This is a genomic window from Streptomyces sp. NPDC102270 (genome assembly GCF_044766405.1).
Classification (GTDB): domain Bacteria; phylum Actinomycetota; class Actinomycetes; order Streptomycetales; family Streptomycetaceae; genus Streptomyces.
In genome coordinates this window covers 1-57,303 of sequence record NZ_JBIWLX010000018.1, presented here as the reverse complement: position 1 = coordinate 57,303, position 57,303 = coordinate 1, and the positions used below count along the sequence as shown (strand labels likewise).

At 71.8% G+C, this 57,303-nt stretch carries 49 protein-coding genes and 3 pseudogenes (1 of these 52 only partly in view); 31 read left to right on the top strand and 21 right to left on the bottom strand.

Annotated elements, in window-relative coordinates; all coding sequences use genetic code 11:
• The 4 genes in view from ACIRP7_RS33425 to ACIRP7_RS33410 are tightly spaced (each overlapping or abutting the next) and all read left to right on the top strand, a layout consistent with a single transcriptional unit that may run on beyond the window.
• Positions 1–859: the 3' portion of a hypothetical protein gene (locus ACIRP7_RS33425; protein WP_403667299.1), read on the top strand. It extends 47 nt beyond the left edge of the window; only the last 859 of its 906 coding nucleotides appear in the window; its start codon lies off the left edge, out of view; its stop codon occupies positions 857–859.
• Positions 856–1,065, top strand: coding sequence for a Trm112 family protein (locus tag ACIRP7_RS33420; RefSeq protein WP_403666954.1), 210 nt, complete (start codon positions 856–858; stop codon positions 1,063–1,065). The genes ACIRP7_RS33425 and ACIRP7_RS33420 overlap by 4 nt, the downstream gene beginning before the upstream one ends.
• On the top strand, positions 1,062–1,895 hold the full coding sequence (locus ACIRP7_RS33415; RefSeq protein ID WP_403666951.1) for an FkbM family methyltransferase: 834 nt from the start codon (positions 1,062–1,064) through the stop codon (positions 1,893–1,895). Before ACIRP7_RS33420 ends, ACIRP7_RS33415 begins: the two co-directional genes overlap by 4 nt.
• On the top strand, positions 1,861–2,460 hold the full coding sequence (locus tag ACIRP7_RS33410) for a hypothetical protein (protein ID WP_403666947.1): 600 nt from the start codon (positions 1,861–1,863) through the stop codon (positions 2,458–2,460). Before ACIRP7_RS33415 ends, ACIRP7_RS33410 begins: the two co-directional genes overlap by 35 nt.
• Positions 2,461–2,683: 223 nt before the next feature.
• Here the strand turns inward: ACIRP7_RS33410 and ACIRP7_RS33405 are convergent, their stop codons facing one another.
• Positions 2,684–3,742 carry a MerR family transcriptional regulator gene (locus ACIRP7_RS33405; RefSeq protein WP_403666944.1) on the bottom strand — a complete coding sequence of 353 codons (1,059 nt, stop codon included), beginning with the start codon at positions 3,740–3,742 and terminating at the stop codon, positions 2,684–2,686.
• A 125-nt stretch (positions 3,743–3,867) separates the two neighbouring features.
• Between ACIRP7_RS33405 and ACIRP7_RS33400 the strand changes: the two genes are divergently transcribed.
• The 4 genes from ACIRP7_RS33400 to ACIRP7_RS33385 all read left to right on the top strand — a co-directional run bounded on the left by ACIRP7_RS33400 (position 3,868) and on the right by ACIRP7_RS33385 (position 9,258).
• Positions 3,868–4,740, top strand: a complete 873-nt coding sequence (locus tag ACIRP7_RS33400; RefSeq protein WP_403667296.1) for a RimK family alpha-L-glutamate ligase — start codon at positions 3,868–3,870, stop codon at positions 4,738–4,740.
• Between the two features lie 57 nt (positions 4,741–4,797).
• On the top strand, positions 4,798–6,276 hold the full coding sequence (locus ACIRP7_RS33395) for an acyl-CoA synthetase (protein WP_403666941.1): 1,479 nt from the start codon (positions 4,798–4,800) through the stop codon (positions 6,274–6,276).
• Positions 6,269–8,044, top strand: a complete 1,776-nt coding sequence (locus ACIRP7_RS33390; RefSeq protein WP_403666938.1) for a carboxyl transferase domain-containing protein — start codon at positions 6,269–6,271, stop codon at positions 8,042–8,044. The genes ACIRP7_RS33395 and ACIRP7_RS33390 overlap by 8 nt, the downstream gene beginning before the upstream one ends.
• A gap of 176 nt (positions 8,045–8,220) precedes the next feature.
• Entirely contained in the window at positions 8,221–9,258 is a 1,038-nt protein-coding gene (locus tag ACIRP7_RS33385) for a rod shape-determining protein (protein ID WP_403666935.1), read from the top strand.
• Positions 9,259–9,299: 41 nt separating this feature from the next.
• Here the strand turns inward: ACIRP7_RS33385 and ACIRP7_RS33380 are convergent, their stop codons facing one another.
• Complete coding sequence (locus tag ACIRP7_RS33380; RefSeq protein ID WP_403666933.1) at positions 9,300–9,929, bottom strand: ScbR family autoregulator-binding transcription factor; 630 nt, start codon at positions 9,927–9,929, stop codon at positions 9,300–9,302.
• Positions 9,930–10,246: 317 nt separating this feature from the next.
• Between ACIRP7_RS33380 and ACIRP7_RS33375 the strand changes: the two genes are divergently transcribed.
• Positions 10,247–10,747 (top strand): hypothetical protein, encoded by a 501-nt coding sequence (locus tag ACIRP7_RS33375; RefSeq protein WP_403667294.1) that lies wholly within the window; start codon positions 10,247–10,249, stop codon positions 10,745–10,747.
• Between the two features lie 22 nt (positions 10,748–10,769).
• On the opposite strand, the gene ACIRP7_RS33370 is transcribed toward ACIRP7_RS33375, so the two are convergent.
• A complete protein-coding gene (locus tag ACIRP7_RS33370; protein WP_403666930.1) occupies positions 10,770–11,684 on the bottom strand; it encodes a DUF4231 domain-containing protein in 915 nt (304 codons plus the stop codon).
• Positions 11,685–11,888: 204 nt separating this feature from the next.
• Between ACIRP7_RS33370 and ACIRP7_RS33365 the strand changes: the two genes are divergently transcribed.
• The 5 genes from ACIRP7_RS33365 to fxsT all read left to right on the top strand — a co-directional run bounded on the left by ACIRP7_RS33365 (position 11,889) and on the right by fxsT (position 20,729).
• Positions 11,889–12,038: a hypothetical protein gene (locus ACIRP7_RS33365; RefSeq protein ID WP_403666928.1), complete on the top strand. Its 150-nt coding sequence runs from the start codon at positions 11,889–11,891 to the stop codon at positions 12,036–12,038.
• 156 nt (positions 12,039–12,194) lie between these two features.
• Positions 12,195–14,381: a radical SAM/SPASM protein FxsBH, inactivated beta-hydroxylase extension form gene (fxsBH, locus tag ACIRP7_RS33360; protein WP_403666926.1), complete on the top strand. Its 2,187-nt coding sequence runs from the start codon at positions 12,195–12,197 to the stop codon at positions 14,379–14,381.
• Between the two features lie 113 nt (positions 14,382–14,494).
• Positions 14,495–15,394: an AAC(3) family N-acetyltransferase gene (locus ACIRP7_RS33355; RefSeq protein ID WP_403666923.1), complete on the top strand. Its 900-nt coding sequence runs from the start codon at positions 14,495–14,497 to the stop codon at positions 15,392–15,394.
• Positions 15,395–15,483: 89 nt separating this feature from the next.
• The gene (locus ACIRP7_RS33350) at positions 15,484–16,812 is read left to right on the top strand and encodes a TIR-like protein FxsC (protein ID WP_403666920.1); all 1,329 of its coding nucleotides are present in this window, start codon (positions 15,484–15,486) and stop codon (positions 16,810–16,812) included.
• Positions 16,809–20,729, top strand: a complete 3,921-nt coding sequence (gene fxsT / locus ACIRP7_RS33345; protein WP_403666918.1) for an FxSxx-COOH system tetratricopeptide repeat protein — start codon at positions 16,809–16,811, stop codon at positions 20,727–20,729. The genes ACIRP7_RS33350 and fxsT overlap by 4 nt, the downstream gene beginning before the upstream one ends.
• Positions 20,730–21,424: 695 nt before the next feature.
• Here fxsT and ACIRP7_RS33340 read toward each other — a convergent pair.
• Both ACIRP7_RS33340 and ACIRP7_RS33335 read right to left on the bottom strand, forming a co-directional pair.
• Entirely contained in the window at positions 21,425–22,303 is an 879-nt protein-coding gene (locus tag ACIRP7_RS33340; RefSeq protein WP_403666915.1) for an alpha/beta fold hydrolase, read from the bottom strand.
• A 156-nt stretch (positions 22,304–22,459) separates the two neighbouring features.
• Entirely contained in the window at positions 22,460–23,389 is a 930-nt protein-coding gene (locus ACIRP7_RS33335) for an anti-sigma factor RsbA family regulatory protein (RefSeq protein WP_403666912.1), read from the bottom strand.
• A 343-nt stretch (positions 23,390–23,732) separates the two neighbouring features.
• Between ACIRP7_RS33335 and ACIRP7_RS33330 the strand changes: the two genes are divergently transcribed.
• From ACIRP7_RS33330 to ACIRP7_RS33320, 3 genes are all read left to right on the top strand, one after another.
• Positions 23,733–24,404: an ANTAR domain-containing protein gene (locus ACIRP7_RS33330; RefSeq protein WP_403666910.1), complete on the top strand. Its 672-nt coding sequence runs from the start codon at positions 23,733–23,735 to the stop codon at positions 24,402–24,404.
• Positions 24,405–24,871: 467 nt separating this feature from the next.
• Positions 24,872–25,504 carry a hypothetical protein gene (locus ACIRP7_RS33325; RefSeq protein WP_403666907.1) on the top strand — a complete coding sequence of 211 codons (633 nt, stop codon included), beginning with the start codon at positions 24,872–24,874 and terminating at the stop codon, positions 25,502–25,504.
• A gap of 75 nt (positions 25,505–25,579) precedes the next feature.
• A complete protein-coding gene (locus ACIRP7_RS33320) occupies positions 25,580–27,106 on the top strand; it encodes an APC family permease (protein WP_403666905.1) in 1,527 nt (508 codons plus the stop codon).
• A 21-nt stretch (positions 27,107–27,127) separates the two neighbouring features.
• Here the strand turns inward: ACIRP7_RS33320 and ACIRP7_RS33315 are convergent, their stop codons facing one another.
• Both ACIRP7_RS33315 and ACIRP7_RS33310 read right to left on the bottom strand, forming a co-directional pair.
• Positions 27,128–27,826 (bottom strand): SecDF P1 head subdomain-containing protein, encoded by a 699-nt coding sequence (locus ACIRP7_RS33315; RefSeq protein WP_403666902.1) that lies wholly within the window; start codon positions 27,824–27,826, stop codon positions 27,128–27,130.
• Complete coding sequence (locus ACIRP7_RS33310; protein ID WP_403666899.1) at positions 27,823–28,374, bottom strand: SigE family RNA polymerase sigma factor; 552 nt, start codon at positions 28,372–28,374, stop codon at positions 27,823–27,825. The genes ACIRP7_RS33315 and ACIRP7_RS33310 overlap by 4 nt, the downstream gene beginning before the upstream one ends.
• 167 nt (positions 28,375–28,541) lie before the next feature.
• Between ACIRP7_RS33310 and ACIRP7_RS33305 the strand changes: the two genes are divergently transcribed.
• Positions 28,542–28,898, top strand: a complete 357-nt coding sequence (locus ACIRP7_RS33305; protein WP_403666897.1) for an amidohydrolase family protein — start codon at positions 28,542–28,544, stop codon at positions 28,896–28,898.
• Between the two features lie 62 nt (positions 28,899–28,960).
• Here ACIRP7_RS33305 and ACIRP7_RS33300 read toward each other — a convergent pair whose 3' ends face one another.
• Together ACIRP7_RS33300 and ACIRP7_RS33295 are read right to left on the bottom strand one after the other, a co-directional pair.
• A complete protein-coding gene (locus tag ACIRP7_RS33300) occupies positions 28,961–29,599 on the bottom strand; it encodes a L,D-transpeptidase (RefSeq protein ID WP_403666894.1) in 639 nt (212 codons plus the stop codon).
• Entirely contained in the window at positions 29,589–30,080 is a 492-nt protein-coding gene (locus ACIRP7_RS33295) for a SigE family RNA polymerase sigma factor (RefSeq protein WP_403666892.1), read from the bottom strand. The genes ACIRP7_RS33300 and ACIRP7_RS33295 overlap by 11 nt, the downstream gene beginning before the upstream one ends.
• A 101-nt stretch (positions 30,081–30,181) precedes the next feature.
• Here ACIRP7_RS33295 and ACIRP7_RS33290 point away from each other — a divergent pair, with 101 nt between their 5' ends.
• On the top strand, positions 30,182–31,135 hold the full coding sequence (locus tag ACIRP7_RS33290; RefSeq protein WP_403666889.1) for a L,D-transpeptidase: 954 nt from the start codon (positions 30,182–30,184) through the stop codon (positions 31,133–31,135).
• A 39-nt stretch (positions 31,136–31,174) separates the two neighbouring features.
• Positions 31,175–31,312 carry a hypothetical protein gene (locus ACIRP7_RS33285; RefSeq protein ID WP_403666886.1) on the top strand — a complete coding sequence of 46 codons (138 nt, stop codon included), beginning with the start codon at positions 31,175–31,177 and terminating at the stop codon, positions 31,310–31,312.
• Between the two features lie 102 nt (positions 31,313–31,414).
• On the opposite strand, the gene ACIRP7_RS33280 is transcribed toward ACIRP7_RS33285, so the two are convergent.
• Positions 31,415–32,908 (bottom strand): ricin-type beta-trefoil lectin domain protein, encoded by a 1,494-nt coding sequence (locus tag ACIRP7_RS33280; RefSeq protein WP_403666883.1) that lies wholly within the window; start codon positions 32,906–32,908, stop codon positions 31,415–31,417.
• Positions 32,909–33,106: 198 nt separating this feature from the next.
• On the opposite strand from ACIRP7_RS33280, the gene ACIRP7_RS33275 reads away from it, so the two are divergent.
• The 5 genes from ACIRP7_RS33275 (at position 33,107) to ACIRP7_RS33255 (ending at position 37,666) form a co-directional block, all read left to right on the top strand.
• A complete protein-coding gene (locus ACIRP7_RS33275) occupies positions 33,107–33,796 on the top strand; it encodes a ricin-type beta-trefoil lectin domain protein (RefSeq protein WP_403666881.1) in 690 nt (229 codons plus the stop codon).
• Between the two features lie 272 nt (positions 33,797–34,068).
• Positions 34,069–34,974, top strand: a complete 906-nt coding sequence (locus ACIRP7_RS33270) for an NADP-dependent oxidoreductase (protein ID WP_403666879.1) — start codon at positions 34,069–34,071, stop codon at positions 34,972–34,974.
• A gap of 85 nt (positions 34,975–35,059) precedes the next feature.
• Complete coding sequence (locus tag ACIRP7_RS33265) at positions 35,060–36,121, top strand: alkene reductase (RefSeq protein WP_403666876.1); 1,062 nt, start codon at positions 35,060–35,062, stop codon at positions 36,119–36,121.
• A gap of 10 nt (positions 36,122–36,131) precedes the next feature.
• Complete coding sequence (locus tag ACIRP7_RS33260; protein WP_403666873.1) at positions 36,132–36,620, top strand: MarR family winged helix-turn-helix transcriptional regulator; 489 nt, start codon at positions 36,132–36,134, stop codon at positions 36,618–36,620.
• Positions 36,621–36,745: 125 nt separating this feature from the next.
• Positions 36,746–37,666 (top strand): SDR family oxidoreductase, encoded by a 921-nt coding sequence (locus ACIRP7_RS33255; protein ID WP_403666870.1) that lies wholly within the window; start codon positions 36,746–36,748, stop codon positions 37,664–37,666.
• A gap of 21 nt (positions 37,667–37,687) precedes the next feature.
• Here ACIRP7_RS33255 and ACIRP7_RS33250 read toward each other — a convergent pair whose 3' ends face one another.
• Both ACIRP7_RS33250 and ACIRP7_RS33245 read right to left on the bottom strand, forming a co-directional pair.
• Positions 37,688–38,338, bottom strand: a complete 651-nt coding sequence (locus tag ACIRP7_RS33250; protein ID WP_403666867.1) for a response regulator — start codon at positions 38,336–38,338, stop codon at positions 37,688–37,690.
• Positions 38,335–39,489 (bottom strand): sensor histidine kinase, encoded by a 1,155-nt coding sequence (locus ACIRP7_RS33245; protein ID WP_403667291.1) that lies wholly within the window; start codon positions 39,487–39,489, stop codon positions 38,335–38,337. Before ACIRP7_RS33245 ends, ACIRP7_RS33250 begins: the two co-directional genes overlap by 4 nt.
• A 123-nt stretch (positions 39,490–39,612) precedes the next feature.
• Here ACIRP7_RS33245 and ACIRP7_RS33240 point away from each other — a divergent pair, with 123 nt between their 5' ends.
• Entirely contained in the window at positions 39,613–40,338 is a 726-nt protein-coding gene (locus ACIRP7_RS33240; protein WP_403666864.1) for a class I SAM-dependent methyltransferase, read from the top strand.
• Positions 40,335–41,015, top strand: coding sequence for a DedA family protein (locus tag ACIRP7_RS33235; protein WP_403666861.1), 681 nt, complete (start codon positions 40,335–40,337; stop codon positions 41,013–41,015). The genes ACIRP7_RS33240 and ACIRP7_RS33235 overlap by 4 nt, the downstream gene beginning before the upstream one ends.
• Here ACIRP7_RS33235 and ACIRP7_RS33230 read toward each other — a convergent pair.
• The 5 genes from ACIRP7_RS33230 to ACIRP7_RS33210 form a co-directional block, all read right to left on the bottom strand.
• Positions 40,920–41,576, bottom strand: a complete 657-nt coding sequence (locus tag ACIRP7_RS33230; RefSeq protein WP_403666859.1) for a response regulator — start codon at positions 41,574–41,576, stop codon at positions 40,920–40,922. The genes ACIRP7_RS33235 and ACIRP7_RS33230 overlap by 96 nt on opposite strands.
• On the bottom strand, positions 41,573–42,892 hold the full coding sequence (locus ACIRP7_RS33225) for a sensor histidine kinase (RefSeq protein WP_403666856.1): 1,320 nt from the start codon (positions 42,890–42,892) through the stop codon (positions 41,573–41,575). Before ACIRP7_RS33225 ends, ACIRP7_RS33230 begins: the two co-directional genes overlap by 4 nt.
• A 133-nt stretch (positions 42,893–43,025) precedes the next feature.
• Positions 43,026–43,976, bottom strand: coding sequence for an SGNH/GDSL hydrolase family protein (locus tag ACIRP7_RS33220; RefSeq protein ID WP_403666854.1), 951 nt, complete (start codon positions 43,974–43,976; stop codon positions 43,026–43,028).
• Entirely contained in the window at positions 43,937–45,268 is a 1,332-nt protein-coding gene (locus ACIRP7_RS33215; protein ID WP_403666851.1) for a sensor histidine kinase, read from the bottom strand. The genes ACIRP7_RS33220 and ACIRP7_RS33215 overlap by 40 nt, the downstream gene beginning before the upstream one ends.
• 162 nt (positions 45,269–45,430) lie before the next feature.
• Positions 45,431–47,809, bottom strand: coding sequence for an MMPL family transporter (locus tag ACIRP7_RS33210; RefSeq protein ID WP_403666848.1), 2,379 nt, complete (start codon positions 47,807–47,809; stop codon positions 45,431–45,433).
• A 185-nt stretch (positions 47,810–47,994) separates the two neighbouring features.
• Here ACIRP7_RS33210 and ACIRP7_RS33205 point away from each other — a divergent pair, with 185 nt between their 5' ends.
• Both ACIRP7_RS33205 and ACIRP7_RS33200 read left to right on the top strand, forming a co-directional pair.
• On the top strand, positions 47,995–48,243 hold the full coding sequence (locus tag ACIRP7_RS33205) for a hypothetical protein (protein ID WP_403666846.1): 249 nt from the start codon (positions 47,995–47,997) through the stop codon (positions 48,241–48,243).
• 151 nt (positions 48,244–48,394) lie between these two features.
• Positions 48,395–48,655: pseudogene (locus ACIRP7_RS33200) on the top strand (transposase); the annotation flags it as partial.
• A 31-nt stretch (positions 48,656–48,686) separates the two neighbouring features.
• On the opposite strand, the gene ACIRP7_RS33195 reads toward ACIRP7_RS33200, so the two are convergent.
• The 3 genes from ACIRP7_RS33195 to ACIRP7_RS33185 all read right to left on the bottom strand — a co-directional run bounded on the left by ACIRP7_RS33195 (position 48,687) and on the right by ACIRP7_RS33185 (position 53,687).
• Positions 48,687–49,430 (bottom strand): DUF4232 domain-containing protein, encoded by a 744-nt coding sequence (locus ACIRP7_RS33195; protein WP_403666843.1) that lies wholly within the window; start codon positions 49,428–49,430, stop codon positions 48,687–48,689.
• Between the two features lie 883 nt (positions 49,431–50,313).
• Entirely contained in the window at positions 50,314–51,171 is an 858-nt protein-coding gene (locus ACIRP7_RS33190) for a hypothetical protein (RefSeq protein ID WP_403666840.1), read from the bottom strand.
• Between the two features lie 1,052 nt (positions 51,172–52,223).
• Positions 52,224–53,687: a benzaldehyde dehydrogenase gene (locus ACIRP7_RS33185; RefSeq protein WP_403666838.1), complete on the bottom strand. Its 1,464-nt coding sequence runs from the start codon at positions 53,685–53,687 to the stop codon at positions 52,224–52,226.
• A gap of 137 nt (positions 53,688–53,824) precedes the next feature.
• Between ACIRP7_RS33185 and ACIRP7_RS33180 the strand changes: the two genes are divergently transcribed.
• The gene (locus tag ACIRP7_RS33180) at positions 53,825–56,269 is read left to right on the top strand and encodes a SpoIIE family protein phosphatase (protein WP_403666835.1); all 2,445 of its coding nucleotides are present in this window, start codon (positions 53,825–53,827) and stop codon (positions 56,267–56,269) included.
• Positions 56,270–56,386: 117 nt separating this feature from the next.
• Here the strand turns inward: ACIRP7_RS33180 and ACIRP7_RS33175 are convergent.
• A pseudogene (locus ACIRP7_RS33175) lies at positions 56,387–56,572 on the bottom strand (hypothetical protein); the annotation flags it as partial.
• 266 nt (positions 56,573–56,838) lie between these two features.
• On the opposite strand from ACIRP7_RS33175, the pseudogene ACIRP7_RS33170 reads away from it, so the two are divergent.
• Positions 56,839–57,303, top strand: a pseudogene (locus ACIRP7_RS33170) (AraC family transcriptional regulator); the annotation flags it as partial.

Sequence of the window (57,303 nt, the reverse complement as noted above, 5' to 3'; positions counted from 1 at the left end):
GCTGGAGAAACGGGCGCTCACCTCCCTGCCGGAGGTGACGATCCGGCAACCGGTCAAGCTGCTGGGGCTGGTGCTCCGCAGCCCCCTGTGGATCGGCGGCTCGCTCTCGCTGGCGGCCGGGTTCGGGGCGCAGCTCGCGGTGTACCGGACGCTGCCGATCGCGGCCGCGCAGGGCATCTTCGTCTCCGGTCTGGTGCTGCTGGTGCTGCTGTCGGCGCGGCTGCTGGGCGAGGAGACGACCGGGCGGGAACGGTACGCCCTGGGCGCGATCCTCGCCGCGCTGCTCATGGTCGTGCTGTCCCTGAAGGAGGGTTCCGAACACGTCAGCCGGGACGCCCCGTACCAGCTGATCCTGCTGGTGTGCGTGCCGTCGCTGGCGGCGGGCGTGTGGCTGTACGGGTCCGCCGAGCGGCGCACGAGACACCGGCACCGGATGCCGACGACCGGTGTCGAGTACGGCGTGGCGGTGGGTCTGCTCTACGGGGTCAGCTCGCTCGCGATCAAGGGCGTGTCGAGCTATCTGACCTCAAGTGGTCTCGGCGGCGCGGTAGTTGAGCTGTTGGCCTCTCCGTATCCGTATCTCCTGATGTTCACCGGGGCGTTCGGTCTGGTGATGTCCCAGGCGGCGCTGCAGCGCTGCCGGGCCTCGCTGATCGTGCCGGTGTGCACGACGGTGACCTGCCTGTACACCGCGGTGCTCGGCACGCTCTCGTTCGGCGAGTCCCTGCCCCACGATCCGCTGCGGCTCACGCTGCGGCTCGCGGGCACGGTGCTCGCGGTCGGCGTACTGCTGAGCATGCCCAAGCACGATCCGGCGCCCCAACCGCCCATCGGTGCCAAGGAGTTGACGCCCCCATGAACCCCGACGACCCGCTGCTGCGGATCCTGGCCTGCCCGCTCGACAAGGGTCCCCTGCACCTCGTACCGCCCGACGACGTCCTCTACAACCCCCGGCTGCACCGCCGTTACCCGATCGTCGACGGCATCCCGCAGCTGCTGCCGGCCTCCGGTGAGCAGGTGACGGACGACGAACACGAAGACTTCCTGAAACGGATGACTCAATGACCGCAACGGCCCGTACCTTGGCGGCGAGAGTGGCCCCCCATCTGCCCACCCGGCTCGTCGCGGCGGCGGCCCGGGCGGTGTATCCGCGCTTCGAGCCGGAGCTGGCACGCCTGGCCGAGCTGTGCCCGGCGGACTGCCGGACGGCGGTGGACGTGGGCGGCTGGTACGGGCCGTGGACGCGCCGGCTGGCCGGGCGGGCGCGGCAGGTGGTGACCGTCGAGCCGGTCCCGCATCTGGCCCGGCTGCTGACCTCGGCGGCCCCCGCGAACGTCCAGGTCGTCCAGGCCGCCGCCACGGACCGCCCGGGCACCGCCCGGCTGTGGCTGCCGCCCGGCGACGAGGGCGACCGCGGGGTGTCCTCCCTGGTCCGGCGGGACATCCACGGCCGGGCGGTGGACGTCCGCTGCGTCACGCTGGACGAACTGGGCCTGAAGGACGTCGGTTTCATCAAGATCGACGTGGACGGGAGCGAGCTGGCGGTGCTGCGCGGGGCGACGGGAATCCTCGCGCGCGACCGGCCCGCGCTCTTCGTCGAACTGGAGTCCCGGATCCAGCCGATCGCGCCGGTGGTGACGTACTTGTCCCTCCTCGGCTACGACGGCTGGGTGCTGCCCCGCGCCACCTGGGTCCCGCTGTCGGGCTTCCCCCTGGAGGCCCACCAGGAGACGGCCTCGTACGTCGTCAACCAGGGCCTGCTGCGCCGGGTCCTGCCCTTCGTCCAGCGCCCGCGGTACATCAACTCGGTGCTCTTCCTGCCCGACGGCCGGCGCCCGGGTGTCAGTGCGGTGGGGGACGATGGAGAACATGCCCTCCGGAAAGCCCCCGGCTAGCCCGTTCACCGTCCACGACTTCCAGCTGGTCCTGCTGCGCCGCATGGCCGACCACAACCCCGAGCTGGTGGAGGGCGCCAGACACACGCTGGGCGCGTCGATCGCGGACATGCGGGAGGCGAACAAGCGCTGGCAGGCGATGGTCCGCTCCCCGCGGGCCCGTGCCGCCGCGTCCCGGTACCGCTCGGTCCTCGGCACCCCCGGGACCGTCCTCACCCGCAAGGTCGGCGACCTGGAGTGCGAGGCCTGGCTCTGGCCCGTGCCGCTCTGGCCCGACCTCCGCTTCGAGATCCTGCTGGCCCCGAACGGCTCGACGGTGTGGAACGAGTGGCTGGTCAGGGCGCCGGAATCCAAGGGCCCCGACCTGCGCACCCTGGAAGACCTCACCCCCTGGTCCTGCACGGTGGACGAGGCGGCCCGGGCCTTCCCCCCGGCCCGCCCCCTGGAGGGCACGGCCCCGACCCGCTGGGGCCTGACGTTCACGGCCCCGGACGGGAAGGGCGTGCGCCGGGAGGTGGTGGCGGAGTTCACGTGGGGTTTGCTGCAGAGGCTTGCGGTGCGCTGATCGTGCCCTCAGGGCAACTGTGTCCAGGGCGGGGCCGTGCACCCGGCCGTCATGCCGGGGCGGCCGGTCCGACGCCCGGGTGAAGTCGTCGAACAGATTCTGCCGTCCGGGGCGTCGTCGGGGGCCTCGCCGGTGCCGCCGCCGTCGAGGACGAGGAGGTCGTAGGGGCCGTGGTCCTCGACGCGCCGCCAGTCGCCCTGGAGGATCCGCGGGGACGGGCGAGTCAGGCCTTCGCCTCCACCACGTCCGCCACCACGCAGCTGACGTTGTCCGGACCGCCCGCGGTGTTCGCCGCGTCGATCAGCGTGTGTACGGCCGTGTCGGGGGCGGGGGCGGTGGTGAGCAGGTCGCGGATGGTGGTGTCGGGGACGACGCCCGAGAGGCCGTCGGAGCACAGGAGGTAGCGGTCGCCGGGTTCGGCGTCGTGGAGTTTCAGGTCGGGGGTGCCTCCGGCGGTCGGGAGCGCCTTGAGGAGCAGGGCGCGCCGGGGGTGGGTGACGGCCTCCTCCGGCGTCAGCCGGCCCTCGTCGACCAGGGACTGGACCACCGTGTGGTCGTGGGTGATGCGGAAGAGGGCGCCGCCGCGCAGGAGGTAGGCGCGCGAGTCGCCGATGTGGACCAGGGCGAGGCGGGAGCCGGTCCACAGCAGGGCGGTCAGGGTCGTGCCGTTCTCGTCGGTGCCCGCGGCCACGTCCCGCACCGCCTCGCTCGCCCCGTGCACGGCGTCCGCCAGGAGGTTGAGGACATTGCCGGCCGGGAGTTCCGCGCTGTCCAGGAACCGCAGCGCCGCCACGGCCGCGCTGCTGGCGGGGGCGCCCGCCGGGCCGTAGCCGTCGGCGACCGCGAGGAGGCGGGCGCCCGCGTAGGCGGTGTCCTGGTTGGCGGGGCGGACCCGGCCGGGGTCCGAGTGGGCGCAGTAGCGCAGTTCGAGCATGGTGGTGTCCTTCCTCGGCGTCGCCGTCAGCTCGTCGACGAGGAACGCGGCGAGGTCCCGCCGTACGGCCGTCTCCGCCTCGCCCTGCGCCCAGTACGCACGGATCTCGCCGGCGGCGGCAGCGGGCGGGAGCGCGCGCACCGTGCGGATGCGGGCCAGCGGCATGCCGAGCCGCCGCAGCCACGCCACCAGCCGGGCCTGTTCGAGCTGGGCCGGGGTGTAGTAGCGGTAGCCCGTCTCCGCGTCGACGCGTGCCGGGCGCAGCAGCTCCAGCTCGTCGTAGAGCCGCAGCGCCTTCGGCGACAGACGGCACGCCCGCGCGAAGGCCCCGATCGTCAGCCACTCCATACGGTCTCCTCCGTTCCTCGCTCCTGATGGTGGGGCTTCACCGAGGGGGAAGGTAAACGGGTTGCCGCGGTTTCCCCCGCTGCGGTTAGCCTGCGGAACGAGCCTCCATGGGAAAGGACCCCGCCGTGCCCCGAGTCGCCCTCGTCACCTACGACCCCCACCCGGAGCCCAGCAAGGACGCCGACCTGCCCGTGCTGGTGGCGGCGCTGCGCGAGGCCGGAGCGGAGGCGGATGCCGTGTTCTGGGACGACGGTGACGTCGACTGGGCCGGCTACGACCTGGCCGTCATCCGGTCCACCTGGGACTACACCTGGCGGGCGGGCGAGTTCGTGGCGTGGGCGGAGCGGTGCGGCAAGGTGACACGGCTCGCCAATCCGGCGCAGGTCGTGCGCTGGAACACAGACAAGCGCTACCTCGGGGAGCTCGCGGAGGCGGGGGTGCCGGTGGTGCCGACCCGCTATCTCGCGCCCGGCGACCCGGCCGACCTGCCCGCCGACCACGAGTACGTCGTCAAGCCCACGTCCGGGGCGGGCGCGCGGTACGCCGCGCGCTACACGCCGGACCAGCACGACAGTGCCGTACGGCAGCTGGAACGCATGCACGCGGAGGGGCTGACCGCGATGGTGCAGCCGTACATGCGGGCGATCGACGCGGGCGGTGAGCGGGCGCTGCAGTTCTTCGGGGGCCGGCTACTGCACGCCAGCCGCAAGCGGGCCGTCCTCGCCCCCGGTACGGCCTTCGACGCCACGAAGGTCGCCCATCCGGGTCTGGAGCCCTGGACGCCGACCCCGGCCGAACGCGCCGTCGCCGAGCGCGCCCTGGCCGCCGTACCGGACGCGCCGGAGCTGCTGTACGCGCGCGTGGACCTCGTCGACGGGGAGGACGGGCAGCCGCGGGTGATGGAACTTGAGCTGGTCGAGCCGAACCTCTTCCTGTTCCTGCACCCGGAGTCGGTGCGGCCGGTGGCGGAGGCGGTGCTGGCGGCCGCCCGGCGGTAGACCGGGCAGGCTCCCGACCGCACCCCTAGCAGCAACGACAGTCAAGGAGTACGACGCGTGTCCTCTCTCTTCCCGGCCCTGACCGGTGCCGCGGCGGACCGTCCCGCCCTGCGGTTCGGTGACCGCTCCCTGACGTACGCGGAACTCGCCGCCGCGACCGGTGCCCTGGCCGGTCGCCTCGCCCGGTACGACCGGGTGGCCGTCTGGGCGACCGCCGAGCTGGAGACCGCGGTGGCCGTGGTGGCGGCTCTGGAGGCCGGTGTCGCGGCGGTGCCGCTCAACCCGAAGTCCGGGGAGAAGGAGCTGGGGCACATCCTGGGCGACAGCGCGCCGGGCCTGCTGCTCGCCGCACCGGGCGCCGAACTCCCTTCTGCTGTCGGCGACTTGGCGCGCATCGACATCGACGTGCACGCCGCCGGCGACCCAGCCCCCGCCGGCCCCGCGCAGGACGGCGACCCCGCCCTGGTCGTCTATACCTCCGGCACCACCGGCCCCCCGAAGGGCGCCGTGCTCCCCCGCCGGGCCGTCGCCACCACCCTGGACGCCCTGGCCGACGCCTGGCGGTGGACGTCCGACGACACCCTCGTGCACGGCCTGCCCCTGTTCCATGTGCACGGCCTGGTGCTGGGCGTCCTCGGCCCGCTCCGGCGCGGCGGCTCGGTCCGTCATCTGGGCCGTTTCAGCACGGACGGGGTGGCCCGCGAGCTGAACGACGGCGCCACCATGCTCTTCGGCGTCCCCACGATGTACCACCGCATCGCCGAAACCCTGGCGGAGGACTTGGAGTTGGTGCGGGCTCTGGCCGGTGCCCGCCTCCTCGTCTCCGGCTCGGCGGCGCTCCCGGTGCACGACCACGAGCGCATCACGGCCGCGACCGGGCGCCGGGTCGTCGAGCGCTACGGCATGACGGAGACTCTCATGCTGTGCTCGTCCCGGTGGACACCCCCGGACCCCCGGCCGAGTGTGCGTGCGGACGGCGAGCCGCGCGCCGGGACCGTGGGCGTACCGCTGCCGGGTGTGGAGCTGCGGCTGGTGGAGGAGGACGGGTCGCCGATCACGTCGTACGACGGTGAGACGGTGGGCGAGATCCAGGTGCGCGGGCCGAACCTGTTCACCGAGTACCTCAACCGGCCGGACGCGACGGCGGCCGCGTTCACGGCGGACGGCTGGTTCCGTACGGGGGACATGGCGGTGCGGGACGCGGACGGGTACGTGCGGATCGTCGGCCGGAAGGCCACCGACCTGATCAAGAGCGGCGGTTACAAGATCGGCGCGGGCGAGATCGAGAACGCGCTGCTCGAGCACCCGGGGGTGCGGGAGGCGGCGGTGACCGGGGAACCGGACCCGGACCTGGGCGAGCGGATCGTGGCGTGGATCGTCGCGGCGGACCCTGAGGCACCGCCGTCGCTCGACGAGTTGGCGGACCATGTGGCCCGCCGCCTGGCCCCGCACAAGCGGCCCCGGGTCGTCCACCACCTCGACTCCCTCCCCCGCAACGACATGGGGAAGATCATGAAGCGGGCCCTGCATGCCTGAGCGTCTGTCCGCCCGCGAGATGGTCGCGCTGCTCACCGACGACTTCTCCGAAATCCCTTATCCCGCACGGCAGTCGAGGCCCGACGGACCACTCGCCTGGCAGGGCTACGACGCCTCGCGCGCCCGCGCCGCCGAACGTACCGGCGAGCAGGAGTCGGTCATCTGCGGCACCGCGCGCGTCGAGGGCGCCCGAGCCGTCCTGATCGCCTTCGAGTTCGGCTTCCTCGGCGGCTCGCTGGGCGAACGCACCGGTGACCGGCTGGAGGCGGCGTACCGGTACGCCCGCGAACACCGCCTGCCGGTCGTCCCGTTGGTGGCCACGGGGGGCAGCCGTATGCAGGAGGGCATGCTCGCCCTGACCCAACTCCAGCGCGTGGCCCGCGAGTCGGCCCTCACCCGGGCGGCGGGCCTCCCCCAGATCGCGGTACTGCGCGACCCGACCACGGGCGGCGGCTGGGCCACCCTGGGCGCGGGCGCCGACGTGATCCTCGCCCTCCCCGGCGCCCAGGTCGGCTTCGCGGGCTCCCGGGTCCGCCCCCCGGACGCCGACCCGACGGCGTACACGGCGGAGGCACAGGTGGCGGCGGGCGCAGCGGACGCGGTCGTACGGCCGGAAGCGCTGCGGGAGACGCTGGGCAGGTGGCTGCGCCTACTGGCGAGACCGTCGAGCGGAGACCCCGGCGACGGGACGGCTGACGGTCACACGGCCACGCCATCGGGCCGCCCCGGGGACGGCACCGCGGACAGTCGCACCGCCACGGCGTCGGGCGGACCCGGCGACCGCACCGCGCACGGTCACACGACCACGCCATCGAGCGGACCCGGCGACAGAGCCGCGCACGGTCACATCGCCAGGCCGCCGAGCACACCCCAGGACGGCGCCGCGGACAGCGGTACCGCCGCGCCGCCGAGCGCACTCGGCAACGGCACCGCACACAGTCGTACCGCCGAAGCGGCACCCGTCCCTGAGTGGTCGGCGCCCGGTGGTACAGGCTCCGCTACCCCGCAGACATCCGGCCCCGCCAGTCCGGAGGCGTCCCACCCCGCACCCCCGGACACATCCCGCGTGGCGCCCCCCGTGCTGCCCGTCGAGCCTGCCCCCGTCCCGGACCCGCTCGGCACCACCGACCTTCCCCCCACCGGGTGGGACGCGGTCCGCCGGGCCCGTTCCGCCGTGCGCCCCCGCGCGGAGGCGTATCTGGACGCCTACTTCACCTACCACGCGGCCGTGTCCGGTGACCGTTGCGGCGGTACCGACCCGGGCATGCTGTGCGGCTTCGGTGAGCGCGAGGGCCGCACCATCGCCTACGCCGCCCAGACCGGCACGGCGACCCGGCCCGCCGGCTACCGCACCGCCACCCGTCTGATCCGCCTCGCGGACCGGCTCGGCATCCCGGTGCTCACCCTGGTGGACACCCCGGGCGCGGCCAACGACGCGGAGGCCGAACGCCAGGGCGCGGGTGCGGCCATCGCCGACCTGTTCACCACGGTCGCCTCCGCCCGCGTCCCGATCACCACCCTCCTCATCGGCGAGGGCGGCTCCGGCGGCGCCCTCGCCCTGGCGGCACCCGAGGCCACGTACGCCACACCGGACAGCTACTTCTCCGTGATCGCACCGGAGCTGGCGGCGGCGATCCTGAAGCGAGCACCGGAGGAGGCCGAGTCGACGGCGGACCAGTTGCGGATCCGGCCGCAGGACCTGGCGGGGCTCGGGGTGGTCGCACTCCCCGAGAGGGATCCGGATCGTGAGCGGCCCGCGGCTCCCTGACTCCGCATCACCCGCCTTTACGGGGCGCTTACATAAGACACAACTGACAGAAACCCCCATTCAGCCGCACCCCACCCGGCCCCCTAATAAAGGCGCTCCCTCCCCCACCCCCGCACGATGCCACTAAGCCCGCCACCCGGCGCGGCCCCACGGTCTGTGCTCTCGGGAGGACCTCCATGACCGCCAGTCTGGAGCAGCTGCGCCGCTGCCACTTCGCCGTCGACCTGGGCGCGGCGCGGACGCGGGTCTACGTGAAGGGGGCCGGACTCGTCGTCGACCAGCCGTCGGCCGCCGCCGTGAACACCCGTACCGGCGCGCTGATCGCGGTCGGCGAGTTCGCCGAGAAGATGACGGGCCGCACCCCCGACTACATCCGCGTCGTACGGCCCGTCTCCGGCGGCACCGTCGTGGACATCGAGATGGCCCAGCGCATGCTGCGCCACCTCCTCGGCGACAAGGTTCGCCGCAATCTGCGCCGCAAGCCCCGCCTGCGGGCCGCCGCCTGCACCCCGCACGACGCCGACCCGCTGGCCCAGCGCGCGGCGATCGAGACCCTGGTGGGACTCGGGGCGCGGCGCGTGGAGCTCGTGGACACCCTCATCGCCGCCGCCGTCGGCTGCGGACTGCCCGTCGAGCGCCCCGAAGCCACCATGATCATGGTGTGCGGGGCCGCCGCCACGCAGGTCGCCGTGCTCTCGCTCGGGTCGATCGTGACCGCCGAGCGCGTCCCGGTGGGCGGCGAGGCCGTCGATCACGCGATCGTCCAGCACCTGCGTCACCAGCACGAGCTGATGCTGCCCAGTCAGTCCGTACGACCGCTCCAGCTCGCCCTCTCCGGCAACGGCCTCACCCCGCAGGGCCCCGCCTCCACCGAGATCCACGGCCGGGACGTCGCCACCGGCCTGGCCCGTTCCGTGCGGGTCGACACCGCCGCCGTACGGGACGCGATCGAGACCCCGCTGACCGCCGTGCTCGACGGCATCGGCCGGGTGCTGCGCAACTGCCCGCCCGACCTCGTGGCCGACCTCGCCGACCGCGGGATCATGATGGTCGGCGGCTCCGCCCTGCTCCCCGGGCTCGACCAGATGCTGCGGCAGGCCACCGGGATGCCGGTGCACATCGCCGAGCGGCCCGACGTCTGCGCCGTACAGGGACTGGGGTACATGCTGGAGGGCCGGATCGAGCCGATGTCGCTCGACCCGCTGGCCACCTGAGGCACGACGGCCGCCACGGCCCGCGCCAACATGAGACCCCGTCAGACCATCTCGGGCACCAGCACCGTGCCCTCGGGGTGGAACCGTTCCAGCCGGCGCGGCGGCACGATGCTCGGCAGCAGCATCTCCCACATGAGGGTGGTCTCCTCGGTCAGGCCGGCCCGCCCGCTGAGGACCTGGGAGCTGAGCTGCAGCCCGGTCCAGGAGCCGACGATCAGCCGGGCCACCCGCCCGGGGTCGAGGTCCGCCTTGACGTCCCCGCGCTGCTGGGCCTGGACGAGGCACTCCCGGAAGAGCTCGATCCACCGGGTGTACGGCTCGCTGACGATGCCCGTCCTGGAGCTCTGGTCGACGACCAGCCGGATGCCGGCCCGCACCCGGACGTCCGCCACCAGCCGCCGCGCCATGGAGTGCACGGTGTCGATGACGGTCTGCACCCCGGGCCTGCCCGTGTCCGTGACGGACTCCAGGGCGGAGAACTGCTCGTCGACGAGGGCCTGGGCGAGCTCCTCCTTCGAGCCGAAGTGGAAGTACAGCGCGCTCTTCGTCACCCCGGCCTCCTTCACGATGTCCCCGAGCGACGTCCCGTGGTACCCCTCGGCGTCGAAGGCACGGGCCGCCGCGTCGAGGATGGCCGACCGGGTGACCTCCGCGCGTTCCTGTCTGGCCATGCGTCCCACCCCTGCCTGTGTCACGACGTGCTCTGGTGATCAGTCTGTCTTCCCGGCTCCACAGGAAACCAACCGACTGGTACTTGGGAGTCGTCGGCGCGCACGCCGGGCGGGGACGGGGGTCGCACCATCCCTCTCCCGGCACTCACGGCGCCAAACGATTTTCGGCGGACCTCGTCCGACGAGCCCGGTGTGAGCAGGTGCGCCCCTGTATGCTCCCCGCCGGTCGCGCTACGGTGTAGTTTCCGACGGCTGGGGGAGGCTCTCTCGTGACGAGCGGAACCGCGACGACCCGACAGGCCGCAAGCCGTCCCACCGTGACCACGCCGGCTCCCGTTTCCGTCACCCGGATCGGCGTGACCGGGCACCGCTCCATCCCCGGACCGGTCCTGCCGGGCGTACGGGCGGAGATGCGCGGACAGCTCGGCGGCGGCGCCCTGGAGGCCTTCACCTGTCTCGCGGCCGGCGCCGACCAGCTCTTCGCGGACATCGCCCTGGACAGCGGTGTCCCGGTGACGGCCGTGATCCCCGGCATGGACTACGAGGCCCACCTCGACGACGACGCGGCACGCGCCGGGTACCGCAGGATCCTCGGCGCCTGCGCGCACCGCGTCCAGTTGCCGCCCGAGCCGACGCACGAGGAGGCGTACTTCGCGGCGGGCCGCTGGATCGTCGACCACTGCGACCGTCTGATCGCCGTGTGGGACGGCCGCCCGGCCCGGGGCCGGGGAGGCACCGGTGACGTGGTGGCCTACGCGCGCCGGACGGGGGTCCCGGTGACCGTCCTGTGGGAGCCGGACGTGCGCCGCGAGCCCTGACGGCACCTTCCCTGAGTGTTCGTCAATTGCCGAACCGTCCCAGCCAGTCCGAGTGCTGCGGTGACACCAGCCGCTCCGCCTCCGCCACCGCCAGGGCCCACCGATCCTCGGTCACGGTCGTGCTCATCTCGACCCGCAGGGTCTCCAGATCCTGCTCGACGAGCGAGTGCGCGTAGGTCAACGGCCGATGCCTGCGCACCTCCTGCCAGGCCACTCCGGCCGCCGCGGACGCGCTGAACACCCCGGTCAGGTCCCAGCCGCCGAGCATCCCGGCCGCCCTGAGCACGGCGGCGAGCAGGGCCAGCAGGGTCAGTACGGCGGTGACCGACGACCACTGCACGGAGGCGCGGTGGGCCTGCGCGGCACGACGCCGGTACCAGGCGTGCTGTTCCATGAGCCGCTCGCGCAGATAGACGTCGCGCCGCACCGGGAAGGGCTTCGCCCGCACCCGCCGCATCACCGGCGTGATCTGGCCCTCGCCGCGGGCGTGGGCGCCGTTCCTGGAGTCCTCCCAGCCCACCTTGCGCATCTCCCTGAGCCGTTCCTCGACCCGCTCCGCGAACAGCGCGTCCGCGTTGGCCACCTGGGAGTGGAAGATGCCCCCGTGCACCATGTACTGCCACGCCAGGGACTTCAGCATCTCGGCGACGGCACGATGGGCCTGCCAGCGTGCGCGGGCCCGGCGGCGCGTGGTGTGCAGACCGATGCCGATGGTCAGGGCGTACAGCAGCGCGGCCAGGAGCGCCGGGACATGGCTGTCCAGGCGTTCGGCCAGCATGGCCGAGGTCGTGGCGGCCAGCAGGACGATCAACTGGGCGCGGACAGCACGGAACGATTCACTCTGATGGGTGATCGCGAGTTGATCGTTAACGCGGAAGAGCGGGGGGAGGTCGTCGTCGTTCCATGTCACGCCCGGCCCCGGAATACCGACCCTCATGGCCCACCCCCGACAACAGGCTCCCCCGGACATCCGAGTATGGGCGCGTACGCGCCCCCTAGCCATGCTCCGGAACCCTTCGGCTGCGGTATCGTCCGCCTAAAACCGGGGTGTCTCTGTCTCATGGTTCGCATTCCGACACCGGGCCTCTGGTCTCCTTGGGCCGGGGACACGCCGGTCCCCACGGAAGGAGACATCAGACAGATGAAGGATCAGACGGTCACGCCCGCCGCCGCTTCCGCCCCCCAGGGACAGCACACCCCGCTGGGTGCGATCGACTCCACTGCCACGACGAAGGCCGCTGACCGGGTCACGGGTGGACCGGGACGCACGCTCTTCAACTCTGCGCTGTAGGCCGGACAGTCCGGCAGCGACCGCGCGCGCCGTCCACGACGGCGCGCGCGGTCGCTGCGCCGGGGGTTCGTGCTGACACCACAACACACGTGCGCGGTAGCCCAATTGGCCGATACTGGGCATGCGGGGGTGACGGCGCGCGGTAGCGTGTGCTAAGTGACCGTTTCCACGGGGGACCACCCACTCCAGCAACTCGTCCTGAAGATCCACAGTCGCTGTGATCTGGCGTGCGACCACTGCTATGTGTACGAGCACGCGGACAAGAGCTGGAAGACCCGCCCGGTCGTGATCGGACAGGACACGGTCCGCCGGACCGCGGCCCGGTTCGCCACGTACGCGCGCGAGCACGACCTCGCGTCCGTCACCGTCATCCTGCACGGTGGTGAGCCCCTGCTCGCCGGCCCCGCCCGACTGCGGTCCATCTGCGCCGAGTTCAGCTCCGCACTGGCCGGCGTCACCGAGCTCGAGCTGAAGATCCACACCAACGGCATGCAGCTGAGCCGCCGTCACCTGGACGTCTTCCGGGAGTACGGCGTCCTCGTGAGCGTCTCGCTCGACGGCGACCAGGCCGCCAACGACCGGCACCGGCTCGACCGCAAGTACCGGAGCAGCTATCACCGCGTCCTGCGCGCGATCGACCTGCTGCGCACCGAGGAGTACCGACATCTCTTCGGCGGCCTGCTCTGCACGGTGGACGTGGCGAACGATCCCGTCGTCGTGCACGACACCCTGTCGGCCCTCTCGCCGCCCCGGATCGACTACCTGCTGCCGCACTCCACCTGGGACACCCCGCCGCCGCGCGGCTCCTCCGGTTCGCCGACCCCGTACGCCGACTGGCTGCTCGCCGTGTTCGACCGCTGGACGGAACAGGGCCGGACGGTGCGGGTGCGGACCTTCGACTCGGTGCTCAGCACACTGCGGGGCGGGCCCAGCCTGACCGAGGCCATGGGCCTGGCCCCCTCCGATCTGGCGGTCGTGGAGACGGACGGTTCCTTCGAGCAGGTGGACTCGCTCAAGACGGCCTACGACGGCGCCCCCGCCACGGGCTACCACGTCAACGAACACACCTTCGAGCAGGTGGCCCGGCATCCCGGCGTACAGGCCCGGCAGCGCGGCCTGCTCGGCCTGTCGAAGACCTGCCGCGAGTGCCCGGTCGTACAGTCCTGCGGTGGCGGTCTCTACGCCCACCGCTACAGCAGCGAACGTGAGTTCGATAATCCGTCGGTTTTCTGTCACGATCTTCGCGCTCTGGTCGACGGGATCGCCGAGCGGATCACCGACCGCTCCCTCTCGCCCGCAGTCCTGGACCCCGAGGCCCTGCGGTTCGCCCGGCAGGCGCTGGACCGGACCCTCCTCGCCTACGCCAACGAGCGGCTGGCCGGACACACCGACTGGGACGCGGCCTGGCAAGCCCTGCTCCGGCTGGACGCGGACCGGACCACCGCGGAGCACCTCAACCGGGTGCTGTCCCACCCGTACCTGCGGGCCGCCCTGCGTCACGCCGAGGCGGCCCACGTCACCGCCGCCCGCTTCGCCCGCGTCGCCGTGGCCGCGGCCGTCCACGCGCACGCCCCGCTGCGACTCGCCTGGGAGCAGCCGGACCGCGAGCTGGACCTGCCGACCCTGGGCACCCTGACCCTGCCCGCCCCGGGGCGGGTGGAGGCCGTGGTGAGCGCGCGGGGTCTCGACGTCCGCACCGCCGACGGGGCCCTCCTCACCGTTGGTGACCAACCCACCGACGCCTGGCGGCCGTTGACGGTTCTCAAGGTGGCGGCCACCGAGCCACTGCTCATCGACGACGCCGACCCTCGCCGTGCGGTCTACCCGGCCCCCGTCACCGCCCCGCTGGACCCGGACGAGCTCGCCGCGTTCCGTGAGCGGTTGCGGACGGCCTACGAACTCCGCGCGGAGCAGGGAGCCGCGGCCGACGACCGCAACGCCCTGCGTGTCGACGCCGTCACCCCGCTCGTCGCCGGAGCCGGGGTGCGGCTCGCCGTCGACGGTCTGGGTGGGCTCGGCGTGGCCGTCGACTTCGAACCCACCATGTTCGTCAGGGAGTTGCCGCGCCTCGGGCGCCGGGCCCGGCTGGCCGCCCTGCGCGCGACGACCGATCTGCATGTGCCGGGCAACCAGGCGGGGCGGCTGCTCACCGAGGTCGTCGACGCACTCGGTGACGTGGCCTACTGGGGCCAGGAGACCCCCGAGCGCCTCCAGTCCCTGGCCCGGGCCGGACGCGCCCTGGCCGCCCTGACCGAACTGCCCGACCGCGACCTCACCGAGAGTGGCGAGATACTGGCGGCGGAGCTGCGCGAGGAGTGGACGGCGATCGCGGGGCAGCCGTGACGAAGCCGCCCGTCCCGACGGACGCGACCACCTCGGCCCACCCGCGGCCCCGCCGACTCACCGACCCCTGGGGCGGATTACCGACCGAGTCGAGCACTGGACGCCCAGGCCCCTTGCCGCCCCGACCGAACCCCGACCGCCCCGACGCCCGCCCCTCCGCACCGCACACCAGGCCCCCCGTCTCCCGGCTGTCCAGCCCGCACGCCGGGCGCCTCGGCTCCTCCCCGTCCGATCCGGCGAGCGGCCACCAACTGAGCCATCTCCTGGCCGAGTTACCTCTCCACCCCGAAGCCCCTCTCATGGTCCACGCCTCCCTGAGCGGCACCGGCCTCTCCCCCACCCGGGTCCGTGACGCGCTGCTCGACGCCCTCGGGCCGCGCGGCACGCTCGTCGTGCCCGCCTTCACGCCCGAGAACTCGGACAGCTCCCGCGCCCACCGGGCCCTCGTCGCGCGCCTGAGCACGGAGGAGGCCGAGGAGTTCCGTGCGTCGATGCCCCCGTTCGAGCCGGACACCACGCCCTGCCCGTCGATGGGCGCGCTGGCCGAGTGTGTGCGGACCACTCCGGGAGCCGTCCGCAGCGACCACCCGCAGACCTCGCTGGCCGCGATCGGCCCGCGGGGGGCCGAGTTGCTCGCCGGGCACGACCCGCGCTGCCACCTGGGCGAGCGTTCGCCGCTCGCCCGGCTGTACGCCGCCGACGCCCAAGTACTGCTGCTGCGCGTGGGGTTCGAGGTGTGCAGCGCCTTCCATCTCGCCGAGTACCGCATGACCCCGAGACCGCCCCAGCGGCTGTACCGCTGCGTGGTGGGCTACAGGGGAAACTGGTTCACGTACGAGGATCTGACCCTGGACGACGGCGACTTCGCCGAGGCGGGCGCACGGCTTCCGGAGGAACTCCTCGTACGGCGGGAATGGGCCAAAAAGCCGGTCACGCTTTTCGACATGAGGGCCGCCGTCGACGACGTATGCGATCAACTGTCCAGATATCGCTCCCGGAATGACCTGAATTAAGTGAACCGCCCGGGCTCTCGGTCGGGCACATTGTTCTTCCGGTTCCAGGTGGCTCCGGCCACGGGGTCATCGACGCGCAGGGGGGCGTGTTGGACATACCTGACGGGGAGTGGGGGCAGGCCCCGGCCGCGGGGCAGCCCTATTTCTTCCTCAGTTACGCCCACACCCCGCCGTGGGGGTCGGGCGGCGGCGACCCCGACCACTGGGTGCACCAGCTCTACCGGGACCTGTGCAACCACATCATGGCGCTGACCGACCTGCCCGCCGGCGCCGAAGTCGGCTTCATCGACCGGGAGATGGGCTCCGGCGTGGGGTGGCCGAGGAAGCTCAGCGAGAACCTGGCCCGCTGCCGTGTCTTCGTGCCGTTGCTGTCACCGCGCTACTTCACCAGCGAGATGTGCGGCCGGGAACTGTTCGCGTTCAACGAGCGCCTCCTGCATGCCAAGGCCGTCGGCGGACGCGAGGTGTCCGCGATCGTCCCGGCCCTGTGGACGCGCGTCGACTTCCACCAACTGCCGGACTCCATACGCCACATCCACCTCGACCGCACGACCTTCGGCGACCGTTACGCGACCAACGGCTTCTACGGGCTCATCAAGCTCAGCAGACTGCGCGACGAGTACGAGGAGACCGTCCTCACCCTCGCCCAGCGCATCGTCCAGGTGGCCGAGGAGTCACCCCTGCCGCCGGGCCGGCTGCGCGACTACGAGACGACCCCGAGCGCGTTCCGGCCGCGCGGCGAGGAGCCCCGGCACATCCATCTGACGGTGGCCGCGCCCACCGTCGACAGCGTCCCCGAGGACCGTGACTCGCGCCCGTACGGCGAGGACCCACTGGACTGGAACCCGTACCACTCCGAGTCGACGCGCCCGCTGCCCGCCCTGGCGGAGGAGCTGATCCGCTCGCTGGACTACCGGCCCACGGTCTCCTCCTTCGACGACGAGGACACCGAGGGCCCCCTGACCGCCGGCCCCGGCGAGGAGGGCGGCAAGACGGGCCGCCCGCGCATCCTGCTGGTCGACCGGTGGACGCTGACCAACGAGGAACAGCGGCACCGATTAAGGGCGTTCGACGCCCAGGCCCAGCCGTGGGTGAGCGCGGTCGTGCCCTGGAACCGCGCCGACGTGCAGTGCCACAGCGACGAGGCGGAGCGCGTGACCACGGAGTTCGAGCGCACGCTGCCCGTGCTCCTCGAGCGCGGCAGACGCACCGACTGCCGTACCGCCGTCAACGGCGTCCCCACGCTCAAGGCGTTCACCGACGTGCTGCCGACCGTCGTGGCGCACACCACCCGGCAGTACCTGAAACACGCGGAGGCCCATCCGCCGCCGGGTCCGCACGTGCCCAGGCCCCGTCTGCTGGGCCCCATCCAGCCGCCGTACCCGGAAGGCGGACCCGACCACGGAGGAGAAGCATGACGGGCCCGCGCGACGGACGTGTCATCACTTTCTACAGCTACAAAGGCGGCACGGGCCGCACCATGGCCCTGGCCAACACCGCCTGGATCCTGGCCGCCAACGGCAAACGGGTCCTCGCCGTCGACTGGGACCTGGAGGCGCCGGGCCTGCACCGCTTCTTCCACCCGTTCCTCGACCCCAAGGCGCTGTCCGCGACTCCGGGCGTCATCAACATCATCCAGGACTACGCCTGGGCCGCGACCACCGGAACCCAGCGCCCCGACGACTGGCACCTGTCCTACGCCCAGATCGAGCAGCACGCGGTGTCCATCCGCCCCGAGCGCTTCGACCTGCACTTCCCCGAGGGCGGCTCCCTGGACTTCCTGTCCGCGGGCCGCCAGGACCGGGCGTACTCGGCGGCGGTCACCTCGTTCGAGTGGGACAACTTCTACGAGCGGCTGGGCGGCGGCACTTTCCTCCAGGCCCTGCGGGCCAGCATGAAGGCGACGTACGACTATGTCCTGATCGACAGCCGCACCGGCCTGTCGGACAACGCCGACATCTGCACCATGGAGATGCCCGACGTCCTGGTGGACTGCTTCACCCTGAGCGATCAGGCGCTGGAGGGCGCGGCAGTCGTGGCCCGCAGTGTCGAGGAGGGCTACCGGCCCCGCCGGATACGGGTTCTGCCGGTGCCGATGCGCATCGACGAGGGCGAGAAGGAGAAGGTCGACGCCGGTCGCGCGCTGGCCCGGATGCGGTTCGAGGGGCTGCCGAAGGGGGCGGACGGCCGACCGCTGAGCTATGAGGAGCTCAGTTCCTACTGGGGCAACGTCGAGATCCCCTACCGCCCCTACTACGCCTACGAGGAGACCCTCGCCACCGTCGGGGACGAGAGCGGCATCGCCAACTCGCTGCTGTCCGCCTTCGAGCGGCTCACCGCCGTCGTCTCCGACCGCGAGGTCACCTCGCTGCCGCAGATCCCCGAGCCGGTCCGGCTGCGTTGCCGGGACGCGTACCTCAGGCGCCGGCCGCTGACCAGCGTGGCCGACGTCGTGGTCGCGTACGCGGCGGAGAAGCGGATGTGGGCCGACTGGGTCGAGTATCTGCTGAAGCGGGCGGGCTGCGAGGTCACGCTGCACGAGATCTCCACCGGTCCGGTCGAGCCGGCGGACACCACCGCGCACACCGTGGCGTTGCTGTCGAAGACCTTCCAGGAGTCCCGGTACGCCGACTCGGTCTGGCGTGCCCTCGGCGAACGGACCCCTGACGGCGCTCGGAGCTCGGTCGTACCGCTCCGCGTTGAGGAGGTCCCGCTCCCGGAGCCGTGCACCGACCTGCACCGGCTCGACGAGACGGAGTGTGTGGCCGCGCTCCAGCGCGCGCTGGAACTGCCCTTGCAGCAGGCGGAGAACAGTCCGTCGGCACCCCGCTTCCCCGGCATCACCCCGGGGATCTGGAACGCGCCCCAGCGCAACACGACCTTCACCGGCCGGGCCTCGATCATGGACCGGATCCGCACCCAGCTCGGCGAGTTGTCCGGGCCGCCGCAGCCGCAGGCGCTGTTCGGCCTGGGCGGGGTGGGCAAGACCCAGCTCGCCATCGAGTACGTGCACCGGTTCATGGCCGACTACGACCTGGTCTGGTGGATATCCGCCGAGCACATCGACGACGTGGTCGCCTCGCTCGCCGAACTCGCCCCGTTGATAGGCGCGACGGGCACCGAGGAGGACATGACGAAGGCCAGCCAGGAAGCCGTGCAGCGGCTGTCCCGGGGGTTACCGACCAAACGCTGGATCCTGGTCTTCGACAACGCCGGCGATCCCGCGGAGCTGGCCCGCTACTTCCCCACCGGGGACGGCGGTCACATCCTCGTCACCTCCCGCAACCAGGCCTGGTCCCAGCACGGGGCGTCCCAGCAGATCGACGTCTTCGAGCGCACGGAGAGCATCGAGCACCTGACCCGGCGCACCGAGGGCGGCCTGACGGCCGACGACGCCGGCCGGGTGGCGGAGGCCGTCGGCGATCTGCCGCTGGCGGTCGAACAGGCGGCGGCCTGGCTGGCCGAGACCGCCACCCCGATCGAGGACTATCTGCGCCAGCTGGCCCGGCAGACCACCGAGGTCCTGGACCTCAACCAGCCGCCCGACTACCCGCGGACGGTCGCGGCGACCTGGAACGTCTCGATCGAACAGCTGGAGAAACGATCACCCGCGGCGGTACGGCTGCTGCAGTTGTGCGCCTTCCTCGCACCCGAGCCGATCTCCCAGCAGTTGCTCTACAGCAAGGAGATGATCACGGCACTCAAGCCGTACGACCCCTCGCTCCAGGAGAGTCTGCTGCTCGGCCGGGTCATCCGGGAGATCGGCCGGTTCGCGCTCGCCAAGGTCGACCAGAAGACCAACAGCCTTCAGGTGCACCGGCTGGTGCAGGCGGTGATCCGCTCCCAGATGCCCGAGGAGAAGCAGCGGGAAACCCGGCACGTCGTGCACACCGTCCTCGCGGGCGCCCGGCCCGACGGCGACGAACCCATCGACGACCCGACCACCTGGCCCCGCTTCGGCGTCATCTGGCCGCACCTGTCCGCGTCCGACGCCCGCAACTGCCGTGAGGCCGACACCCGCCGACTGCTCATCGACCGGGTCCGCTACCAGTGGAAACGCGGTGACTTCGTGGCCGCGCGGCGCCTCGCGGAGGACCTGCTCCAGCACTGGAGGCCGGTGCTCGGGGAGGACGACGTCTACTACCTCTACCTGCGCTTCCACCTGGCCAACGTGCTGCGCTCGCAAGGGCGTTACGTGGAGGCCCGGGAGATCGGCGAGGACCTGCTGGAGCGGCAGCGCCGGGAGCTGGGCGAGCAGCACCCGCACACCTACGCCACCATGTCCGCGCTCTCCAGCGACCTGGCGGCCCTCGGCGAGTACACGAAGGCGGTCGAGCTGGCCAAGGAGGCGCACGTCGGCTTCAGTGACATCTTCCACGAGTCGCACCGGCGCACCCTCAGCGCGGCCAACAACCTCGCCCTCGCCCTGCAGATGGTGGGCAAATACGGCGAGGCACGCGGCATCAACCAGGACACGCTCGACCAGCGCATGGCCGTCCTCGGTCCCGACCACCCGTACACGCTGGCGTCGGCCGAACGCCTCGGCCGCGACCTGCGAGAGGTCGGGCGGTACGCGGAGTCGGTGTCGATCCTGTCGCGAACGTACGCGGCCCACAAGCGGATCCTGACCAAGGAGTTTCCCGGCACCCTGCGCTGCGCCAAGTCCCTGGCGGTGTCGCTGCGCCGCAACGGCCAGCTGGAGGACGCCTGGCGACTGACCGAGGCGACCCGCAAGCAGTACAAGGAGCAGTACTCGGCTCCGACCCCCGACTCGCTGGCCTGCGACCTGAACCTGGCGGCGGACCTGTTCGCGGCGGACGAACGGGACCGGGCCCGCGAGGTGGCCCGGGAGGTGCTCGCCGAGTACATGAAGGTGCCGGGCGAGGCCCACCCGTACACCCAGGCGGCCCTGAACAACCTGGGGATCTTCCACTGGGGCTGCGGGGACCTGGACGAGGCGGAGGCGGTGTTCCTGAAGGTGCTGCCCCGCATGGCGGAGGTGCTGGGCGCGCACCATCCGCACGCCGTGTTCGCCAGTGTGAACTACGCCAACGTCCTCTACGACCAGGGCCGTTTCGAGGAGGCGCTGGAACGGGACGAGGCGGCGCTGCCGGTGCTGCGCGAGGCCCTCGGCGGCCATCACCCCGAGACCCTCGCCGTGGTCACCAACCTGGGGCTCACCCTGCGGGCCCTGGGCCGCGACAGCGAGGCCCGGGCCCTACGGGAGGAGGCGATGGCGGAACTGCGCCTGCTGCTCGGAGAGGACAACGGCATCACCCTGCTGGCAAGCCGCGAACGACGGATCTACCGGGACCTGGAGCCCTTGTCGGTGTGACCCCGCGCGAGGCGGTGCCGCCGGTCGCCGGGTCCACAACGCCAACACACCGGCCCGGGCATGCGCCCGGGCCGGCATCCCACGGGGGTGACGGCACCCCGCCGGTCAGCACACCGGCCTGGGCATGGGCTGGGCGTGGCGCTGCAGCGCACCCGCGCGGGCACGGACCCGGCCGGCCCCAGCACCCACCCTCAGCGCGTCCGCGCGGGCATGCGCCCGAGGAGGCAACACCCCCACCCGCCCGGCCATGTGCCCAGCGTGGCAATGCACCCGTGTAGCCGCCCCCCGTCAGCACATCCGCGCGAACACGTACCCGGCGGGGCACCACACCCGCTTACGGCCACGCACCCACCCTCAGCGCCGCGCGGCCACGCACCCGACGAGGCAACGCCCCCCATACAAGGCCGCGCACCCGCCAGAGCACGCACGCGGCGGGGCAAAACACCACCCCGGCAGGGGGCAACACACCACCCTCAGCACACACGCACGGGCACACGCACCCGGCGTGGCAATGCACCCGTGACCGCGCCCCTCGCCAGTGTCCCCGCCGCGCCATGCGCGGCGTGGCTGCCCACCCGCCCGGCAGGGCACCCGCGCGAACGCGCACCCGACGAGGCAACACGCCCGTAGGGCCCACGCACCCACCCTCAGTGCACCCGCACGGGCACGCGCCCGGCGTGGCAGTCCGCCCGCCCTCAGCGCGTTCGGGTGTCCGCGAGGAGCCAGTCCAGGACGGCCGGTAGGGCTCGTAGGGCGGCGAAGTGGGCCGATGTGGGTTCCAGGACGGCCGTGGCGCGGGGGATGCGGTCGGCGAGCCAGGAGGCGTGGGAGGCCGGGGAGAAGACGTCGTCCTTGCCGTGCCACAGCAGCACCGGCACCTTGATCCGCGCCGGGTCGAAACCCCAGGACGCGGTCAGGGCGAGGGCGTCGTCGATCCAGCCGTACGGTGAAGTGCGCAGCGCCTCACGGTAGTTGCGCAGCAGCATCGAGCGGATGGTGTTGTCCGAGACGATCAGCCGGTCGTCGGCGGTGAGGTCCTCGCGCAGCTCCTCCAGCAGGCGCGCGGGATCGCTGCGGATGGCGGCGGAGCGCGGGATGATCCCGGCGGCGAAACGCTCGGGGTCGGTGGCGGCCGTGCTGAGGGCGGCGACGTTGGACGGCGCCATTCCGGCGTACCAGTCCAGGCCCTCGGCGTCGCGCGGTGCCCAGCCCACCATCGCCGCCGCCCTGGTGACCCGGTCGGGCAGCAGCGCGGCGCAGGCCAGGGCGTGCGGGGCTCCGGCGGACCGGCCGGCGACCGCGAACCGGTCCAGTTCGAGGGCGTCGGCGACGTCCGCGACGTCCTGGGCCACGTCCGCCACCCGGCGGCGCGGCATGCGGTCCGAACCGCCGTACCCCGGCCGGTCGTAGCTGATGAGGCGGGCGCCGCGCTGGTGAAGGAACATCGAGCGGGGTTTGGGCCCCACCCGGCTGCCCGGCATGCCGTGCAGGAGGAACACGGGGCGTCCGTGCGGATCCCCCGAGACCTCCACGCGTAACCGTCGTCCGTCCGCCGTGCACACTTGGTCGGGCACCGTCGCGCTCCCCCCACCCGAGGCCTTGACCGGGCCACGCTGCCCGAACCCTGCCCACGCGGGCGTACGGCGAAACGAAATCGCAGGTCAAAGGGGGCTGGGGCCCGGAAGGACCGGCGCACTTCGGCCAGAGCGGTGACCGTGGTGCGCGGGCCGTCAGAAGGCGAACCAGCAGCGGACCGTCGTGCCGTCCGGCCCGGTGTGCACCCGTACCAGGTCGGCGAGGAGGTTGACCATGAGGAGGCCGCGGCCGCCGAACTGGTCCCGGGCGGGCGGCCGGCGTCCGGCCAGCGGGTCGGTGAGGTGTCCCCGGTCGCGGACCTCGCACACCACGTGCCCGTCCTCGGCCCACACCCGCAGCAGACCCGAACCGCCGCCGTGCACCACGCTGTTGGTGGTCAGCTCGGCGACGGCCAGCGCCAGGTCGTCGAGCCGGGGCCGCACGAGCCCGAACCGCTCGGCGGCGTCGGACGCGAAGTGCCGGATCTCGCCGAGCACATCGGAGACGAAGGCGTGGGCGGCCACGTCCGGGGCCGGAGGCAGCGGGGCGTTGTAGCGGGCGTGCACGCCCTCGAAGTCGTACCGTCCGCTCTCCTCCTGGCGGCCGGAGCCGGCGTCGAGGACGACGGGGTGGGTGGCGTAGGCGTCGGCGACGGCCTGCGGGTCCAGGCGCCGGGTGTCGTACGGGCACAGGATGGTGACCGCGCGGCCCTGGAAGGCGGCGTTGATCAGCGCCTCGTGCTGGACGCACGCGGGGTACTCGGTGGCCGAGCGGCCGGCCCAGATCGGTTCGCCGACGATCCGCACCCGGTTGCCGGGCGGCTGGGCGTCGGCGAAGGCGCGCAGCACCCCCGGGATGATCCGGCCGGGGTTGCGCCCGGCCTCGCGCATGTCGAGGAACCGTACGGCCTTCTCGGCGCCGATCTCCGCCTTCAGCAGCCGCAGATTCTCGGTCGGCACGGCCACGGCCACCGGTTCTCCGGCGTCGAGCGCCTCGTGCACGAACGGCACGACCGCGGCCAGGTACTCCCGCTCGTCACGGTAGAAGAGCGCGGGATGCACGAACGGATCCGCAGCTTCGGCCACGGCGTTCACAGCGGCCGCACCGGGTTGCCGCCCGCCCGAAGGCGGCGGCGCCGTGGTGCCTCGTACCCAGTCCTCACGCCGACTCCCCACTGCCGAACCCACTCCGTCCCCTCCGATACGTCTCCCCTCCCGAAACGTCTCGTGTCGATACCTGGTCCAGACCGCGTTTACCCCCGGAGTGCGCCCGTCACGCCCCGGCGGACCGGGTGTACTCCCCGACCGGCCGGGCAGGCGCATCCCAGCATCGCCGGATCCCGCACCGCCACACCCAGGGCCGGGGCCGGGATACGGCGGCGATCGGTGACTCAACGTCGTGACGACTGTGGGGAGCAGCGAGGCGGACATGAGCTCAGCCACACACACATCGCTCGCAGGACGGCTGGACACCCTGGCCATCGACAGCAGCGTGGAGGGGGGCAGGGCGGTGCTCGTCCCCCGCGGTGATCTGATCCACGGCTGTGCGGACACCCTGGCCAGGACCCTGGCCGGGCTGCCGGACGACACCGACCGGGTCGACCTGGACATGACCGGCGTGACCTTCATGGACACGACGGGACTGCACTTCCTGGAGGTCCTCGACACCTACGCCCGCCGCCGTGGCACACGGGTGTCGGCGACCGGCTGGAACGACCAGCCGCGCCGCGTCCTGGAGATGGCCGGTCTGGATCCCGACGATCCGCTGCACGGCCCCGCAACGTGCCGCGAGCCAGTGCCCTCCGCGGTGGTCCTGGAGCGCACCCGGCAACTGGACCGGCTGCGCACGGAGGTCGAGCAGCTCCGGCAGGCGATCCTCACCCGCCCGGTCATCGACCAGGCGCGCGGGGTCCTGATGGCCACCCACGCCTGTTCCCCGGACGAGGCGTGGAACGTCCTGCGGGAGGCGTCACAGCTCTCCAACACCAAGCTGCGCAAGGTCGCCGCGGTGGTCACGGCCGGTGCCGGGGGCGGTGGCCCGCAGCCTCCGCCCGAGCTGCGCGAGGCGCTGCGGAGGGCGATCGACCGCTGTCTGAACTGACCGGCGGCCGGGTCCGGAGCGGCGGGTCCGGAGCGCCGGGTCCGGAGCGGCGTCAGTACGGCAGCAGCCGTCCCGAGGGGGTCCTGCGGTCGATCTCGGGCTGCCGAGTGTCACGGGAGGACGAGGGTTGACGGGTGACGCGAACGCGGATCTGGCGGTTCATGGCGCCCTCCTCGGGCCTGGATTCATGTTCCCCGACACGGACCAGCCTCGTCTGCGAGACCCGCCCGCACATCGTGCCCACGGAGGCACCTGCCCTGCCTCTCCGGGACGACCGCACCGCCTTCCGCTACTCCCGGGGGAGGACAACTACCCCTGAGAACGCCCGATCACGCCTTGTCCGGCAGGAAGCGCAGGAACACCGGGCCGCGCACGAGGCGCACACTGGAGGGACGCGGCGCCCGGAAGCCGGTTCGCGCGAGGGCCTGCCGACGGGGCCCGGGCCGCCAGGGACGCCAGGAGGGGCCATGCGCACAGGCACAGCTCCGGACCGGCCCGCACCCCGAGCGGCACAGGGGCCCGGTGTCCCACGGTGGTTCGCCGCCGTACGACTGCTCGCGGCCGTACGGCAGTTCTCGGCCGTACGACAGTTCTCGGCCGTAGGGGCACGCCTGGGCCCGCTTCTGCGCCCCCGTCGGCGCCCCGCCCCCGTCGGCCCCTCACGCCCCGACCAGTTGCGGGCGCTCGTCGCCGTGCTGGACGAGGCGGTGGCCGCGCAGAGTCCGGCCGACGAGGCGGTGGCCGCGTGCGGCGAGCCGGGCCCGGTGTCCCGGGGGACGGCACGCGACTGCGGGCTGCAGAGCATCACCGTGCACCGGCTGCGCACCCGCCTCCAGGACCTGCGCACCACCGACCCGGACCTGGTGGCGGCACAGGCCCGCGCGGCCCGGCTGCTCGCCTACGACCTGTGGATGCTGCGCGCCTCGATGAACCTGGCCTTCACCGTCCGCCCCGTCGACCGCACCGAGGCGGCCCGCCTGCGCCTCAACGGCCTGGGCCGCCCCGCGGACGACCTGCGGCGACTGCGCGACACCCTGCGCGCGGAGCTCCGGGACGGCCAGGACCCTCTTTCGGCAAACCGGGTCAAGACTTCCCAATGAACGCTTGTGAGTGTGTGGGGCGGCGCCGATCATTGGCCGAATTCCGCCTGTCCCGCTCATCCGCAGGAGCCCCCGGTGACCGCTGGCCCCATCACCTCAGAGCCGGCCGACGCGCCGCCGGCAGCCCGGTCGGAACGCGAGAAGCTGCGCAAGCACTTCGGCCGCTTCGACATCCTGTTCTTCCTGCTGTGCACGATCGTCGGCGTGGACACCATCGGCACGGTGGCCTCCTCCGGCGCGGAGGCGTTCACCTGGCTCATCGTGCTGGCCGTCGTGTTCTTCGTCCCCTCGGCCCTGCTGACCGCCGAACTCGGCGCCGCGTTCCCCGACGAGGGCGGCCCCTACATCTGGACCAGCCGAGCCTTCGGCCGCCTGGCCGGCGCGGTCAACAACTTCCTCTACTGGATCACCAATCCGGTCTGGCTCGGCGGCACCCTCTCCGTCTCCGCCGTCACCGCGTACACGACCTTCTTCCACGGCGGCAAGGACCTGAGCACCCCGGCCTTCTACCTCTTCACCCTCGCCTTCGTGTGGATCGGGGTCCTCGCCGCGATCCTCTCCTTCGACGTCGGCAAGTGGATCCCCACCATCGGCGCGTGGAGCCGCTTCCTCCTGCTCGGCCTGTTCACCGCCACGGTCGTCGTCTACGGCGTCCGACACGGCCTGCACGGCTTCGGACCCGGCGACTTCTCCCCGACGTACGCGGGCTTCGTCGGCCTGGTGCCCGTCCTGATGTTCAACTACGTCGGCTTCGAACTGCCCAGCACGGCGGGCGACGAGATGACCGACGCCCAGAAGGACGTGCCGTACGCCGTCTTCCGCAGCGCCGCCCTCTCCGTACTCCTCTACGCCCTGCCGATCCTCGGCATCCTGCTCGTGCTGCCCGTCAAGGCCATCACCGGTCTCGGCGGCTTCATCGACGCCATCCGCCAGGTCTTCACGGTCTACGGCGGCCATGTCGCCGGCGACGGCACCGCCACCCTCAGCGGCGCCGGGAGCGCGCTCGGGGACCTGGCCGCGATCCTCTTCATCCTCACGGTGCTCTCCTCGGGCGTGACCTGGGTGATGGGCTCCGATCGCGCCCTCGCCGTCTCCGGCTACGACGGCGCGGCCCCCCGCTTCCTGGGGGTCATTTCCAGCCGCTTCGGCACCCCGGTCCGCGTCAACATCCTCAGCGGTCTGGTCTCCACGGCCGTGCTGGTCCTGGCCCACGAACTCACCTCGGGCAGCGCGGCGAAGCTCTTCGGCGCGGTCCTGGGCCTGGCGATCTCCACCACCCTGGTCAGCTACCTGGGCATCTTCCCGGCGCTCGCGGTACTGCGGTACAAGGCCCCGGGCGTGCCCCGCCCGTACAAGGCACCCGCGCCCCTCGCCATCAGCGTGGTCCTGACCGCACTCGTTCTCTTCGCGAGCGTGCAGCTGGTCGCCCCGGGCCTCGGCGACCACTGGTTCGGCCAGGGTTACGCGCCGGACGGCTGGCACCACCACGAGCGGGTGAAGTACCTCCTCACCGAGACACTTCCGCTGCTCGGATTCATGCTCCTCGGCGTCCTGTTCTGGGCGCTGGGCAGGCCGACGCGCAGGGCGGCGACGGACGCGTAGCCGCCTGTTCCGTACCGGCTGTCAGTGCGGGTCCAGGCGGGCGGCCAGGTCGTGGACGGCGGCGCTGGTGAGGTCTCCGCTGTAGGCTCCGGCGATCTCGACACGACCGCCGGTGATCGAGCGGTTCACGTAGGGCATGCCCCACAGCTTGCCGTCGACGACGATGGCGAATCCGTTGCGCGGGGCCGGGGCCGGGGCGATGGAGCCGGTGAGGGCGGCGAAACGGGTCCGGTCGGTGGAGTCGAGGGTCACCAAGACCCGCCAGGTGCCGTCGACGCTGCTCTTGAAGGCCTTCGCGGAGGTGACCTGAATATCCGTCATGCCCCTGTCCCGGTCGGCCCGGACGCAGAGCTTCGGGTGGGTCGCGCTCGCTTGCACGGTGTAGCCACCGCTGCCCTGCTTGCATGCCTGGTCGGTGCGCGAGGTGATCGGCAGGAGGGAGAGCAGGGCCGCCTTCCCGGTGTTCCCGGTGCTGTCGCCTGCCGCGGGCCGGATCACGTTCGCGCGCGGGGGCGCGTCGTCCGCGACGGCCACCCAGGCGGTGGCCACCGCCGCGGCGGCGACGATGCCGACCCCGGCGCGGGCCAGCCGCTGACGGCGCCGGGCGATCCGCAGCGCGCCGTCGGCGAGGCCGGCCAGTTGGGCACCGGCGTCAGCGCCGTTCTCCCGGACATGGGCGTGCAGGGCGTCGTGCAGCGGGTGTTCGGTCGAGTCGTTCATGCGACGAAGCCCCTTCCGGAGGCGGTGGAGGAGGAGGCGGCCGACGGCCCCGCCTCGGCCAGGGCGGCACGGAGAGAGGCGAGGGCCTTATGGGTCTGGCTGCGGACCGTCCCCTGGGCGACCCCCAGAATCGTGGCGATCTCCGCGTCCGGCCGGTCCTCGAAGTAGCGCAGCACGACCACCGCGCGCTGGCGCTTGGGCAGCCGCCGCAGCGCGGCCATGATGTCCTGCCGCTGGACCACGGTCTCGGCCCAGTCGGTGCCCTGCGCGGACGGCCGGTCCGGGACGGTGTCGGTGACCGTCTCCCGTCCCCAGCTGAGCAGCCGGAAGCGGTCCACCTGGGCGTGGTAGAGCGCCCGGCGCACATAGATCTCCGGCTGCTCCCGGTCGCGCAGCTTCGACCAGCGCCGAGCGGTGGCGGCAAGCGCGGTCTGGAGCAGATCCCGGCCCTGTTCCCAGTCCCCGGTGAGCAGGTAGGCCGTGTGCAGCAGCGATCTCGACCGCGCCGCCACGAACTCGCGGAACTGGCGTTCCTCGTCGGCGTTCAATGCGCCCTCCCTCGTTCCCCCGTAGAGACGGGTACGGAGGGAGGTTCGACTGCCTTCACCGTCCAACTTTTTCGACCCCCGTCCGGTCCGGACGACAGGGACCCGTGGGACGGGGTTGTGCACAACGTTTTGGATCCTTAGCGTCCGGTTCGGACGGAAGGATCCGCATGATGCGCCGACTGATCGTGACGTCCTGTTCGGTGCTTGTCGTGCCCGAGCAGGGCCCCTCCCGGGTGGAGACCGAGCAGGACATCCTGGTGGAGGACGGGGTGATCGCCTGGCTGGGTCCGGCGGGCTCCGGGCCGGACGCGACCGGGGCCGAGAGCGTGGACGGCACGGGACTGATCGCCGTGCCCGGGCTGGTGAACGCCCACACGCACGGGCCGATGACGCTGATGCGCGGCGCCGCCGAGGACGTGAGTGTCGAGGCCTGGTTCAACGAGCGGGTGTGGCCCTCCGACGACAACTTCGCCGCCCGCCAGGTGACCCAGTTCATCGCCTTCGCGCTGCGCGGCCGACCCTGAGAACGGGGCGCATGGCCGACCCGGCGGCGTCACCCGTCCCGGAGTCCTCCTTCACCGGCCGGTCACCGGCCGAGGGACACGCTCCGGCCGACGCTGAGCACCATGCCGGGTTTCAGCTTCGCGTACAGCCACTTGGCGTCGGCCGTCCGCAGCCCGATCCAGCCCTGCGTGACATCGCTCGTGCCGGGTGCCTTCTCGTTCCAGGTGAGAGCGACGACGTAGTTCGTACGCCCGTCGGCCGTGCGCAGTTCGACGACCCACGGCAGCGTGATCTCGTATCCGTCCCCTTTTCCGAGGCCGAGCGCCGCGCTGTCCATGGTCTTCGTGGGGAACTTGGCGGTCACGGTCATCAACCCGGTCGGCGTGGGGTGTCGGGCGGTGCCCGACGAGACGGCGAGCTCGCGGCCGGCGATGGTCAGCAGCCGCCGGGAGAGGTCGACCGTGGCGGCGGGCCGCGGCGAGGGCGTGTCCGAAGCCGCCGTGGCCGGACGCTGCTCGGTGCCGCCACCGAGGCCGGTGGTGAAGGCGAGGACGACCGCTGCCCCGGCGGCGGCGACGGCGGTTCCGGCGAAGGCCCCGTGCCGTCGACGCCTGCGCCGGGCCGCCCGGCGGCGGATCTCGGTGCCGGAGACCTGCGGGGGCGTCTGATGGGCGTCGGCGACGTCCCGCAGCGCGGTGGTGAGGTCGCGGTCATCGGACACGGCCGTCCTCCTTCTCCCCCAGGTGCCCGGCGAGCGCCGCCCGGCCGCGCGCCAGCCGGGCCTTGACCGTCCCGACGGGGGCGCCGGTCTCGGAGGCTACCTGCTCGACGCTCAGGTCGCACAGGTGGTGCAGCACGATCGCGATCCGCTGCGCGTCGGGCAGCTGCCGCAACGCCTCGACCAGCGCGGCGTGTTCCGGCCCGGGCCCGGGCATGTGCGCCTCCGGCGGGGTACGCCGTACGAGCTCCAGCCAGCGCCGCGCCCGACGCCAGCGGCTCACGGCCAGCCGGGTGGCCACCGTACGGATCCACGCCTCCGGCGCCTGGTCGGCGAGGAAGTCGCCACGCCGGTCCCAGGCGCGTACGAACGCCTCCTGCACGACGTCCTGCGCCTCGCCGTGGTCACCGGTCATGGCGAACAACTGGCCCACGAGCCGCGGGAACGCCGACGCGTAGAACACGTCGAACTCGTCCTCCGTCATGTCCCGCAGCCCCCGAAAGATTCCCGCCGTCGCATGCAACCCGACCTGACCCGCCGTGCGTACAGGTCGCGTACATCGAAGCACAACGAGGGGGAGACCCGATGACCACGGGGACCACAGGGATCACAGGGGCCAGGATTCGTCGCGCGGCCCGGGCCTGGACGGCTGCGGCCGTCTGCGCGCTCGCGCTCGCGGCCTGCGCGAAACCGGTGGCGGGCGCGAGCCCGGCGCCGGCCACCTCCACACCGGCGCCACCGCCCACCCGTACGGCCACGCCGACACCCGCACCGGAGCCCGCGGCTCTCAAGGACATGCACGTCAACATGGCCGACGGCCGGACGGTCGGCGTCGGCATGCCGATATCGCTCACCTTCGACCACCCCGTCCCGAGCGCCGAACGGGCCGCCGTGGAACGGTCCTTGACCGTGACCACCGCACCGCGGGTCACGGGTGCCTGGAGCTGGATCAAGGACCGCAACCTCCTGGACGGCCAGCGCCTCGACTACCGCCCCCGCGCCCTCTGGGCCCCCGGTACCGCCGTCACCCTCCGAGCGGGCTCAGCCGCTGCCCGCCACTTCACGATCGGCCGTTCACTGGTCGCCACCGTCGACGTCGCCGCCCACACCATGACCGTGGTCAAGGACGGCGTCACCCGCCGCGTCCCCGTCACCGCCGGCGCCCCGGGAATGGACACCTGGAACGGCACCATGGTCGTCGCCGACAAACAGCGCCGCGTCTTCATGGACTCACGCACCGTCGGCTACGGCGACGCCTACCAGGGCTACTACGGCTACGCCGTCCACCTCACCACCTCCGGCACCTACCTCCACGAGAACCCCAAGGCCGACCGCTACGCCGGCCGCCAGAACGTCACCCACGGCTGCGTCGGCCTCGCCACCGACGGCACCGCCCGGCGGTTCTTCGACGAGGTCATCCCCGGGGACATCGTCCGCGTCGTCCACTCCAAGGACACCGTCGCCCCCGGCAACGGCTACGGCGACTGGAACATCCCCTGGGACCAGTGGCTCGCGGGCAGTTCGTCGCGCCAGTCCTGAAACCGGGAGCCGGACGGACCCGGCGAACCCACCAACCACGTGAACGACACGATCGAGGTCCCGCTGCCCGCGGACACGACCTTCCTGAACAGCGACGACGCGCCCCTGGTCTCGTACTGGAGCTTCAGCCGCAAGACCGCCGAGAACACCATGTTCCGAGCCGCCGGCGGCACCTGACCATCGGCCGAGGCGATACGGAGCCGCCCGAGCACCGAAGCGCCGCCGGCCTCGCCCTGGGGCGAAGCGCGGCGGCGCCTGCGGTTCGGATCGGAGCCGGCGTCAGCTCCTGGTCCACTGCTGGTTGGTGCCGCCGTTGCAGAACCAGACGTCGACCGATGTGCCGTTGCCGGTGCCCGCTCCGGACGCGTCGAGGCAGAGCGCCGGGTTGGCGACACTGGTCACGGAGAGGTCCGCGTTCACGTTCCACTGCTGAGCCGCCGCGCCGGTGCAGTCGGTGATGACCACGGGGTCTCCCGCCGTGGTTCCGGTGCCTCCCACCGTCATGCACTTGTTGCCGTAGGCGGTGAGCTGCTTGTCCGCGTTCCAGTTCCAGGTCTGGTTGCCGCCGGCGTTGCAGTCCCAGAGGTCGAGCTGGGTGCCGTTGGTCGTGCTGAAGCCGGGTACGTCGACGCAGCGGCCGGAGGCCACTCCGCGCAGGACCTCACCGGGAGGCGCGGGCGGCAGGTCGTTGACGGGCGGGGTCTTGCCGAAGCCGTAGCCCCAGCGCAGCAGCGCGACGCCGGTGGCGCTGTTGTCCACCAGGTTGCCGTCGGCGTCCAGCGACTCGATCGAGTAGGAGTCGCCGAAGCGGAGGCCCGGCCAGTACACGAGCCCCATCGCCTTGCTGCGGGCGGTGTTGGCCACGGAAGCGAGGTACGAGGTGTAGATGTTGCCGTTCCAGGCGCCGTAGTTCAGGCCGATGGTCATCGGGGAGCCGGCCTCGTCGATGATGGTCCGGCCGGTGTACTTGCCGAGGCGGGCCTCGAGGTCGGCGGTCCAGTCCGACTGCTTGGTGTAGCTGTTCCAGAAGCCGTAGAAGTGCAGCGACAGCAAAGTTCCGCGCAGTGCGGGTGCCGCGCCGACGCCGGTGACGTTGTCGTTGTAGCCGGTACCGCTGATCACGACACGGCCGCGCGGGACGTCCTTGTGCCGGGCCAGCCAGCCGCTGGTGACGGACACCCACTGGTCCAGGGTGTAGCCGTGCGGCTCGTTCATGGGCTCGAAGTAGACCCGCGGGTTGTGCTTGTACTCCCGCACCACGGTGTTCCACATCTTCGTCCAGGCGGCCGTGTCGTCGACCAGGCCGTCCTTGCTGGTGTCGGCCTCCCAGTAGCTGACGATGACCTTGTCACCGCTTGCCGTGGCCGCGTCGATCGTCGCCCGGTACGACGTCCACCAAGTGGTGCCCACGGACGCCGGGTTGATCGGCAGTCGCAGCGTGTTGGCGCCCAGGTTCTTCTTGAAGCCGCGCACCATCTTGTTCGTGGTGCGGTACACGGTGCGGTAGCTGTCGGTCACCGACAGCCCGCTTGGCACCACCGCGTCACTGGCGTAGTTGTCGCGCGGGTCCGCCCAGTTCACGCCGCGGAAGTCACTGGTACCGCCCTTCGGCGCGGGCTTCCCCGACACGTGAGAGGCGGGCGAGGCGGCCTGCGTCTCGGGGGCCTGCTGGGCGAGGGCGGGGCCGGGGGCGGTCAGCACCATGAGGGTCGCGCCGAAGCCGGCCATGAGCACACTGGCCAGTCGTCTCGACCTCGTCGGGGTCTTGGTCATGTCGTTCTCCAGTGACGGGAAGCGCGGAGGGCGGAGTGCGGGTTCGTCACCTGAGCCGCGTCAGTGAGGAACCAGGGCCCGGATACAGACACTCGGACCCGCGTAAACCGGCCATGGTTACGTAACCATGGCCGGACACTGACACGGTGCCGACCCCGGTGACAAGAGATGTGACGCTTCCGAAATGCCACGGACTTCTTGATCCAGGGGTGCGGCGGTGGCCTGGGCTCGCTGGTCGGCTGGATCGGCAACGGCTCCGCCAACACCCTGACGTTCAGGAACGTCAACGCCTCGACGTCCGGCGTGAAGCTCGCCACCATCGCCTACGTCAACGGCGACAGCACCGCCCGTACGGCGACGCTCCAGGTCAACGGCGAGCAGCCCACGGTGGTCTCTTTCCCGCCGACCGGCTCCTGGACCACTCCCGGCACCGTCTCCGTGCAGGTCGGTATGGCCAAGGGCGCCAACACCATGAAGTTCTCCAACAGCGGCGGCTGGTCGCCCAACCTCGACGCCGTCCTCCTTCAGGGCATCACGGGCACCAACGGCAACGAGATCGTCGGAGCCGGCTCCGGCCGGTGCCTCGACCTCGCCAAGAACTCGATCACCAACGGCACCCGGGCCGCCCTCTGGGACTGCGTCGGCGGACACAACCAGACCTTCACGTCCACGTCGCGCGGCGAACTCGTGGTCTACGGCAGCAAGTGCCTCGACGCCGACAACAGCGGCACCACCAACGGCACGAAGGTCATCATCTGGGACTGCACCGGCGGCACCGACCAGAAGTGGACCGTCAACTCCAACGGCACCATCACCAACAACCAGTCCGGGCTCTGCCTCGACGCCGCCGGCAGCGGCACCGTCAACGGGACGAAGATCGACCTGTGACGTGCAACAGCGGGAGCAACCAGCAGTGGACGCTCAACTGACCAACTGACGCACCGTCCGATCCCGATCGGCGGACGGACCGGATTCGCCGGCCCGTCCGCCGACGCATGCCGGCCGACCACGAGGCTCCGCCTCGCGAGCAAGACACCGACGCCACCCGCGACCCCTCTGGCGCAACCCGCGACAGCAAATACTTGGCCAGCCACATGTTTGCTGTTACCTTAGTTATGTGTCCAGCCACCTAAATGCGTGGCGACACGAGAGGAGTCGTCATGAAGGCCATCCTGTTCGACCGTTTCGGAGGCACGGACGTACTGCACGAGGCGGACATCGAGGTCCCGCAGCCCGGCCCCGGGCAGATCCGCGTCCGCGTCAGGGCGGCCGGGCTGAACGCGCTGGACGGCAAGATCCGCTCCGGTGCGATGGAGGCCGCGTTCCCCACCCCGCTCCCCGCCGTCCCCGGTGCCGAACTCGCCGGCGTGGTGGACGCCCTGGGTGAGGGCGTGCGGGACGTGCAGGTCGGTGACGAGGTCCTGGGCTGGTCGGACACCGGCTCGTACGCCGAGTACGCGCTGGCCACCACCGTGGCCCCCAAGCCCGCCGGCCTCGACTGGCAGCACGCCGTAGCGCTGCCGGTGGCGGGCGAGACGGCCGAGCGGGTGCTGAACCTGCTCGGCGTCACCGCCGGGGAGACCGTGCTGATGCACGGCGCGGCCGGCGCGGTCGGAACCCTGGCGGTACAGCTCGCCACGGCCCGCGGAGCGCGCGTCATCGCCACCGCGGGACCCGACAACCAGGACTACCTCACCTCGCTCGGCGCCACCGCGACCCGCTACGGCGAGGGTCTGGTCGAGCGGGTCCGGGCACTCGCGCCCGAGGGCGTGGACGCGGTGTTCGACCTGGCCGGGAAGGGAGCCCTGGAGGACTCCATCGCCCTGCGCGGCGGCACCGAGCGCATCGTCACCATCGCCGACTTCCGCGCGCACCAGCTCGGCATCACCTTCTCCACCGGTGGCCAGGAACGCTCGGCCGTCCGCCTGGCCGCCCTGGCCCAGGACGCCGCGACCGGCAAGGTCGTCACCTCCGTCACCGCCTACCCGCTCGCCGAGGCGGCCACGGCCCAGCAGGTCAGCGACGCCGGCCACGGCCGCGGCAAGCTCGTCCTCACCGTCGACTGATCACACCCGACACCACATCCGACACCACATCCGACAGCACACCCGCCACCACACCGACCACCCTCACCACCCCCGAGGACCATTCATGCTGAACGCCCTGTGGACACCGACCACCGTCGGCGGCATCTCCCTCTCGCACCGCCTGGTCATGGCCCCCATGACCCGTGACCGCTCCACACCCGAAGGTGTCCCCACCGAGCTCAACGCCGAGTACTACGCCCAGCGGGCCTCGCACGCGCTCATCATCACCGAGGGAACCCAGCCCAACGCCGACGGCCAGGGCTACCTCCTGACCCCCGGCATCCACAACGACGAGCAGATGGCCGGCTGGCGCAAGGTCACCGACGCCGTGCACGCGGCGGACGGCCGGATCGTCATCCAGCTGATGCACACCGGCCGTATCTCCCACCCCGACAACACCCCTCACGGCCGTCAGCCGGTCGCCCCTTCAGCGGTCCAGCCGCAGGGCGCGATGTTCACCGCGTCCGGGCCCCAGGAGATGCCGACACCCCGTGCCCTGTCGACGCAGGAGGTCGAGTCGACCGTCGACGACTTCCGCCGCGCCGCAGCGGCCGCCGTCGCGGCGGGCGCCGACGGTGTGGAGATCCACGGCGCCAACGGCTACCTGGTGCACCAGTTCCTCGCCGACAACACCAACCAGCGCACCGACCGGTACGGCGGCTCCCTCGACAACCGCATCCGCTTCGCCGTAGAGGTCGCCGCCGCCGTGGCCGACGAGATCGGCGCCGACCGCACCGGCCTGCGCATCTCCCCCGGCAACCCCTACAACGACATCACCGAGTCCGACACCGCTGAGCTGTACCCGGCACTCCTGCGCGCCCTCAGCCCGCTCGGCCTCGCCTACCTCCACGTCCTCCACTCCGGCGACGAGGAGCTGCTGGGCACCCTGCGCACCCTCTGGCCCACCACGCTGATCCTCAACCGGGCAGGCACCGACCTGCCCACCCGCGCCAAGGACATCGACCACGGAAGGGCCGACCTCGTCTCCGTCGGCGCCCTCGCGCTCGCCAACCCCGACCTGGTCGAGCGGCTACGCTCTGACGCGCCGCTGAACACCCCCGATCCGTCGACCTTCTACGGCGGCGGAGTGGCCGGCTACACCGACTACCCCACCCACACCGTCTGAGGAACCAACCATGGCCGCCCCGACACCACGCACTCCCACGACGGCCGGCGAGGGGCCGATGAGCTACGCGATCTTCCAGCTCGCCCGCGCCCACCGCGCCCTCGCCGCCGCCATGCTCCGCGAGATGGACCTGCATCCCGGACAGGAACTGCTGCTGATGCACCTTCTGGACAGGGACGGCCAGACCCAGTCCGAGCTTCTCGAAAGCCTCGAGGTGGACCACTCCACCATCTCCAAGTCCCTGCGCCGCATGCAGGAGGCCGGTCTGGTCGTCCGCGAGCCGGCCGTACACGACCGGCGCGTCATGGTCGTCCACCTCACCGACAAGGGCCGTTCCATGCGCGAGCCCCTGGCAGCCATGTGGCGGGCCCTGGAGGAGACCTCCGCGCAGAACCTGTCGCCACAACAGGCAGAGGCCTTCGTCCGCACCGCCTACGTCATCGCCGACGCGATCAACAGCCGCGGCCTTAACGGGCAAGAGCGGGGACAGTCCAAGTAACTCCCGCGCTCAGCAACGGATCCCGGGCGCCCATTGGGGGACAGGGCAACACGCCGCGGGACCGGTGAGCCATGCCCGAATCCCCGAATCTCCCCACCACTGACCTGATGGAAAGTGAGACCCCCATGACCTCCCCCCGCCCTTCCCCCCTCCCCGTCCTCGTCGTCGGCGCGACCGGCTCCCTCGGCGGCAAGGTCGTCGACGAACTCCTGGTGCGCGGCAAGAACGTCCGCGCCCTGGTCCGGCCGACCACCGACGCGAGCAGGCTCGAAAAGCGGGGTGTCGAGATCGCCCGCGGCGACATGCTCGACCTCGACTCGCTCGTCGCCGCCATGAACGGCGCCGACGCCGTCATCACCACCGCCGCCGGCTACACCCGCGGCGGCAAGAACGCGCACGACATCGACACCGTCGGCAACGCCAACCTCGCCGAGGCCGCCCACCGCTCCGGCATCCGGCGGTTCGTCCTGACCAGCATCCTCACCAGCGACCAGACGCCCCAGGTCCCGCACTTCTGGCACAAGAAGCTCGCCGAGGACAGACTCGAACAGCTCGGCGTCCCGTTCGTCGCACTGCGGCCGGGAGCGTTCCTCGACCAGATCGCGACCATGGCGGGCGACCCGATCGACAAGGGCCGCCTGACATGGATCGGCAAGGCCACCGTCCCGCTGACCTTCGTCCACACCTCCGAGCTCGCGGCATACCTGGCCGCCGCCGTCGACGCCGAGGCCACCGACGGTGAGCGCGTCGACATCGGCTGGGACCGTCCGGTCAGCATGCGCGAGATGGCCGACCTGATGGGCAGACGGGCCGGAAAGAAGATCAAGGTGTGGGCCGTCCCCTCCGTCGTCGCCCGTGCCGCGGGTGCCGTCGCCGGCCGCTTCCTGCCCCTCGTCAAGGACATGGCCGCGATGTTCAGCTGGTTCGACACCGGCCGCTACGTCGCCGACACCCGCCGCCAGCAGCAGCTGTTCGGACCCGTACCCACGGCCGAGGACACCCTCGCCCGGTACACCGACGAGCTGGGCACGGCACGGCACCGGTGACGGGCCCGCACGCCGTTGCGGTCAGGTGGTGAGGCCGGCGTCGCGGGCCACGAGGGCGGCCTGGACGCGGTTGGTGACCTCCAGTGCGGTCAGGATGCGGCTCACGTGTGCCTTGACGGTGCTCTCGCGCATGGCGAGTCGGGTGGCGATGTCGGCGTTGGTGTCGCCCTGGGCGAGCAGCGCGAGCACGTCCCGTTCGCGGGGTGTGAGCCGCTTCAACCGGGCCTGGGCGGCTGTGACTTGGGGCTGTTTCGTGGCGTGGTAGCGGTCGATGAGACGCCGGGCAGCGGTGGGGTGGAGCATGGCCGACCCGGCGGCCACCAGGTGGACGGCCCGCAGGATCTCGGCGGGGTCGGTGTCCTTGAGGAGGAACCCGTCGGCTCCGGCGGCGAGGGCGTCGTAGACGTATTCGTCGAGGTCGAAGGTGGTCAGGGTGATCACCTTCGGGGGGTGCGGGAGGGCCCGTAGCCGGGTCGTGGCGGTGATGCCGTCCATGCGGGGCATCCGTACGTCGACGAGGGCCACGTCGATGCGGTGTGCGGCGGCCAGCTCGAGGGCCTGCAGTCCGTCGGCGGCCTGGGCCACAACCTCGATGCCGGGGTCGCCTTCGAGGAGGTCGGTCAGGCCGAGGCGGACCAGGGCGTCATCGTCGACGATCATGGCGCGGATCATGTGGGGGTGCCGTTCTGCTCGGTGCCGAGGGGGTGGGGGATGCGGGCGGCCACGCGCCACGCGCCCGCTCCGGCCGGTCCGGCGTTCAGCCGGCCGCCGAGGGCGGTGACGCGTTCGCGCAGGCCGACGAGTCCGTAGCCACTGCCGACGGTGTCCGTACGGGGAGTGCCGGCGGGGTTGGTGACCTCGACGAGGGTGGCGGGCGGCTGGTAGTCGACGCGTACGGTCACCGGAGCACCGTCGGCGTGCTTGCGGGCGTTGGTCAGTGCTTCCTGGACGACGCGGTGCACGGCCAGGCGGTGGGTGGTGGGCGCCTGTTCGGGACGGCCGTCGGTGGTCAGCTCGACGTGCTGGCCGGCGGCGCGGGCCTCGTCCGCCAGTTCCCCCACCTCCCTCATCACCGGCGGGAGCGCGGCTCTGGCCGGCGTGGCGTCGGGGTCCCGCAGCACACCGAGTACGTCACGCAGATCGGTGAGGGCTTCGACGGACGCCGTGCGCAGCAGACCGAGTCGTTCGACGACCGGGGCGGGCAGCATGTCGCCCTTGGTGGCCAGCACGCCGGTGTGCAGGGCGATCAGGCTCAGGCGGTGGGCCAGGACGTCGTGCATCTCGGCGGCGATACGCGACCGTTCCGCGATGCGGGCCGCTTCCTCGCGCAACTGCGACTCGACGCGCAGGTGCTCGACGTCGGCCGCCAGTGCCTGGACCAGGCGGCGCCGGCCACCCCGCCACAGCCCGACGAGCACGGCCAGCACCGGGAGAAGCAGGGTGGACGCGTAGGACTGTGCCGTCCACAGGGAGGTGGCCCGGTAGCTGAGCAGGTTGGCGCCCAGGGCGGCGACGGCACATCCCACCGCCACCCGCGCCCGGCGATCCATGGCCAGGTCGAACAGGGCGACCGTCAGCAGCGGCAGTAACGGCCATCCCCACCATGCCGTGGCCACGGTGACCAGCAGCGGTGCGACGGGCCAGCGCAGCCGGGGCACGAGCAGGGCCACTCCGCACACCAGCGCCGCGGCGATGACGGGGGCCAGGCGGCGCCCGTCGAACGAGATGTCGTTCAGCGCGGCGGCCAGTACGCACAGCGCAACGAGTGCGCCCCGCCCGTAGGCCGCCCATCTGTGGCCTTCTCTGCTGCTCACCGGGCCCATGCTAGGCAGGCCGGTGTGCCGTTCCGTCCGGCGATCGACGATGCTCACCCCCTACTTTCGTAGGGGTACGCCGTCGCAGAACTGCGGATCCAACCCCGAGCTCGGCTTTCTAGCGTCGATTCCATGAACGACTGGACCACCTCCCACGACCGTGTCCTGGCGCAGCGCAACGCCGAAGGCTGGATGTTCCTGATCGAAGCGGCCCGTGATCTGCGCACCACGGGTGCCATAGCCCCCAGCGGTACGGCCCTGGCCCGCGCGCTCACCGAGCCGGTACGGGCTCAGGCGCCCCGCCCGCTGGCGGTGCTGGAAGCCGGTGCCGGCACCGGTCCGGTCACCCGTGCCCTGATCCCGCGGCTGTCCCGCGGCAGCCGCCTGGACATCGTCGAGGCCAACCCCCGTTTCGCCGCGCGACTGCGCCACCTCGTCACCACGCACCCGCACCTGGCTGCCAGTCCGGCGCAGGTGACCGTGCATCAGACGTACGTCGAGCAGCTCGACACCGACCAGCGGTACGACGTCATCGTGTCGGGGCTCCCGCTGACCAACTTCAGGCCTGCGCAGGTCGAGCGGATCATGGCCCGCTACCTGGAGCTCCTCCACCCCGGCGGCACGCTGACCTACTTCGCCTACCTCGGCACCCGCAGGGCCCGCGCCCTGGCGGCATCGCGAGCCGAGGCCCGCCGGCACGCCGCCGTCGACGAGATCATGGCCGCCTACCAGCGGACGTACGCCACGGGCCGCTGGACGGTATGGGCCAACCTGCCCCCGGCCTGCGTCTGGCACCTGCAACGTCCCCTCCTCTCCGCGGAGCACCCCGAGCCGCAGTTCGACGGGGCGAGGCGGTGAACGCGCTGTCCGAACTCCTCGGCGACCTCCCGCCGACCGCGGCGTACGCGGTGGTGGCCGCCGCCGTCCTGGCCGAGTCGATCCTTCTCGTCGGCGCTTTCATCCCCACGCTGACCCTGCTCCTGACCGCCGGCGCACTGGCCCGCACCGGCCCCCTCAGCCTTCCCCTCGTCATCGCCGCCGCGGCCGGAGCCGTGGTGGCGGGCGACCTCCTCGCACACCGCACCGGCAGGTTCCTCGGCGGCCGGCTGCGCCAGGGCCCGATGGGCCGTCGTATACCGGGCGCCGCCTGGCACCGGGCCGAGACGCTGATGACGCACCACGGCGGCCGGGCGGTCTTCCTGGCCCGCTTCCTGCCGGTGGTGCGCACCCTCGCCCCGCACTCCGCGGGCGTCACCGGCCTGCCCTACCGCCGCATCGCCCCGTACAGCGTCGTCGCCGCGTGTGTATGGGCCACGGCGGAAGCCGGTGTCGGATATGCCGCCGCGACCTCTCTCCAGCGCGTCCTCACCCTGGGCGGCCCTGCCGTCGCCCTGGCCGCGCTGGTGGTGATCGGGGGTGTCCTGCTGTGGCGGACATGGTCAGGCAGGCCGGACGAGGCCGGTGTCGAAGGCGAAGATCACCGCTTGGACCCGGTCCCGGACCCCGATCTTGGTGAGGATGCTGCTCACGTGTGACTTGACGGTGGACTCGGCGAGGGACAGGTGTTCGGCGATCTCGGTGTTGCTCCAGCCGGTCGCCATGGCGGTGAGCACCTCGCGTTCGCGGTTGGTGAGGCGGCCCAGCTGACGTTGCTGTTCGGGCGTGTGGCCCGGCAGCCGGCTGCCGAAGGCGTCGATGAGCTTGCGGGTCAGACCGGGCGAGATGACGGCGTCCCCGGCGGCCACCGCGCGGATGCCGGCGACGAGTTCGTCGGGCATGGCGTCCTTCAGCAGGAACCCGGAGGCCCCGGCGCGCAGGGCGTCGTAGGCGTATTCGTCGAGGTCGAAGGTGGTCAGGACCAGGATGCGGGAGCGGCCGCCGGACTCGACGATGCGTCTGGTGGCCTCGATGCCGTCCATGCCGGGCATGCGGACGTCCATGAGGACGACGTCGGGTTTGAGCTCGGCGGCCTTGCGGACGGCTTCGGCGCCGTGGGTGGCCTCGCCGATGAGGGTGAGGTCGGGGTGCTGTTCCAGGAGCATGCTGAAGCCGAGGCGTTGCAGGGCCTGGTCGTCGACGATGAGCACGGTGGTCATGTGCGGGGGTGCTCCCTTGTTGCCGTTGGGGTCGTGTTGGCGGGCGGGGCGGTCAGGAGGCGGGCGTGGACGCTCCAGCCGCCCTCGCGGTTGGGCCCGGCGGTGACCCGGCCCTGGTAGATGGCCGCTCGCTCGCGCATCCCGACCAGACCGCGGCCACTTCCGGTGCCCCGTCTGCGGGACCGGGGTGTCCGCGGGGGGCCGGTGTCCTCGACATCGACCTGGACCGTGTCGGAACCGACGGACACCCGGACGCTGACCGAGGTGTCTGCGGCGGCGTACTTGAGGGTGTTGGTGAGGGCTTCCTGGACGATGCGGTAGACGGCGAGCTGGAGACCGGGGGCCGGTGCGGTGAGGTCGCCGTCGGTGCTGAGGGTGACGGCCGTACCGGCCGCGCGGACCCGTTCGATCAGCGGATCGAGGTCGGCCAGGCCGGGCTGCGGGGCGAGCGGGGCCTCGTGCGGCCGGTCGCTCTCGTCGCCGATGACGGCGAGGAGGCGGCGCAGTTCGGCGAGGGCGCTGCGGCCGCTGCCGGCGATGATCCGCAGGGTCTCGGCACCGCGGTGCGGCTTCGCCTCGGTCAGGCCCGCCGCGCCGTCGGCCAGACCGACGATCACGGCGAGGGTGTGGCCGAGGATGTCGTGCATCTCCTTGGAGACGCGGGCGCGTTCCTGGGCGACGGCGAGGCGGGCCTGCTGGTCCTTCTCCTTCTGCAGGGCGGCGATGACGACGTTGACCAGCCGGGTGGCTAGGCCGAGGCCGGCGATGGCCGTCACCGTCACCACCCCCAGCAGGATGAGGATCTCCGGCCGTGCGGCGTACTGCAGCTGCCCGTCGCGCCAGAGCGTGGCGGCCCAGGCGACGAGCTGGGTCAGGGATACGGCGACGGCGATGAGCAGCCGACCGGGGGTGGCGAAGCGGCCGACGTTGAACAGGGCCACGATGCGGGCGACGTCGGCACTGGCGTTGGCGCCGTGGAGGGATCCGGTGGACTCCGTCAGCACGGCGCCGGCGGTGACGAGCGCGAAGACCAGCATGGGCCTGCGCTCCCGCCACACCAGCGGAACGGCCACGGCGACGGTGAGGACCAGCTCTTCGGCCACCCCGGGTCCGCCGACGGAACGGAGTACGGACGGCAGTCCCAGGGCGGCGCAGAACAGCGGTACGCCCCACCTCCGGACCCGGGGGTGGGCCCGGTCCGCCCACCGCCAGGACGACAGCCACGCGATGATCGACACGATGACCCGCTGCTCGGCGTCGCTGGTCAGCGCCTCGGGCAGCTCGGGCCGGGAATCATGTGGCGGCGTGGGGGTCAAGGTCTGTGCCCTTCGCGGTGCGGGCGGGCGGCGCCTGGGACGGAGCGCCGACCTGGACCGATCGCTCTTCCGTGATCGTAAGAGGTCCTGCGTGGAGGGGCCTGCCGGGCCCGGACTTCAGTACGGGGTTTCGTCATCCTCGCGGCCGCCATGAGGCGATCGTGTGGAGCACGGCAGCGGCCATACCCTGCTCGCCGTGCGCGTTCGGGTGGACGGCGGCGGCCGGGCTGCTGGGCCGGAGGGGCTCTATCCAGCGGGATTTCTGCGCGGAGCAGGCGTCGTGGCCGACGGACGGGGCGTAGGTGTCGACGTACGTCGCTCCCGCGGCCTCGGCCTGCTCGTGCAGCATGGTGTTGAGCTGCTCCCCCTTGTCGTGCAGGTAGTTCGCGTCGCCGGGTGCGAGGGGCAGCTCCCGGCCGCAGCCCTTCCCTTCGGCGGGCAGGATCGACGGATAGCCGACGACGTAGACCCGGGCCTTCGGCGCGCGACGTTCGATGTCGGCCAGCGCCGCGGAAAGCCTTCGGCCGGTTGCCTGGATCTTCTGTGTCACTTCGTCGGTGCCGCCGTCGACGTACTGCTTCTCGCAGGGCGCGTCGTCGGAGAAGAGACGACCGCTGCCGGTCGCGCGGTACATCGCGCCCATCGTGACGCATTTCGTGACCGTCGAGCCGAAGCCGATGTCGTTGCCGCCGATGCCCAGGGTGACCAGTCGCGTCCGTGTCGAGAGGGCCGCGAGCTGGGCGGGGTTGGTGCCGTTGGACGTCTTCTGCGGCGCGGTGAGCGCGGTGATGGTGGCGCCGCTGCAACTGACGTCATGGAAGTCGGCGGCGGGCACGCCGAGTTGGCGTGCCACCAGGGCGGGGTAGTTGTGGTCGGAGCGGTCGCAGCCGGCCGGTGTCCCGGACTGTCGGGGGATCTTCGGGCCGGAGGTGTAGGAGTCGCCGAGAGCGACGTAGGGCCCCGGCCGCGGTCGCTCGTCTCGGAAGCCGTCCCGGTTGCCGTCCGGCCGTCCGATGAGGACGGCGGTGAGCAGAACGCCGCAGCTCACGATTCCGGCCAGAGCTGCGCGTGCGTAGGCTCCCATGGGTTTTCTCCTGTCGTCGTGGCGGTGCTGGACCGGGCGAGCACGTGGAGGACGGCGTGGACGGTCCAGCCGCCGTGCGGGTTGGGGCCGGCGGTGACCTCGCCCCGGTAGAGGGCGGCGCGCTCGCGCATACCGACCAGGCCCCGGCCACCACCGGTCGGGCCACGGCGGGCACGTGGGGTGCGGGGCGGGCCGGTGTCCTCGACGGTGAGGCGCACGGTGCCGGGGGCGGCGGCGAGGGAGACGTGGGCCGAGGTGTCGTGGACGGCGTACTTGACCGTGTTGGTCAGGGCTTCCTGGACGATGCGGTAGACGGACAGCTGGAGTCCGGGGGCCAGGCCGGTGAGGTCGCCGTGCGCGTGCAGGGCGACGGTCAGGCCGGCGGCGCGGACCCGGTCGAGCAGCGCGTCGAGGTCGGCGAGGCCGGGCTGCGGGGCGAGTGGGACGCCGTGCGATCCGTCCCGGCCGTCCTGGTCGTCCTGGTCGTCGTCGATGACGGCGAGCAGGCGCCTCAGTTCGGCCAGGGCGTCGCGGCCGCTGACGCCGATGAGGCGGAGGGTCTGGGCGCCACGTTCGGGCTTGGCCTCGGCGAGAGCGGCGGCGCCGTCGGCGAGGGTGTGGCCGAGGATGTCGTGCATCTCCTTGGAAACGCGGGCGCGTTCCTGCGCGGTGGCGAGCCGGGCCTGCTGGTCGCGTAGTTTCTTCAGCGTGTCGATGTAGGCGTAGGCGGGCCTGAGGAGCAGGCCCAGTGCCGCGAACGCCGCCATCACGGCCATCGCAGCCATCACCATCAACGTCACGGGCTCGGGACGTGTGACGTACTCCAGTTGCCGGCCGCGCCAGAAGAAGTAGGCCCATGCGACCAGTTGCACGAGGGTGATGCCGGTGGCGACCGCCAGTCGGCGTGGGCTGCAGTGACGGCCGACATTGAAGAGGGCGACCACCCGGGCGAACTCGGCGCCCGTCAGCACACCGAGAGGAAGGGACACGATCGAGACGGCCGTGGTGAGGGCGAAGACGAGCAGGGGCCGACGTTCCCGCCACAGCAACGGGAGGCAGAAGGCGAGGACGATCGGCAGCTGGGGGTCGCCGACGTTGTGGGGATGGGCGTAGGCGTCGCTGCCGACCGCGAGGCAGAACACCGGGACCCCCCACCGCCGGACCCGGGGATGGGCCAGGTCGGCCCGCCGCCACGAGGCGAGCCGGGAGACCACCGACGCGATCACCCGCTGCTCGGGATCGCTCGTCAGGGCCTGGAGGAACTGGCGTTCGTCCGAGGGTGGAGCAGGCACGGGGGCACTCGGTGCGGGCACGGGGGTGGGCCCTTCGCAGGGTCGGGCCGCCCGCCGACCCGGGGGGATCGGGCCGGCGGGCGGGGCGGGGAGGACGGCCGGTGAGAGTCGAGTCGGCCGCCACGTCGCCGGTGCTCAAGCCGGTACGGCGGCTCGCTCTCGTCAACTCCTGCGCAAGGGGTTCTTCATCAGCTTCCTGCGGGCCGGTGCCTGCGACTGCGCCGAGTCGGCCTTCTGGGCAGGTGCCTGCGTCTCCGTGGCGTCGGAACCGCGGACGCCGGTGGAGGCATGGGAGGTGCCGTGGTCGTCCGAGCCCGAGTGCACCCCGGCGGCGACACCGGTGAGTACGGGTTCGGGCGCGGAGTCCGGCTGCTCGGCTTCGAGCGCGTGGCGCAGTTTCTCGCCCTCGACGTCCACGTTGGGCAGGATGCGGTCCAGCCACTTCGGCAGGGTCCAGGAGCGGTGGCCGAGCAGGGCCATCACCGCCGGGACGATGGTCATCCGGACGACGAAGGCGTCGAAGAACACGGCGGCGGCGAGCCCCAGGCCGATGGACTTGATCAGAGCCGCGTCGTCGAGGAGGAATCCGGAGAAGACCGAGATCATGATGACCGCGGCGGCGGTGACCACCCGGCCGCTGTGCCGGAAGCCCTGCACGATGGCCTGCGTGGGTTCGGCGCCGTGGACGTACTCCTCCCGCATCCGGGAGACGAGGAAGGCCTCGTAGTCCATGGCGAGTCCGAACACGACGCCGATCAGCAGGATGGGCAGCAGGCTGACGATGGGTCCGGTCTGGTCGACGCCGAAGACGTCCTTCAGCCAGCCCCACTGGAAGACCGCGACCAGGACACCGAGGGTCGAGACCACGCTGAGCAGGAAGCCGACGGCGGCCTTGAGCGGGATCACGATCGACCGGAAGACCAGCAGGAGCAGGATCAGGGCCAGCCCGACGACGATGGCCAGGTAGGGGATGAGGGCGTCGGAGAGCTTGGTGCTGACGTCGATGTTGACGGCGGTCAGGCCGGTGACCATCAGGTCGGCACCGGATTCCTGGTGCAGGGCGGCGCCGTGGTCGCGGATGTCGCCCACGAGGTTCTTGGTGGCCTCGCTGGTGGGGGCGCTCTTGGGGACGGCGCCGAGCAGGGCCACGTCGCCGGCCTGGTTGAAGGAGGGAGGGCGGACGGCCGCGACGTCGTCCAGCTTGCTCAGCATCGTGTACGCGTCCTGGGCGGCCGCCTTGGGATCGTCGCTGCCCCGGGCGTCGACGACCACGGTGAGCGGGCCGTTGAAGCCCGGCCCGAAGCCCTTGCTGAGGGTGTCGTAGGCGATGCGCTGGGTGGTGCCGGGGGGCTTTCCGGAGTCGTCGTTCAGGGCCATCTTCAGGGACATCGTGGGGATGGCCAGCAGGGCCAGGCCGGCCACCGAGACCGCGAGCACCTTGACCGGGTTGCGGGTGACGAACTTCGCCCAGCGCACGCCCATCGACTCGCCCTCGCCGCGCTCCAGCGCCCTCATACGGCGGGTGTGCAGCCTGCCCTTCATGATCCGCGGGCCGGCGAAGCCGAGGACGGCGGGCAGCAGGGTCAGCGCGATGATCACGGCGACGGCCACGGCGAAGGCGGAGGCCAGGCCCATGGAGGTGAGCGTGCCGATGCCGATGACGGTCAGGCCGCTGAGCGCGACGATCACGGTCAGGCCGGCGAAGACGACCGCAGACCCGGCGGTGCCCAGGGCACGTCCGCAGGCTTCCTCGGGTTCGTGGCCGTCGCGGATCTCGTTGCGGTACCGGGAGACGATGAACAGGGCGTAGTCGATGGCGACGGCCAGACCGAGCATCAGTGCCAGGGTCGTGGAGGACGAGGCCAGGTCGAAGAAGTGCGTGGCGAGCGTGACCGACAGAACGGCCGCGGCCACCCCGAGGATCGCGGTGAGCAGGGGCAGTCCGGCCGCGATCATCGAGCCGAAGGTGATCACCAGGACGACGGCGGCGACCCCGACGCCGATCAGCTCGGCGGCCTTGCTGGTCGCCTTGTTCTCGACGGCGTTGCCGCCCAGGCTCACCTTCAGACCCGCCTTCTCGCCCTGGGCGACGACCTCGGTCTGGACGGCGTGCGCCGCCCCGCTGACGTCGGACTGGGCGACCTCGTAGGACACCTGGGTGTAGGCGATGGTGCCCGACCTGCTGACCAGGCCGCTGCTGAAGGGATCGGTGACGCCCGATACTTGCGGCGACTTCTCCAGCCTCGCCACCAGGGACTCGACCTCGGCCCTGTTGGCGGCGGAGGTCAGCTTCTGCCCGCTGGGCGCCTCGAACACCACACGCGCGGTGGCGCCGTCGGCGGAGGCCTGCGGGAACTCCTTCCGCAGCAGGTCGATCGCCTGCTGCGACTGGGTGCCGGGAACGCTCAGGGCCCCTGAGGAGGTGCCGGGCGCAGTCATGGCGCCGATGCCGATGGCGGCCAGGACGGCGACCCACAGCATCACGACGACCCGTCGTCGCCGGAACGCCAGCCGGCCGAGCCGATAGAGGAAGGTGGCCACGGAGTACTCCCACCAGGAGAAGGGATCATTGGGTGAGCCGGTCCTGACTGACCCGCGATCTCAACCTAGGAGCGGTAACGGCCGACCATCCCGTACCGCGGAACCGAATCCGGCGGGGCCGGTTAGTACCCCAGTACTAGGAGCACCGCTGCAGCTGCTTGAGCAGCTTGCGAGTGCGGGGGAAGGTGACGTACCGATCCGGCAGCGGGCCGGCAGGGGTGGCGGTCCTGGTGGATCAGGAGCGCGACGGCAGCCTCAGCGCTGAGAACCCGCTGATGTCCCTGTACTTCGCCTTCGACCTCCCGGGCCTGGCAGCCCGCTGCCTCTACCTGGACCGGATCGAGGACACCCACCTGATGCGCCAAGTCCATTCGCGGATTGCCGAGTTCCGCGAAGCCACAGTGACTCGCCCGCCCCGCCGCTTCCCGCACTGACGACCAGGCCGACAATGCGCTGCCCTGTGCCGTCGCCGCGTCCCAGGAACGATGTCACGGTCAGCGGGGCCGTGGGCTACGGAGCAGTCCGGCTTCCCCGGAGTATCTCGATACCCACTCGGTCGGCGTCCTCCGGTACCGCGTCGAGGCGATGGATCAGCACCCAGCGACCGTCGTCCATCGCCTCACCGCCGGACTGGCCGACAAGGCGTATTCCTCCCGCGCGATCCGCGAGCACCTGCGCAAGCGCGGCATCCGGGCGGTGATCCCCGTCCCCGCCGACCAGCGCGGACACCGGCTACGTCGGGGCAGCCGCGGCAGCAGGTCACCGGCCTTCGACCGCGCGAGCGACGAGCAGCGCAACGCGGTCGAGCGGTGCGTCAACCGCCTGAAGCAGTGGCGCGGCCTCGCCGAGGGCGTGCGGCGGTCCCCCGCGCCACAGCTCAGAGCTGGATGATCGGGCGCATCGCCAGTCCTTCGGTGCCGGCCCAGCCGTTCACCCGCGCCGCGTCGTCGACGGAGACGGTGTCGAGACCGTCGGGCAGGTCGAAGATGAGCGTGCCGCTCAGTTCGGTGCCCTCGCCGGCGACCAGGGTGGCGGTGAAACGGTCGGACTGGTCGTACTCCGCCTCGCCGCCCTCGTCGTTGCCGAAGACGTACAGGCCGGCGTACGCCTTGCCGCCTCCCTCGACGACGACGGGTTCGGTGTCCGGCTCTCCGAGCGTATCGACGATCGGGGCGTCGTTGCCGGCCTTGAGCCGCACCTGCGGCGCGTCGTTGAGGACGCACGGCGTCCTGGTGCTGTTGGTGACGGTCAGCAGGAAGTGGCGGGGGGTCTCCCCTGAACCGTCCTGGAGCTCGACCGCGGTGTTGAGCCCGGCGACCTGGCAGTCGGCGTACGCGGTGCCGTTGCCGCCGCCGGTCTCGCCGCTGTCCCCGGTGCCCGCGCCCGTCGTGCTGCTGCTGCCGGTCCCGGAGTCGCCCGAGGGCTCGGTGCTCTCCGACGTACTCCCCCCGGCCGAGGCGGAGCCCGAGCGGGCGGCGGTCGGCGATGCGGCTGACTTGTCGTCATCCCCGGAGGGCTGGCAGGCGGTGACCGTCAACAGAGCCGCGACCATGGTCGCGCCCAGGACGGCGCCACGCAGGCCCCGACGCGATGAGCCGGCTCCGACCGTCTTCGAGTTCATGCCGTTTCCTCTTCCCCCGTGACCGACCCGAAGTCGGTCGATGTGTACGCGACATGGCCAGTCTTGCCACTTGAGGGAGCCGGGTGACCATCGGCCCGCGTTTGTTACAGCCCTCGCACGAACCGGCAGCCGTGGCGTGACCATGACGCCGAGAGCCGCTGCTGAAGATGAGAGTCGATCTGCCCGCCGGGACATGGGGAATGAGTGCGGGGCTGACCACGGCTCTTTTGTTGAGCCGGAACTGATGGCTTTCCTACTGGATCGTGTAGCGGACGTGGCCGGCGTCGGCTGAGGTGGCTCGGGCTGCGTGGACGTGGTGCTTCGGATCAGCGTTCAATAGCTCGTCGGGAATCAATTCAGGCCTGTAGCCGGGCATCAGGTGCAGTTCCACGTGCTCGGCGTTCTCGGCGAGAGACCGCATCGCCACGCAGGCCCTCGTCGACGAGGAGACCCTCCTCACCCCGAGAAGAGACGGGCTCCGAGGCGCCCGCCACTGCGCGGTCTTCCGGGAGGTCCACTCCCTGCTGTTCGGCGCCCCGTTGGAAGCGGCGGCGGGCCATGGCCGGGGCGCCACGCGTGCCTGGCTCAGGGGGCGCCTCGAGATCGCCACCACGAACTGGTGGCGCGCGGGCTCACCAGCCAGGCCATCGGAGCGGACCGGCTCTACGTCAGCCGGCGTACCGTAGAGCCCCCTGTCTCCGCGCTTTCCACAAGACCGGGGTCTCCTCACGTACCGCCCCGGCCACACTGATGGCCCGCCACCGCGCCGGGAGCCGTTCGGAGACGCCCGCGCGGAGCAAGGACTGAGCCTGGTCCAGGTGCCCTCGGCGGTGATCGGTGAGTCTTTGCGAACCGGCCACCGCCGCCCCGGCCGGGAAGCCGCCTACCTGACGTCGACGAAGTCGCCGGGCGCCGTCGCGGAGCCGGTTGTGGTGGTGCCGGCGAACACGAAGCGGTAGTAGCCGTCGGAGCCGGCCTTGGTGGTGGTGCTCAGGGCGCCGGTGCTGTTCGTCTTGACCGTCTTGAGGGTGGTGTAGGTGTTGCTGCCCTTCTTGCGGAACTGCAACTTCACCGGCTGGTTCGTGTATCCCGCGTACTTCCCGGTGGCCCAGTTGGCGCGGCTCAGCTTGCCGGTGACCGTGATGGTCTTGCCCTTCTTCACCGGCTCCGGGGTGGCGTTGGCGGTCAGCTTGGCGGCCCGCTTGATCTTGGTCCTGGCGACGTCGTCGTCGTAACTGGCGTTCGTGTAGAGGTCGTAGGCGCCCAGGAAGAGTTTCCAGGTCCCCGCGGTGCCGTTGCCGTCCTTGAAGGCGACCGCGGGGTCGATGGTGAAGACCGTCTTGCAGCTGTAGCTGTAGCCGTTCTCGACCGGCGTCTCCGTGCAGGTGGGGTAGTCGTCCGACTCCAGGCTGCCGGTGATGGTGTCCGTGCTCGAACTGTCGGTGCCCTGCCACAGGAACGCCTGGGTGATGGCTACGCCTTCCTCGTCGAAGGCGGTGAACGTGACAGGAACGGCCTTCTTGCCCGTTACGCCGAGAACGATGTCTTTGCCCTTGTTGACGACTCCGTCCTTGAATGTCGTGCCGCCCAGCGCGTCCTGCGGCCGGACGTTCTGCGAGGCGAAGACTCTGAGATCCGTCGCCGCCCCAGGGTGCTCCGCTGCCTGGGCGGCGCCCGGAAGAACGAGCGCGGAGAGTGCGACGGCGCCGGAAAGGACGGTGGCCGCAGTGGGTATACGCATGTGAATCCCCCAAGGTGAGGTCGGGTGGCCCTGCCGAACTGACCTTATGACAAGGTCTGTTGATGTGGTGAAGATTCGGTGCATGCCCGGATCCCGCGGAGGGGCTCAGGGCGCGGGCAGAGGGCTGTCGGGCAGAGTTCGTCGGGTAGAAGTCCGTCCGCCGGGAGCCCGGTGCGGGTACATCGGCCGGGTCGCCGGTGGGCTTGCCGTCCGGGCCGCACACCTGCGGTGCCAAGGGCCGGGACAGTTCGTGGTCGGCGACCCGCTGCGACCGGAAGTCCACGCGACGCCCAGGGGCGAGGGGCTGCGGTCCGCCGCACAGGAGGACGCAGACAGGGCGGCGGTGATCTTCCGCTCGGCGCTCGCGTCCGCATGGAGCTCGACGCGTTCACCCCGGCTGATGTCGAAGCATTAGTCGGGTCACGTTCCGCCGAGAGGCGTTCGCCGTCGGCGCCGTTCGCGACTCCGTACACCGGCTTCCAGAACTCGACCTGCACGGTGATCTTCCGGCGCAGAGCGGGCCGTTGGGCCCCGGCGGGCAGTTGTCGTGGCAGCGGGACGCCCCGGTCGGATACGGCGGAGTGAGAGAGGGGGCCGGCGAAGGGCTCGTTCGGACACCCCTGTCGTACTTGCTCCAGGGGGCGGCGTCTCGGTTCTCCCGGCGCGATGACCGGCACGACGGGGTCTTTCGGCCCGGGTACGCGACACCAGCCGTCGAACTCGGTCGGATCCGAGCCGCTCGCCGGGTTGTCCGCCGCGTACGTGTACCCGCCCGTCTGGTTCTGGTCGCCGCCTGGAACAGCGGGTCGGGCATGAGGAAGCGCCCCAGGACGGGTCGTAGTTGTGCGCCCCGGGGCAGGTCCAAGCCGGTCACCGAGTCCGTCGGCTTGCCCAGGGAGGCATGGTTCTCGTCCGCCGATCCCCACGTCGACGGCTCCGAGCCCCTCGGGTTCCTGTACGGGTCGTCATACCGACGCGTGACGACGAGGCCGCCTCCTCATGGGCGTACAGGCACAAGCCCTGCCGCCACCGACCACCGAACGAGCGGCCCGTCAGACCCCCTCGGCCACCGTCATCCAGCGCCACTGGGTGAACTGCTCCAGATTGGCGGTGCCGCCGATGCGGGAGCCGTTGCCCGATGCTCCCATTCCGCCGAAGGGGGCGTTCGCGGCGTCCTTGGCAGAGACGTCGTTGAGGTGCACCATGCCGGTGCGCAACTGGTCGGCGATGGCCGCGGCCCGCGGCACCGAACGGGAGTGCACGGCCGCTGTGAGGCCGTACACGGTGTCGTTGGCGACCTCGATGGCCTCCGCGTCGGTACGGAAGGCGACGACAGGGGCGACCGGCCCGAAGATCTCCTCGGTAAAGGCGGGCATGGTCCGCGCGACGTGGTCCAGGACGGTGGGCGGGTAGAACAGCCCGTCGCGGCGTCCGCCGGCCAGCACCCGTGCCCCGGCGGCCACGCTCTCGTCCACGATGCGTTCGATGTTCGCCGCCTGGCGCTCGCTGATCACGGGACCGAGGGCCACACCCTCCTCGCGGGGGTCGCCGACCCGCAGCGCGTCGGCCTGTCCGATCAGTGCCTCGGTGTACGGCTCCATGATGTCGGCGTGCACCAGATGACGTCCGGCGGCGACGCAGGCCTGCCCCTGATAGCCGAAGGAACTCATCGCCCCGGCCGCCGCGGCGGCGTCGATGTCCGCGTCGTCGAGCACGACGATCGAGTTCTTGCCGCCCAGTTCCAGGGCCACCCGCTTGAGCCCGTCGCCCGCGGCCCGGGCCACCGCCCGTCCCGCCCGGGTGGACCCGGTGAACACGACCATGGCGACGTGCGGATCGGCCACGACCGCCTCACCGGTGCCGGGGCCTCCCGGCAGGACGTGCAGCAGCCCCTCGGGCAGTCCGGCCTCCTCGAACAGCCGCGCCACGACGACGCCGCCGGACACCGGCGTGTGGGGATCGGGTTTGAGCAGGACGGCGTTGCCCAGCACAAGGGCGGGCGCGAGGGCCCGCATGGCGAACAGCAGGGGGGCGTTCCAGGGGTTGATGACGCCGACCACACCCAGCGGTACCCGCCACGCACAACTGGTCCGGCCCGGCGTCGAGGGGCTCAGGATCTCGCCGCGAGGCAGCGAGGCGAGCCCGGCGGCCTGCGACAGCTGACTGAGTCCGGCCGCGATCTCGTAGTCGCCCTTCGCCGGGACGCCTCCGGACTCCCTGACGATCCACTGGCGGACGTCCCCGCTGTGGTCGCGCAGTGCCCGGGCGGTACGGAGCAGCACCTCGGCGCGCTCCTGAGGTGCCGTCTCGGCCCAGGCCCGCTGAGCCCGGGCGGCCAGGGCGCCGGCCCGGGCGACATCCGCGGGCGCCGCCACACCCACCTCCGCCAGCCGCTCCCCCGTCGCCGGTTCGGTCACCGGCTGGGTCCCGCCCCCGGACTGCCGCCAGCCGCCGCTGTAGATCTTCCCGGTCCAATCGGCCGCGTCCGGCCATGTCCCCTCGCTGGTGGCAGTCATGGCAGGACCCCCATCATCGATACATTGGTAGCCTTTTGAGACTTATGACCTTGTTAAGCTTATATGTTCAACCACTTCCCTGTCGGTTGCTCGCGGCCGGGCCGGGACGCACGGTGGAAAGACCGAGGTGAGGGCGGATGAACGTGATGACGGGTTCTGAAGCCGCCGACGACGATCGGGCGGCCTTGCGGCCGGAGGACCCCGTCGACGAGTCGGCCACGGCCAGAGCCACCGTGGATCCCCACGGCATTGTGACCGGGTGGAGCGAGGGCGCACGGCGACTGCTCGGATACCGGTCCGCGGAGGTCATCGGCCGGCTCGCGGCGCCGTTGCTCGCCGCGGAGCCGCCCTTGGAGGCGCTGCGCTCCCTGCACACGCTGCCGAGGTGGAACGGGGCGGCGACTCTCCTGCACTCGGACGGCCACCACCTCACAGTGAACCTGCTGGCCCACCGCCGGGAACCCCACTCCGATGACGACGGGGGCGACGAGTGGCTCCTGGTCTCCCCCCTGGCCCGGCCGCCGTCGCCCCTCCAGGACAACGCGCTGCTGAGGTGGGCGTTCACCCAGTCCCCGGCCACGTCGGCGCTCTACGACACCGGTCTGCGGCTGCGGCGGGCGAACGCGGACATGGAGCGGGTGATCGGCCTGCCCGAAGCGGCGATGCAGGGGCTTCGGGTGTCGGAGATCGTGGTCGACTCGGAGGGCGACCGGACGGAACAGTGCATGCGGCGGGCGCTGGAGACCGGAGAACAGCAGCATCTGCAGCAGGTCCTGCGCCTGGCGGGCCACAGGAGCGAGAGCATCTGGTCGACGTCGCTCACCCCCGTGAAGGACGCCGGGGGGACGGTACGGGGCGTGCTTCTCTCCGCCTCCAACGTGACCGAGGAGCACCTGGCCCGACGGCGTCTGGCCCTGCTCAACGAGGCCAGTATCCGCATCGGCAGCACCCTGGATCTGGCCCGGACCGCGCAGGAACTGGCCGACGTCTCCATTCCGCACCTCGCGGACTTCGTCACCGTCGACCTGCTTCCCGCCATCGAAGGCGGCGACGACCCACGCGCCAGCTCGCCGCCCAGCCCGGTCATGCTGCGCCGTGTCGCCTACCAGTCGGTCCTGGAGGGCTGCCCCGAGGTCGTGGTGGAGCGCGGAACAGTGGCCGCCTACCCCGACGAGTCGACCGCGGCCAGGTGCCTGAGCACCGGCCGACCGCTGATCGAGAACGTGACCGCTTCCGCGATGGACCGGGTGGCGAGCCAGACCCCGGACCGGGCCGAACGGATGCGACGCTTTGGCTTCCACTCGGTGCTGGCCGTGCCGATGCGCGCCCGCGGCATCACTCTCGGCGTGGCGACGTACTCCCGCCACCGGCGCCCGGAACCCTTCGAGCGGGACGACCTGCTCCTCGGCGAGGAGATCACCGCCAGGGCCGCGGTCTGCATCGACAACGCCCGCCGCTACGACCGTGAGCGCCGCACCTCCCTCACCCTGCAGAGCAGTCTCCTGCCGCAACGGCTGCCTCCACAGGCCGCCGTCGACGCCGCCTCCCGTTACCTGCCCACCAGCACGCAGGCCGGCGTCGGCGGCGACTGGTTCGATGTGATCCCGTTGTCCGGCGCCCGGGTCGCACTCGTCGTCGGCGACGTCGTCGGCCACGGCATTCATGCCTCGGCCACCATGGGACGGCTGCGCACCGCCGTACGCACCCTCGCCGATGTCGACCTCCCGCCCGACGAGCTGCTGACCCACCTGGACGACCTGGTGATCCGCCTGTCCGCCGAGGCCGAAACCACAGCCGACACCGTCGGCGACATCGGCGCGACCTGTCTGTACGCCGTCTACGACCCGGTCTCCCGACGCTGCACCATGGCTCGCGCGGGCCACCCCGCACCCGCGGTGGCGACGCCGGACGGCACCGTGGAGTTTCCCGACATCCCCGCGGGTCCGCCGCTGGGGCTCGGCGGCCTGCCCTTCGAAGCCACCGAGATCGAACTGCCCGAAGGCAGCCTTCTCGCGCTGTACACCGACGGTCTCGTCGAGGAGCGTGGCCGCGACATCGACGAAGGCCTCGACGCGCTGCGCGAGGTGCTGGCCCGGCCGGCCGCGTCCTTGGAGGACACCTGCGACACCGTGATCCAAAGGCTTCTCCCCGACCGCCCCGCCGACGATGTGGCGCTGCTGATAGCCCGCACCCGCGCCCTGGACGCGGCACATGTCGCCACCTGGGACGTGCCGGCGGATCCCGCAGCGGTCGCCGAGACCCGTAAGAACACACGTCGGCAGCTGGCCACCTGGGGCCTGGACGAGGCCGCCTTCGTCACCGAACTGGTCGTCAGCGAACTCGTCACCAACGCCATCCGCTACGGCGGCGCCCCCATCCAGCTCCGGCTCATCCGGGACCGCAACCTCATCTGCGAAGTCTCCGACGCCAGCAACACCGCCCCCCACCTGCGCCGTGCCCGCACCTTCGACGAAGGCGGCCGCGGCCTGCTCCTCGTGGCCCAGCTCACCCAGGGCTGGGGCACCCGCCAGACCTACGACGGCAAGACGATCTGGGCCGAACAGGTCCTCCCCACGGCCTGAATGACATCGCCCTCCGCGCAGTATCCGCAGCCGGACGAGGCGATGGCCATCGGCGCGCATGTGGTCGGCGACCGCCCAGCCCGCTCCTTGCCGTAGCCGAGGTCTTTCATGCCGGGCTGGTCGGTGTGCGGCGTTGAAGCCGCGGTGGACGGCGATGGACTTGGGGGCGGTGGCGAGGTGGACGACGGCCTGGGCGATCGCCAACTCGCCCTCGGGAGAACCGAGTCGCTCGTACACGTCCCAGGCGGCGAGGGCCTGCTGGATGGCGCGTGGGTGGGCCTGGGAGTTCCTCCGCGGAGTCAGTGGTGGCCTTGGGCAGGGCCGATCCGTTCATGGGTGGTCGGCCTTCTCGGGTGGTGACGGACTGTGGCATCGAAGGAGGCGAAGGGCGCGCGCCACGCGGGCGTGGTGGCAGTCCCATCCCTTCTTCGAAGCCGACGGGAGGGGCGGTAGGCTGCGGACGCGTGATGGTCGAATAGCGACACTCCGGGCCGAGCAGGCAGGCCGGACCAGCTGCGGTTCCGCTCTACGGTTTTCAGCCCCCGGTCGGTACCCCGTACGGCCTTGAGGTGAGCACCGTCGAGGACTTCTTCGCCCAGCACGACGACTGGCCGTGGAACCCACCCCGTCCGGGCCGTGCCACCTTCCACTACCTCATCGCCGTCACCGAGGGCGAGCTGCTGCACGACGTCGACCACGTCACGCGGACCGTCACCCCCGGCCAGTGGCTGTGGGTGCGTCCCGGGCACGCGCAGTGCTGGCATCCGCCCGGCGCGGCCCGCGGCCCGTTCATCCTGTTCGAACCGGACGTGCTGCGACCTGACCTCGCCCGACTTCTGGCCCCGCTCACCGCGCACGAGGCCCCTGCCGTGCTCAGCCCGCACCCCGACGACACCGCCTGGCTCCACCAGACGGCACTCCAACTCCTGGACGAACACCGCGCACTGGGACGCCGCCCCCTCGACATCCACCACGCCCTGCGCCGCAGCCTGCTCGAATCACTGCTGCTGCGCCTGGCCAACTCCCCAGGCATC

Coding starts and splice junctions, on each gene's coding strand:
- ACIRP7_RS33385 (WP_403666935.1), top strand. CDS start 8,221: ATGACCGCCAGTCTGGAGCAGCTGCGCCGCTGCCACTTCGCCGTCGAC.
- ACIRP7_RS33220 (WP_403666854.1), bottom strand. CDS start 43,976: ATGGGAGCCTACGCACGCGCAGCTCTGGCCGGAATCGTGAGCTGCGGC.
- ACIRP7_RS33290 (WP_403666889.1), top strand. CDS start 30,182: ATGACCACGGGGACCACAGGGATCACAGGGGCCAGGATTCGTCGCGCG.
- ACIRP7_RS33190 (WP_403666840.1), bottom strand. CDS start 51,171: ATGCGTATACCCACTGCGGCCACCGTCCTTTCCGGCGCCGTCGCACTC.
- fxsT (WP_403666918.1), top strand. CDS start 16,809: ATGACGGGCCCGCGCGACGGACGTGTCATCACTTTCTACAGCTACAAA.
- ACIRP7_RS33420 (WP_403666954.1), top strand. CDS start 856: ATGAACCCCGACGACCCGCTGCTGCGGATCCTGGCCTGCCCGCTCGAC.
- ACIRP7_RS33245 (WP_403667291.1), bottom strand. CDS start 39,489: ATGGGCCCGGTGAGCAGCAGAGAAGGCCACAGATGGGCGGCCTACGGG.
- ACIRP7_RS33260 (WP_403666873.1), top strand. CDS start 36,132: ATGGCCGCCCCGACACCACGCACTCCCACGACGGCCGGCGAGGGGCCG.
- ACIRP7_RS33325 (WP_403666907.1), top strand. CDS start 24,872: ATGCGCACAGGCACAGCTCCGGACCGGCCCGCACCCCGAGCGGCACAG.
- ACIRP7_RS33380 (WP_403666933.1), bottom strand. CDS start 9,929: ATGGCCAGACAGGAACGCGCGGAGGTCACCCGGTCGGCCATCCTCGAC.
- ACIRP7_RS33330 (WP_403666910.1), top strand. CDS start 23,733: ATGAGCTCAGCCACACACACATCGCTCGCAGGACGGCTGGACACCCTG.
- ACIRP7_RS33270 (WP_403666879.1), top strand. CDS start 34,069: ATGAAGGCCATCCTGTTCGACCGTTTCGGAGGCACGGACGTACTGCAC.
- ACIRP7_RS33370 (WP_403666930.1), bottom strand. CDS start 11,684: ATGAGGGTCGGTATTCCGGGGCCGGGCGTGACATGGAACGACGACGAC.
- ACIRP7_RS33230 (WP_403666859.1), bottom strand. CDS start 41,576: ATGACCACCGTGCTCATCGTCGACGACCAGGCCCTGCAACGCCTCGGC.
- ACIRP7_RS33415 (WP_403666951.1), top strand. CDS start 1,062: ATGACCGCAACGGCCCGTACCTTGGCGGCGAGAGTGGCCCCCCATCTG.
- ACIRP7_RS33405 (WP_403666944.1), bottom strand. CDS start 3,742: ATGGAGTGGCTGACGATCGGGGCCTTCGCGCGGGCGTGCCGTCTGTCG.
- ACIRP7_RS33195 (WP_403666843.1), bottom strand. CDS start 49,430: ATGAACTCGAAGACGGTCGGAGCCGGCTCATCGCGTCGGGGCCTGCGT.
- ACIRP7_RS33410 (WP_403666947.1), top strand. CDS start 1,861: ATGGAGAACATGCCCTCCGGAAAGCCCCCGGCTAGCCCGTTCACCGTC.
- ACIRP7_RS33180 (WP_403666835.1), top strand. CDS start 53,825: ATGAACGTGATGACGGGTTCTGAAGCCGCCGACGACGATCGGGCGGCC.
- ACIRP7_RS33265 (WP_403666876.1), top strand. CDS start 35,060: ATGCTGAACGCCCTGTGGACACCGACCACCGTCGGCGGCATCTCCCTC.
- ACIRP7_RS33390 (WP_403666938.1), top strand. CDS start 6,269: ATGCCTGAGCGTCTGTCCGCCCGCGAGATGGTCGCGCTGCTCACCGAC.
- ACIRP7_RS33185 (WP_403666838.1), bottom strand. CDS start 53,687: ATGACTGCCACCAGCGAGGGGACATGGCCGGACGCGGCCGATTGGACC.
- ACIRP7_RS33315 (WP_403666902.1), bottom strand. CDS start 27,826: ATGAACGACTCGACCGAACACCCGCTGCACGACGCCCTGCACGCCCAT.
- ACIRP7_RS33280 (WP_403666883.1), bottom strand. CDS start 32,908: ATGACCAAGACCCCGACGAGGTCGAGACGACTGGCCAGTGTGCTCATG.
- ACIRP7_RS33365 (WP_403666928.1), top strand. CDS start 11,889: ATGAAGGATCAGACGGTCACGCCCGCCGCCGCTTCCGCCCCCCAGGGA.
- ACIRP7_RS33255 (WP_403666870.1), top strand. CDS start 36,746: ATGACCTCCCCCCGCCCTTCCCCCCTCCCCGTCCTCGTCGTCGGCGCG.
- ACIRP7_RS33295 (WP_403666892.1), bottom strand. CDS start 30,080: ATGACGGAGGACGAGTTCGACGTGTTCTACGCGTCGGCGTTCCCGCGG.
- ACIRP7_RS33305 (WP_403666897.1), top strand. CDS start 28,542: ATGATGCGCCGACTGATCGTGACGTCCTGTTCGGTGCTTGTCGTGCCC.
- ACIRP7_RS33250 (WP_403666867.1), bottom strand. CDS start 38,338: ATGATCCGCGCCATGATCGTCGACGATGACGCCCTGGTCCGCCTCGGC.
- ACIRP7_RS33240 (WP_403666864.1), top strand. CDS start 39,613: ATGAACGACTGGACCACCTCCCACGACCGTGTCCTGGCGCAGCGCAAC.